Consider the following 56594-nt stretch of genomic DNA (forward strand, 5'->3'; position numbering starts at 1 on the left):
CTGGTGCAGTCTGCACGCGTGTAGTCACGATTGAACCACCTACCCCTTGGCCGGGCTGGCTTGGGGCCTTGCGGGCATCGGTGGCCGTGTGCCTAGACTAGAGCATATTAGTTTTGTTTCGACATTAAGTTGTCGCCATCTGCACCAGCATCCAATGGAGGACGCCATGCCTGCACCCACCCAACGTCTGCGCGTAGCGCTCCAGGCCAACCAGACCAGCCTGGTGCTCGAGTCCAGCGACGGGCAGTTGCCTGCCGTCGTGCACTGGGGTGCACCGATCGGCCCCCTGTCCGCCGACGACATCGACCAGCTCATCACCGCCCAGCAACACGGCCGCATCCACAACGGACTGCCCGATGAGGGCTACCGCCTCAGCGTCCTGCCCGAGCAGTGGACCGGATGGCACGGCCACCCGGGGCTCAGCGGATCACGCCAGGGCCGCGACTGGGCACCCCGCTTCCAGCTGACCAGCGTCGAGGTGGACGGCAACCTGGTGAGCGACCTGCACACCGGCAGCTCGGGCACCTCCACCTGGCGCGCCAGCGCCCCCGAGTGCGGGCTGGAGCTCGAAATGGTCATCGAGCTGACCGACCAGGGCCTGGTGCGCACCCGGGCAACGCTGACCAACATCGGTGAGGACGGCTACCAGCTGGAGCAACTGCTCCTGGCCCTGCCGGTGCCCACCCGCGCCACCGAGGTGCTCGACTTCGCCGGACGCTGGGGCAAGGAACGCGTCCCCCAGCGCACCACCCTGCCGGTGGGCACCCACTGGCGTGAGGGGCGTCACGGCCGCACCGGCGCCGACTCCGCACACGTGCTCCACTTGGGAGAAGCGGGATTCGACTTTGCCACCGGAGAGGTGTGGAGCATCCACACGGCGTGGAGCGGCAACCACGTCCACTACGCCGAGAAGACCCTCACCGGTGACCAGGTGATCGGCGGCGGCGAGCTGCTGCTGCCCGGTGAGATGGTCCTCGACCATGGCGAGGCCTACACCAGCCCGTGGATCGTGCTCGCCCACGGCACCGGCCTGGACCAGATCGCCCACGCCCACCACGACTTCCTGCGCGCCACCCACCCGGTGGATGCCCAGCGACCCGTCACCCTCAATGTCTGGGAGGCCGTCTACTTCGACCACGATGCCGACCGACTGCGCAACCTGGCCCACCTGGCCCACGACGTCGGCATCGAGCGCTTCGTGCTCGACGACGGCTGGTTCGGCTCCCGCCGCGACGACCATTCCGGCCTGGGCGACTGGGTGGTGAGCCCCGACGTATGGCCCGACGGCCTGCACCCGCTGGTCGACGAGGTCACCGGGCTGGGCATGCAGTTCGGCCTGTGGTTCGAGCCCGAGATGGTCAATCCCGATTCCGACCTGGCGCGCGAGCACCCCGAGTGGGTCTTCCAGGTGCCCGGACGGATGCCGCTGACCGCTCGCCACCAATGGGTGCTCAACATCGGCATCCCAGAGGCCTATGCCCACGTCCGAGACCAGATGATGGCGATGCTCGACGAGTACCGGATCAGCTACATCAAGTGGGACCACAACCGAGACCTGCTCGATCCGGGCACCCATCCCGGTGGCCGCCCCGGTGTGCACGCGCAGACCGAGGCCTTCTACCGCCTCGTGGACGAGCTGAAGGCCGCACATCCCGGCCTCGAGATCGAGTCGTGCAGCTCGGGCGGTGCCCGCATCGACCTGGAGGTCATGCAGCACTGCGACCGCGTCTGGGTGAGCGACAACATCGACCCCACCGACCGCCAGCAGATGATGCGCTGGACCACCCAGTTGCTGCCCCCCGAGATGCTCGGCTCCCACATCGCCTCGGGCGCCTCGCACACCACGGGTCGCCACCACGACATCTCCTACCGCGCCGCGACGGCCGTCTTCGGCCACCTGGGAGTCGAATGGGACTTGGCGAAGGCCAGCGACGAGGAGATCGGCCAGCTCAGGGCCTGGATCGCCTGGTACAAGCAGAACCGGGCCCTGCTCAATGGTGGCCAGCTGGTGCGCGTCGACCTGCCCCAGCAGCCGAGCGCCTTCCTGCACGGGGTCACCACCCCGGAGCGTGCCGTCTTCGCCTTCACGCTGCTGGAGATGCCGGGCACCTGGAACATCGGCAACATCCAGCTGCCCGGCCTCGAGCCCGACGCGCGCTACCGCGTCGAGCATCTCGGCCTGACCGTGGGCGACCGGGAGGAGCCCACGCCCCTGGAGCTCACGGGGCGGCAGCTGGCCACCGTGGGCCTGCGCGCGCCGGCAATCCTCCCGGAGCGCACGCGCATCATCACCGCCGAACGTCTCTGAGCCCGCTGCGGGGGTGGACCCAAAACCGCCCCCGCACGAACTCAGGCAAGCTTCTTGACCTGCAGTTATTTTCGCGGCAAAATCAATTACGCCGTCACAGCCGACGGCCCCGTGTTGACGAAGGAGTCGACGGATGGAAACGGCACAGCCCGTCCCCCAGCCCACGAAGAAAGGGTCCCCGCACCGGGACGACACGCCCCTGGCACTGGCCTTCATCACGCCAGCGCTGATCGGTTTCGCGGTCTTCCTGCTGTGGCCCACCCTGCGAGGCATCTACCTCAGCTTCACCAAGTTCAATCTGCTCACCCCGCCCGAGTTCGTCGGACTCGACAACTACGAGCGCATGATCCAGGATCCGATCTTCTGGAATGCCGCCAGCGTCACCTTGCAGTACGTGGTCATCAACATCGGAGTGCAGACCATCGTCGCCCTGCTCATCGCAGTGCTGATGGATCGGCTCACCAAGTCCACCTTCGTGCGTGGCATCGTGCTCACGCCCTACCTGGTCTCCAATGTCGTCGCCGCCATGGTCTTCCTGTGGATCCTCGACGGCCAGCTGGGCATCTTCAACGAATTCCTGAGCTGGGTGGGGGCCGATCGCATCCCCTTCCTCACCGACGAGAAGTGGGTGATCCCCACCATCGCCCTGATCAACGTGTGGCGCCACATGGGCTACACGGCCCTGCTGATCTTCGCCGGACTGCAGACCATCCCGCCGAGCAACTACGAGGCCGCCCGCGTGGACGGGGCCACCGAACCCCAGATGTTCTGGCGCATCACCCTGCCGCTGCTGCGCCCGATCCTGGCCCTGGTGCTGATCATGACCGTGATCGGTTCCTTCCAGGTCTTCGACACCGTCGCGGTCACCACCAATGGCGGCCCGGTGAACTCGTCGCGAGTCCTGCAGCTCTACATCTACGACATGGCCTTCGGCCGCTTCCAGTTCGGCTATGCCTCGGCGCTGTCAGTCGCGCTGTTGGTGATCCTGCTGGTCATCACCGTCATCCAGTACCGGCTCACCCGCGCCGGCGAGACCGACCTGAACTGAGAGGAGTCGCGTCATGTCCACAGTCACTGCACCCGTCGACGACACGATGCCCGCCGACCTCGAGCACCTGGCCGAGGCCAAGCCTCGTCGCCTCAGCGCCGGGCGCGCCCTGGCCTGGCTGGCGATGGGCGTCATCATCCTGGTCTCGCTCTTCCCCTTCTACTGGATCCTGCGCACCGCCCTGAGCACCAACCCGTCGCTGATCGCCAACCCGACGCAGCTCACCCCGCCGGACGCGAGCCTCGACGGCTTCCGTCGCGTCTTCGGCACCCAGACCGGGGAGGCCGCGATCGCGGCCGGTGGCTCCGGGCAGGACATCAGGTTCTGGAGCTACCTCAGGAACTCGGTGATCGTCGCGACGCTCGTCACCGTCTGCCAGGTGATGTTCTCCGCCATGGCCGCCTACGCCTTCAGCCGTCTGCAGTGGAAGGGCCGCAACTTCTTCTACGGCCTCTTCCTGGCGGGGCTCATGGTGCCGACCATCTTCACCTTCCTGCCCAACTTCGTGCTCATCAAGCAGCTGGGGCTGATCGACACCCTGCTGGGCATCGCCCTGCCCGGGCTGTTCATGACGCCCTTCGCGGTCTTCTTCCTGCGTCAGTTCTTCATGAACATCCCCACCGAGCTGGAGGAGGCGGCCCTGCTGGATGGTTCCAGCAAGATCCGCAACTTCTTCACGCTCATCCTGCCCATGAGCGCGGCCCCGATCGCGACGCTGTCCATCCTGACCTACATCGCCGCCTGGAATGACTACTTCTGGCCGTTGATGGTCAGCTACACCGATCGTTCGCGCGTGCTCACCGTCGGTCTGGGCATCTTCCGTTCCCAGACTCCCCAGACCGGCCCCGACTGGGCCGGGTTGATGGCCGCCACCCTGGTGGCCGCCCTCCCGATGCTGCTGCTGTTCACGGTCTTCGCCAAGCGCATCGTCAACTCCATCGGCTTCAGCGGAATCAAGTGAGGTTGCCACGATGACCAAGCCACTCTCCACCCGAATCGCCACGGCCGTGCTCGCGGCCGCCACTGCAATGGGCCTTTCCCTGTCGGCGTGCAGCAAACCGCAGGACGACCAGGGCAGCAGTTCGTCGAATGTGATCGACTACTGGCTCTGGGACTCCGCCCAGCAACCCGGTTACCAGAAATGCGCCGACGCCTTCCAGAAGCAGAATCCCGAGCTGAAGGTGAAGATCACCCAGCTGGGCTGGGACGACTACTGGAGCAAGCTGACCGCCGGCTTCATCGCCGACCAGGCACCCGATGTGTTCACCAACCACCTGGGCAAGTACGCACAGTTCGTCGATCTGGGGGTGCTGCTGCCACTCGACGAGCTCGAACCCACCAAGGGCATCGAGTCGAAGGACTACCAGGCCGGTCTGGGCGATCTGTGGATCGGCCAGGACGGCAAGCGCTACGGCGCCCCCAAGGACTGGGACACCATCGCGTACTTCTACGACCGCAACCTGACCCGCAAGGCGGGAATCACCGACGAACAGCTGGCCAGCATGACCTGGAATCCCGAGGACGGGGGCAGTTTCGAGAAGGTGATCGCCCACCTCACCGTCGACGAGAAGGGACGGCGTGGCGACGAACCCGGTTTCGACAAGAACCGGGTGAAGATCTTCGGCCTGGCCAGCGACGGCTCCGGCGGCGGCAACTTCGGCCAGACCCAGTGGGCCCCCTATGCCGGCACCCATGACTGGGAGCCCACCGACAAGAACCCCTGGGGAACCCACTTCCGCTTCGACGACCCGACCTACCAGAAGACCGTCGCGTGGTATTACGGCCTGGCCGAGAAGGGCTACATGCCCAAGTACTCGACCTTCGGGAAGAACTCCGGTAGCCAGGCCCAGTTCGCCGCCGGGCGCGCAGCCCTGGCGATGAATGGGTCGTGGATGATCTCCAGCTTCAAGAGCCTGGAGAACGTGGACCTGGCCCTGGCACCGACCCCCGTCGGCCCCAATGGCAAGCGATCCACCCCGCTCAATGGACTGGCCGACTCGGTCACCCGCTTCAGCGACAACCCGGAAGGTGCCGCCAAGTGGGTTGCCTACATGGCCGGCGAGGAGTGCCAGAACATGATCGGCGAGGCGGGGGTGGTCTTCCCCGCTCGCGCGAGCGGCACGAAGAAGTCGATCGAGGTGCGTCGCAAGGCAGGGCTGGACGTGACACCGTTCACCCAGCACATCGCCGACGGCACCACGCAGCTGCAGCCCGTGGTGCAGAATGCCGCCGACCTCACCGCACTGACCGTGCCGGAATTCGATGCGCAGTACATCGGGTCTCGCAAGGCCTCCGACCTGACCGACCTGAACGACCAGCTGAACAAGTTGTTCGAGATCACGGCGAAGTAGGGTCTGCCGGGTGAACGACTTCGCAGGGCTCGACTCCACCACGCAGCGCGTGGCCCTGGCGGTGCTGCGCCACGGCCCCGTGTCGAGGGCTGAGCTGCGTCAGTTGCTGGGGCTCTCCGCCCCCAGCCTGACGCGGCTCACCAAGCCCTTGGTCTCGCGTGGACTGCTGGTGGAGTGCGAGCCGGTCGCCCAGCAGGTCAGTGGCCGCCCGTCGGTCCCGCTGGAGGTGAATGCGGCCAGCACGCACGTCATCGGCGCCAAGTTCGTCGCGGACGCCCTCTATGCCGTGGTCACCGACCTGAAGGGATCGGTGGTGGACAGCGCGGTCGTGCAACGCCCCTTCCCCACCCCGCAGGAGGCCGCGGATGCCCTCGCCGAACTGGCCCAGGGCTGGCAGCAGGACTGGCACCCGGCGGGTCTGGGCGTCAGCCTGGGCGCGAATGTCGGCAGCGACGGCACCATCAACCGCGTCTCCTTCCTGGGCTGGCCGTCGACCCCCTTCGGCGAGATCCTCGAGCAGACCACCGGGCTGGACACCGTCGTCGCCAATGACGTGCACGCCTTCACCCTTGCCGAGCACTGGTTCGGCTTCGGGCGCGGCGTCACCGACTTCGCAGTTGCCACTCTGGGAGCCGGCGTCGGCGTGGGCCTGGTCTGCGGGGACGAGCTGGTGACCGGGCTCGGCGGTGCCGCAGGGCGTGTGGGCGACGTCACCCTGGACGACGGGCGACGGCTGCGCGACGTGGCCGTCACCGAGACCATCGAACAGCGGGCCTCGCACGCGCTGGGTCGTGACCTCAGCGTCTGCGACCTGCCTGAGTTGGCCCATGAGCCACGCATCCAGGTGATCCTGGACGACGTGGCGCGGGCCATCGGCCAGTTGGTGGGGCAGGTCTGCCTCTTCACGGCCCCCGAACGGGTCCTCATCTCGGGAGAAGGGGCGGTACTTCTGGAGAACCACGAGCGGGCCCTGCACGAAGGCATCGCACGCTACGCACGCCTGCCCCACGATCGCCTCGGAATCGAGTCCTTGGGCTTTGACGAATGGGCCCGCGGATCAGCCGCCATGGCGATCAGGGCCTACATGACACCGCGGGAATGACCTCTGTCATCGGCCCGCCAGAACCACACAGGAGACGTGCCATGAACCTCAACCCCACACGTTTGGCGGACCCCAAGTACTTCGCGGACAAGCGTCTGCCCGCCCATTCGGACCACCGTTGGTTCGCCAGTCATGCCGAGCTGGCCACGGGAACCAGCAGCTTCGAGCACCGGCTGAACGGCACATGGAAGTTCCACCATGCCGCCAACCATTCCCTACTGCCGGTTGACTTCGAACAGCCGCAACTGGATGACCAGGGCTGGAATGACATCACCGTGCCCGCACACATCCAACTGCAGGGCTACGGTCAACCGCAGTACGTGAACCACCAGTACCCCTGGGATGGGCACGAACAGATCGCGCCCGGGCAGATCCCCACCCGTCACAACCCGGTGGCCACCTACCGGCGTCGCTTCACATTGGAGAAGCCGCTGGCCGAGGGTGAGCGGTTGTCGGTGGTCTTCCACGGGGCCGAATCGGCCGTCGCGCTGTGGTGCAATGGCCAGTGGATCGGTTATGCGGCCGACTCCTTCACCCCCTCGGAATTCGACCTGACCGGTGTCGTGGCCGACGGTGAGAACCTGCTCGTGGCCCAGGTCTTCACGTGGACCAGCGGTTCGTGGCTGGAAGACCAGGACTTCTACCGATTCAGCGGGCTCTTCCGTGACGTCGAGCTGCGACGCCGCCCGCGCGCCCACGTGGAGGACCTACGGGTGGGTGTCGAACTGTCCCCAGACCTGATGCATGCCACGGTCCGACTGACGACCTCGCTGAGCGGTGAGGGGGAGGATCAACGCCCAGCTGGATGGCCGCCCGCTCCGGGAGGTCGACGGAGACCTGACCGTGGAGCTGGACGACCCACGCCTGTGGAGCCCCGAGGACCCGTACCTGTACCCGCTGGTGATCGAGGTACTGGACGGAGCCGGTGAGCTGACCGAGGTGATCCGCCAGGAGGTGGGCATCCGACGCTTCGCCCTCGAGGACGGCGTCTTCAAGCTGAACGGCAAGCGCGTGGTCTTCAATGGTGTCAACCGGCACGAGTTCGGCCCCAATGGCCGCGTGGTGAGCCGCGAGGAGACCGAAGCCGACCTGGTGCTGCTCAAGCAGAACAATGTCAATGCCGTACGCACCAGCCACTACCCCAACAACTCGTGGTTCTACGAGCTGTGCGACCGCTATGGCTTGATGGTGATCGACGAGATGAACCTGGAGACCCACGGCCTGTGGGACGAGATCATCCACGGCGACCGCACCGTGGAACGGGCCGTGCCCGGCGACGACCCGACGTGGCTTCCGGTACTGATCGACCGCGCCGACAACATGCTGCAGCGCGACAAGAACCACCCCAGCATCGTGATGTGGTCCTGTGGCAACGAGTCCTTCGGCGGCTCAAACCTGCTGGCGGTCGCCAACCGCTTCCGCGCCCTCGACAGCCGACCCGTGCACTACGAAGGCGTCCACTGGGACCCGCGCTTGCCCCAGACCACTGACGTCACCAGCCAGATGTACACCCCCGCCGCCACCGTCGAGGAGCACCTCAAGGCACACCGCGACAAGCCCTTCATCCTGTGCGAGTACGCGCATGCGATGGGCAACTCCTTCGGTGCTGTGGAGAAGTACGTCGAGTTGGCCCACCGCGACGAGCTCTTCCAGGGCGGCTTCATCTGGGACTTCGCGGACCAGGCGATCGCCCAGACCGCCGACGACGGCACCCGGTGGTGGGCCTATGGCGGTGACTGCGGGGAACGCCCGCACGACGGGGACTTCTGCGGCAACGGCCTGCTCTTCGCCGACCACACCCCCACCCCGAAACTGGCCGAGGCCAAGTACCTCTACCAACCGCTGGCACTGGCCGTGGACCAGACCGGCTTCGAGGTGCACAACCGGCATCTGACCACGCCTTCGTCGGCCTACGACTGCGTGGTCACCCTGGGCCGCGAGGGCATGGAGATCCACCAGGAAACGGTGTCCACCGACGTCGCGGCCGGTGAACGGGGTCGCGTCGAGCTGCCCTTCGCCCTGCCCACCGAGCCGGGCGAGTACAGCGTCGACGTCAGCTTCCGACTCCGCGAGAAGACCAGCTGGGCGCAGGCCGGGCACGAGGTGGCCAGCGAGCAGGGCGTCTTCACGGTGGGTGAGGTGCCCGCGCCGACGCCAGCTCCGGCACCGGAACTCGTCCGCGGCATTCACAACTACGGCGTCAACGGACCGGGCTTCGAACTGCTCTTCTCCCGAATCCACGGCGGGCTGGTCTCCTACCGTCGCGACGGCCGTGAGCTGCTGCAGCAGGTGCCCAAGCCCAACTTCTGGCATGCCCCCACCTCCAACGAGCGCGGCTGGAACATGGGCGCCCTCGACGGGCAGTGGCTGCTGGCAAGCCTGTACGCACACCTTGCCGAAGGCGATCGGGACCCGCAGGTGGAGCAGCTGGAGAACACGGTGCGCGTCAGCTACCGCTACACCCTGCCCACCGCCCCCGTCAGCCACTGCACGGTGGTCTACGAAGTGGACGGCTCCGGACGTGTCGAGGTGACCTGCACCGCGACGCCCGGCGAGGGGTTGGCGGACATGCCGGAGTTCGGGATGCAGCTGGTGCTGCCGGCCCGGTTCGGACGGCTGGCCTGGTACGGGGAGGGCCCGCACGAGTGCTACGTCGACCGACGGGGATCCGCCCGGCTGGGCCGCTGGGAGGCCCAGGTCGCCAACCAATTGACGCCCTACCTGAAGCCGCAGGAGTCCGGAAACCACACCGGTGTGCGCTGGGCCGAGGTCACCGATGACGCAGGCCACGGCCTGCGCATCGAGTGCGTCGGGGACGGGATGGACTTCAGCGCCTTGCCGTGGACTCCGCAGGAGATCGAGGCCGCTGCCCATCCGCACGAGCTGCCACCCGTCACCAAGACGGTGTTGCGGCCCGCGCTGATGCGGCGCGGCGTGGGCGGCGACGACTCGTGGGGCTCGCGGACGCACCCGGAGTTCTGCCTTCCGTCGGGGCAGGAGCTCGTCTTCCGCTTCGCCTTCACCGGGATCTGACCCAGAGATCCCGCACACCGCTCGGGTTCGTGCGATCCGCGTGGGTTGCAACACGAGCGGATCACGAGAACCCGAGCGGCTCTGGTGGACGGGCCCGTCCTGAGCCCGAGTGCCCCTGGCACGCATGCGACGGCGGCCGCCCCCAGCAAATCTGGGAACGGCCGCCGTCGCGTGTGCGGGAAGGTCAGTGGGCCTTCTGCACCGTGATGACCCAGCCGAAGTCGGGGGCCTTCTTGAACTCGGTCACCGGGTAGCCGGACTCGGCGGCCCATTCGGGGATGGACTCGGTGGCCTGGGTGCAGTCGAAGTTGATCACCAGCTCGTCGCCGACGGGCAGCTCGGCGATGGCCTTCTTGGCCTCGATCAGCGGGAAGGGGCAGACCTCTCCGACGGTTTCCAGAACATGCTTGGCCATGTCATTTCTCCTTGTGTTGGTTGCTCAGGTTGTGTTGGTTGCTCAGGTTGTGTTTCTTGCTCAGGGTTCTTGTTGTGCGGATCACGCTTGTTGCGCGGATCAGGGACGGGTGGCTCAGGCCGGCACCGGCACCGAGCTCGGGCGGCTCGTGGTGGACGGGGTGCGCTTGGCGGGCAGGAAGAGCTTGGCCCCGATGCCGACGCCCAGCAGGGTGAAGCCGAAGGCCAGCCAGCCCTGGAAGGTGAACTGCGAGCTCTCCACCATCGAGTTGCCGATGGTGCAGCCGCCGGCCCACGCAGCGCCGACGCCCATGCCCAGTCCGCCGAAGACGGAACGCAGCACGATGGTGGCGTCAGGCACGCGCACCTTGAACTCACCCGAGGCCTTGGCGGCGATGAAGGAGCCCACCAGGATGCCCAGCACCAGCAGCACGCCCCAGTCGATGCGCTCGGCATTGCCGGTCACCAGGAAGCTGGTGAGATTGGCCGACGGGGTGGTGATGCCCAGGCCGGATTCGCGGCCGGAGGCGAAGCTCAGCGGGTAGGCGGCAATGGCGATCAGGCCGATGATGGCGCCGGTGACGAAGGGGTGCCAGCGCTTCTCGAACAGGACGTGGGCCAGGCCGGTCTTCTCGGGCGGCAGGGTGGCCATAGGGGTGGTGGAACGCTGCAGTTCGCGTCGCACCAGGTAGGCGGTGCCCGCCACCAGCAGGCCCACCAGCACCCAGCTGGAGATGCCCAGGGCGTCGTGGATCGTGGTGACGGGGACGGTGACGCTGCGCACCGCCTCGTTGACGGGCTTGAGGGCGCCGTACTTGATCATGGCGGCACCGGCGGCGTAACCGACCAGCGCGATCCAGGAACCGACCAGTCCCTCACCGGCGCGGTACCAGGTGCCGGTGGCGCAACCACCCGCGGCGACGATGGAGACGCCGAAGATCAGGGATCCGACGATGACGGCCAGCCACGGCAGGTTGTCGAAGCTGAGGGTGATGATGCCGGCGCTCTGCAGCGCGGCGACGCCGACTGCCTGCACGGCGATGGTGACGAGGAAGGCGACCATCCAGCGCGTCTTGTGGGCGATCCACACGTCGCGGAAGGCGCCGGTGACGCAGAAGCGGCCACGCTGCAGCACGAAGCCGAAGATGACGCCAAGGAGTAGTCCGGTGATGATCATGATGATCCTTCTGGAGGGGGTGACGAACGCCCCGCACGGTGCTGGGGACGTGGCTCGACGCCTCGATGATCGGGGCGTGGGAGGTAGGTGGTGCCCGGATGAGGGCGGGGCCGTGCCGATTGACTCAGTGCCGATTGGCTCAGGGCCGGAGGAGTCAGGGCCGGAGGAGTCAGGGCAGACCGCGGCGCATCAACCCTCGCGACGCGTCGACGAGGGTGACGAGGACCAGCGGGTCAGTGACAGGCGCAGCGCTCGGGGCAGCGGCACAGCGGATGGCACATGTCCATCGGCATGCCAACAGCGGCGTGCCGGGTGGTCATGGTGTCACGCTGGGTGCCCACGGCGGTTCCTTCCGTCCTCGGTGCGCTTTGGATCACAGGCGCACACGCGCAGCTGCATTGTGCGCCTCAGACCGTACAACGCACCCTGGATGGCGCAAAATTCCCCTTCCCCGGCAGGAAGTCTTGTGGACAAGGAAGTTCCACGCCACACCCGAGCGCGCCGCTGCTGCCTTGACGCACTCATGCCGGTGACTGGGGCAGGATGTTCCGGGAAGGGGGCATCATGAATCCGCAACGAGAACCACGCCTGGCCGAGGTCGCCGAGCGCGCCGGCGTCTCGGTGACCACCGTCTCGCGTGTCCTCAACAACCGTGGCTACCTGAGCCAGAAGACCCGCGACAACGTCGCCCGCGCCATCGAGGAACTGAACTACCGCCCCAACCAGCTGGCACGCTCACTGCTGGGGCACCGCAGCCACACCGTCGGGCTGGTGCTGCCCAGCACCGCACTGCCCTTCTTCGGCGAGGTGGCGGTGAAGGTCGACGAGGCACTGGCCGAGCACGGCTACCAGGTGCTGTTGTGCAACAGCTTCGGGCGCGCAGATCGGGAACGCGAACTGCTCGACCTGCTGGTCTCCAACCGCGTGGACGGGATCATCTCCGGCGCCCACAACGACCCGGTGGAGGCCTACTCGAACCTGCGGCAACCGGTGGTCACCATCGACCGCGAACTGGCCGCCCACATCCCCAACGTGCGAAGCGGCAATGAGCAGGGCGGACGGATGGCGGCCGAGCTGCTGCTGGAGCGCGGCTCGACCCGCCCGGCCTTGGTGACCTCACGCTCCCATTCCCGAAACCTGCGGGAACGGGGTTTTCGCGAGGTGCTGGGCCGCCGCGGCATCGAACCGCTGCTCGTGACCGTCGACTTCCACCTGCCGGAACCCGAACGCACCCAGACCATGGAGGCGCAGCTCAACCAGCTCGGGGAAGGCTTCGATGCGGTCTTCGCCACCGACGACCTGCTGGCCGGCAGCGTGCTGGACTGGGCCCGACGGACCGGGCGCAGCGTGCCCGATGAGCTCAAGGTGATCGGCTTCGACGGCACCATGGCGGTGCACCGCGCCCTGCCCGGCCTGACCACGCTGCGGCAGCCGATCGAGCAGATCTGCCGCACCGCCGTCGACGAGCTACTGCGCCAGATCGAACAGCGGGAACAGGGGAACCTTCCACCCCAGGAGGCCCGCGAAGCCATCGAGTTCCCGGTGGAACTGGTGGAGGGCAGCACCACCTGAACCGCCATGGACGAGAGTCCCGGTCAGAGTTGTGTGGCAACGGTGCAACACAACTCTGACCGGGACGGGCGACTCAGGCGGTGGGCTGCTTCGGAGGCTTCGCGACGGCGGTGACCAGCTGGTCTCCCACGGCCACCTGGCCCGGCTCGACGGTCTCCACCGAGGCCATCTTCTTGGTGTTGCTGATGACCACCGGGGTGGTCAGGTCGTAGCCCGCGGCGGCCACGGCAGCCCAGTCCACCTCGGCCAGCACGTCACCGCGACGCACCTGCTGTCCCTTCACCACGCGGGGCGTGAAGTGCTGGCCCTGCAACTGGACGGTGTCCATGCCGATGTGGATCAGCACCTCGACCCCGCTGGCGGCCCGCAGGGCGTAGGCGTGGGCCGTGGGGAAGGCCACCATCACGGTGCCGTCGACGGGCGAGACGACCGGCCCCTGGCTGGGCACGATGGCCATTCCCTTGCCGAGCATGCCCGAGGCGAAGGTGGCGTCGTCCACCTGGTCCAGGGCGATGGCCATTCCCTTGCCGAGCATGCCCGAGGCGAAGGTGGCGTCGTCCACCTGGTCCAGGGCGATGGCCTGACCGGCGACGGGAGTGGTGACGGTACGGTCCTCGGCGGCCGAGTCGGGCAGCGCGACGGGCGTCGCGAGGGCCGGGGCGGCGGCCGTAGCTGCCGTGGCCCCACCGGAAGCGGCGGGCGCATCCTGGGTGAGGGCGGCCAGCGCGGCCTCCTCCTGGTCCGTGGTGACGTCGGCCTTGGCCAGCGCCAGCGAGGCCTTGCCGCGCGTGGTGGCGTAGGCCAGGTTGGCGGCCAGCGACAGCGCGAAGGTGATGGCCATGGCCGTCAGGTAGAGCACGATGTCGCTGGTGCGGATGGAGACGAAACCGATCAGGCCGGCCGCACCCAGCGCGACGGCGCGCACCTTGAACAGGGCGATCAGCGCACCGCCGATGCCCGCGCAGCCCAGGCCGATGAAGAAGGGCCAGCGCAGCCGCAGGTTGACGCCGAAGATGGCCGGTTCGGTGATGCCGAACAGCGCCGAGGCGGCCGAGGCGCCGGAGATGCCCTTGAGCTTGGCGTCGCGGGCCTTGAGGAAGACGGCCAGGCAGGCTGCGCCCTGGGCGACATTGGCCATGGAGGCGATCGGGAAGATGAAGGAGCCGACGCCGTCGGCGATCAGCGGCAGCTCGACGGCCGGGAAGGACTGGTGCAGGCCGGTGACCACGATCGGCGAGTAGAGCAGGCCGAAGACCATGCCACCGAAGACGCCGGCGTGGGTGTAGAGCCACTGCAGGCCATCGGTGATGCCGTCGGCGCCGATGCGGGTGATGGGGCCGACGATGACGAAGGCGAGGAAGCCGGTGAGCAGCATGGTGATCAGCGGGCTGAGCAGGAAGTCGGCGGTGCCCTTGAAGATCTTGTGGCAGCGCTTCTCGATCACCGAGAGCAGCCAGGTGACCACCAACACGGGGATCACCTGCGCCTGGTAGCCCACCTGGGCCACCTGCAGACCGAAGACATTCCAGTACTCCAGCTCGCCCGCCTGCTGCGTCGCGACGGCATTCCACGCATTGGTGAGCTCCGGGCTGACCATGGCGGCGCCCATGGCCGCACCCAGGTAGACATTGGCCCCGAAGCGCTTGGCCGCGGAGTAGCCCACCAGCACGGGCAGGAAGGAGAAGGCGGCCGAGGAGATCATGTTGATCATCGCGGCGTAGTCGGCCACCGCCGGGAACATGCCGACCACCGACTTCTCACCGAACAGCCCCTCGGCGGTGAGCACATTGTTGATGGCCATCATCAGGCCGCCGGCGATCAGGGCGGGCAGGATGGGGACGAAGATGTCCGCGATCGTCTTGATGAGCCGCACCAATGGGTTGTCCTGCTGGGCGGCCACCTGCTTGGCGTCATCCTTGGAGACCTCGACGACGCCCCCGTCCTTGACCAGGTGCTCGAAGACGACGTCGACGTCACCGGGGCCGATGATGATCTGGTACATGCCGCCGGCGAGGAAGGTGCCCTTCACGTCGGGGTCATTGTCCAGGGCCGCCTGGTCCACCTGCCCCTGGTCCACCAGCACGAGCCTCAGCCGGGTGGCGCAGTGTGCCGCTGCCTGGATGTTGTCCTTGCCACCGACGGCCGCGAGGACTCTGGATGCTACTTCGGAGTGCTCCATGTCATTCCTTCGAAAGTGGTCTCCTGCACCGGCCCGCTCCTTCGCCACACCGGTGTGTCAATCGTTGATCACACTACGCCCGGAGACCCAATGTGACAAACCTTTGACACCTTTGTGTCAAAGGTTGGACAGATGGGCTAGCCTGAAGCCGTGGCTGAAGACCTGATGGAGGCCGCCGCAGCACGCATCGAGGCTTCGCGCGCGGCCCAAGACCCCGACCGTCCCCTGGTGCACCTGGCACCCCCGGTGGGACGCCTCAACGACCCCAACGGCCTGCTACTGCACGAAGGACGCTTCCACGCCTTCTACCAGTTCAGCCCGCTCCACCCCCGCAAACTCGTCTACTGGGGCCATGCCAGCACGAGCGACCTGCTGCACTGGAGCGACCACGGCCCCGCACTGGCCCCCGACCGCTGGTACGACAGCCATGGCGTCTACTCCGGCAGCGCGGTGCACACCGGCGAGGAGATCGCCCTGTTCTACACCGGCAATGTGCGCGACGAACAGGGTGGCCGCAGCGCCCACCAGTGCATGGCCACCACCAGCAACCTGACCGACTTCCGCAAGCACCCCAAGAACCCGGTCGTCGATCCGCTGCCCGACGGGTACACCGCCCATGTGCGCGACCCGCAGGTCTGGCGCACCAGCGAGGGCATCTACCGGATGTTGCTGGGAGCGCAGCGCAGCGACGAGACCGGCTGCGCCCTGTTGCTCAGCTCGCCCGACCTGCTCACCTGGCGCTTCGACGGTGAGCTGGGCTTCCCCGACGCCGACGGCCGCTTCGACCAGTTCGGCTACATGTGGGAGTGCCCCAACCTGGTGCGGGTGCCCGACGAGACCACCGGCGAGCTGCACGACGTGTTCATCTTCTGCCCGCAGGGCATCGCCGCCCCCGGCGAGGGATTCCAGAACGTCTTCGCCTGTGGCTACCTGGTGGGCCGGCTGGAGGGCAACCAGCTGCGCCAGACCGGCGACTTCCACGAACTCGACCGTGGCTTCGAGTTCTACGCGCCGCAGGTGGTGGCCCGCGACGAGCCGGGCCCGGCCACGCTGCTGGCCTGGGTGGGCAATGCCGGCGAGGACCAGCAGCCGTCGCTGGAGCATGAGTGGGTGCACCTGCTGTCCTGCGCCCGAGACCTGGTGCTGCGCGATGGCCGACTGGTGCAACGGCCACGCCTGCCCTTCGAGGCAGGGGCCGATCTCGAGCCGCAGGTCGTCGGTGGGGATCCGCACCCGCTGGCACCGCTGGAGGGTTCGCGCAGCTTCCTGCTGGACCTCGAACTGGACACCAGCGCCGCCACTGGCTGGAGCCTGGTGATCGGCTCGCCCTCCAGCCAGGTGCGCCTGGACTTCCACGGCTCCCAGCTGACCGTCGACCGCTCCGCCACGCGCTATCCGCACGGTGACCGTCGCGTGGTGAGCCTGCCCAGCACCCCCCGACCACGGCTGCGGCTGGCCCACGACCGCTCGGTCACCGAGCTCTTCCTGGACGACGGAGCGCTCTCCTTCACGATGCGCAGCTACCTCGACCCGGAGGCCGGCGGCGTCACCCTGCAGGCCGACGGGCAGCTGCAGTTGCTGGGCGGCCGCGCGAATCGGCTGGACTGAGGCCCACTCACCCCCAGTCACTCACCCGCGGCCACTCACCACCAGGCACGGGTGGTCGGGGTGGGGCCGTCCAGCTCCGTGAAACCGGCGTCGACCACCTCCACCCGGCCCGCGTCCGCGGCCCAGCGCGCCGGCTCGACCACCTCGACGCGCAGCCTGAAGTCGTCGCGCTGCCAGCGCTCACGCGTGTCCTGGTCCATCGCCTCCCAGGCCAGCTGGGCGGCGTGGGCGCACTGCGCCGCAGCCTTGCCCGTGGTCATGGTGATGTGGGGACTGACCCCGACGGTGACCAAGGCGCCCTCAGTGCGACTCGGCCGCGTGTCCGGCAGCTCGGTACCCTCCACCTGCAGCTTCTTCAGCACCGGGCCCAGTGGTCTGACGGGTGCCGGCACGAAGGCCCGGGCGCCCGCGACTCCCTCGTCGTCGCCACCTCCCTGTTCGATGGTGACGCCGGGAACCGTTTGCACCTCGACCCAGCGCGCCTCGCCGCGGGCACGGCGCACCAGTTTGCGGATCCGCCCGTCGCGCCAGAAGTCCACCGCTTCGCGCCACTCCCCATCCCTTGCCTCGGGCGAGGCGAGCAGGGCGACGCACGCGCGAGCCACGGCCTCACAGGTGTCAACGTGGGTAGCGGGGTTCTGCTTGTCGTAGCGCACAGCGAACTGCATGGCCCACGGGATCTCGTGGTCGCTGTGACCGTCGATCGGAGAGATGGCAGTGGGGTCCGACGCGTCGTCCATGACCCCCAAGCCTAGGCCCGCAGGCCAGATGGAGCCGCGTCGTGTCCGTGTCGCGCTGGGCCCACGCCCACTATCCCGGCACCCACAGTGAAAGCATGACGCTGCGCACCCTGGCCCACAATGAAGGCATGACGCTGCGCATCCTGGCCATGACGGCAACTGCTGGCTACCTGATCGCGCGATCCGCCCGCCCCGCGCACGCACCGGACAGACCGTCGAGCGAGTCGAACTGCCCGATCACGGACCCGCAGCAGTCGGTTCGCGGCACGGAGCCCGCCGAGACTCGTCGCCCCTCCCCAGCCGCCACACATGTGGCAGCCACGACGCCCTGAACCACGAGCCGGATGGCAGCCAGCCGTCCTCGCGCGAGGATCCTGTGGCCACAAGGATCCCCACCGAAATACCCTCCGACTTGGCCTTTTATGTCAATCACCATAAGCATCACGGTCGGATGAACAATTGTGGAACGGGTGGGCACAAGGCTTGCGCCAGACGGCCCGAACTCAGCAGGCTGACCCTTGCAGCGCCCCCACGGACCAGGTCCGCACCCCAGCGCATCCCGTCACCGACCGGTGACACCCCACATTGGTTCCACAAGGAGATCACATGATCAAGACCGGTCTGGCACGAGCTGCCGCCACGGGCGTCGCCGCTCTCGCCCTGATCGCCGGAGGCACCGCCCCGGCCGACGCCGGCAAGCCCGCCCCCAAGCCCAAGCCCGGCAAGATGGTGGCCTGCGGTCAGGACACCACCACCCTGAACCTGCTGGCCTTCAACGACTTCCACGGGCGCCTCGCCACCAAGAGCCCCGACACCGTCGCCTTCTTCGGCACCCTCGAGGCTGCCCGTCAGGCTGCCGGCGAGCAGAACACCGTCGTGGTCTCCAGCGGAGACAATGTGGGCGCCTCGCTCTTCCCGTCGGCCGTGCAGGACGACAACCCGACGATCGACATCATCAACGCGATGGACATCGACGCCGCCGCCGTGGGCAACCACGAGCTGGACCGCGGCTGGGCGGACTTCGAGGGCCGCATCCAGGACCGCGCCGAGTTCCCCTACCTGGCTGCCAACCTGTACAAGCCAGGCACCACTGACTCCGCCGTGCAGCCCTACGAGATCGTCGAGCGCAATGGCCTCAAGGTGGCCATCGTCGGCGCCGTCACCGCCGACCTCAAGAGCCTGGTGGGCACCGAGGTCTTCAAGAATGTGGACCTGGGTGATCCCGTCGAGGCCGTCAACCGCTACGCCACGGAGCTGACCGACGGCGACGAGGCCAACGGCGAGGCCGACGTCATCGTCGCCAGCTACCACGAGGGCGCGGCCGTCAGCGATCCGGCCACCCTGGACGAGGCCCTCGGCAACGAGGCCTTCGCCAACATCGTCAACGGCACCTCGCCGAAGGTCGCCACCATCCTCACCGCCCACACCCACCAGACCTACGCCTGGGATGCCCCGGTGCCCGGCACCGACCGCACCCGCCCGGTGATCGAGTCGGGCAGCTACGGCGCAGCCGTCGGCCAGGTCCAGCTCACCCTGGACAACACGCAGCCCTTCCGCCCCGGCAACAACAAGGGCAAGGGCAAGGGCGCCATCAAGGATCCCGGCGCCGAGTTCCGCGGAACCGTCTGCGAGGCCACCGCCGAGAACCTGCCCATCAAGGCCAGCACCGAGGTGCCCTCGCTCGTCGCTCAGTACCCGCGCGTCGCCGAGGTGCAGAAGCTCACGGCCGAGGCCCTGGAGCAGGCCACGATCATCGGCAGCCGCGTGATCGCCAGCTCCACCGGCGAGATCACCCGTGGCCTCAAGGCCGACGGCAGCCCCGACAACCGCGCCGTCGAGAGCACCATGAGCAACATGGTGGCCCAGATGTTCTACGACACCCTGAGCAATGGCGACGAGAACTTCATCGGCGTCCAGAACCCCGGCGGCACCCGCGCTGACCTCCCGGCCGGTGACCTCAGCTACGCCGCCGCCGCGGCCATCCTGCCCTTCGCCAACACGCTGATGACCACGCAGATCACCGGCGCCCAGGTGAAGACCATGCTCGAGCAGCAGTGGCAGACCAATGCCGACGGCACCATCCCCAGCCGCGCCTACCTGCAGCTGGGCCTGAGCAAGAATGTCACCTACACCTTCGACGAGTCCCGCCCGATGGGCGACCGGATCACGTCGATCTCGGTCAACGGCCAGGCCATCGACCCGAATGCCCTCTACACCGTGGGCTCGGGCAACTTCCTGATCACCGGTGGCGACAACTTCCGGGTGCTCGCCGAGGGGCAGAACACCCGCGACACCGGCGCCAGCGACCTGGCGGCCTGGGTTGACTGGCTGACCGCCCAGCAGACCGTCAGCCCGAGCTTCGCGCGCGGTGCGGTCAGCGTGAAGGAGACCCCGTCCACCCTGACCGCCGGCCAGGCCACCACCTTCACCGTCGGCGCCCCGCAGGGTGCACTGCAGACCGACACCCTGGACATGAAGTCGACCGGTGCCGTGGCCAACACCACGCTGGTGGCCAGCATCGGTGACGTGCAGGTGGGCAGCGCGACGGTGAGCGACGGCAAGGCCACCCTCACGGTGACCGTGCCCGACAGCGTCGCCAAGGGTGCTGCCGTCCTGACCCTGAAGGCAGCCCCGTCCGGCACCGTGGTGAGCATCCCGGTCACCATCGCCTGATCAGCAACACCGCCTGGGCATCGGTTCGGCCCCGGAAACCGGGTGTTTTCCGGGGCCGAACCGCGTTTGGGTCCCTCGCCTCGCAGACCGCGGAGCAGCAGCGGACCGGGTGGGGGCCTCGAAAGTGCTGGGGATGGCCGCTCGCAACCTACCGCCTGCGAAGTACGGCGTAGTACACCTCGCGCATGGGTGAAGAGCTCAACTGGGACAACGGGACGGCGCGCCTGCGCGCCGAGTCCGAGCAGACACAAGACCTTGACTACCCGAGTGACGCAAAGGTGGCTCGCCCCAACCGGGCCAAGGTCTACTCGGTGCGCCTCAGCGCCGAAGAGCAGGCCCGGATCGAAGCAGTCGCCCAAGCGCGCCACCTGCCCACATCCACGCTGGTGCCTTCCTGGATCCTCGACCGGCTGGACGAAGAGAAGATCAGCTGACTCGCCTCACCCGGAGGTCAAGGATTGAAGCGGACGAATGCGCGACCGGGCGTGGCCGCTCCCAGCTGGGTGAATCCGATGGCCTCATAGAAGGCCTTCTGGCCGGGTTCCTCATCAGTGATCAGCACATGCTGACGAACACCCTCGTAGGGGGCGAAGGCCATGTGGACCAGTGCTTGACCGAGTCCTTGCCTGCGCGCATCTGGGTGGACCAGGACGTCTTGCAGGTAGCAGATCGTGGCGCCGTCACCAATGATGCGGGCCAAACCCACGAGCTGACCATCCCGGTGTGCGAGGACAACCCTGAGAGATTTCCGAAGACCCTCGAACAGTGAGTCGAGATGATCCGTGTAGGCGGTCCAGCCGACACTGTTGTAGAGGTCGATGATGCCTGTCTCGTCAAGAGGGGTGCTGTTCGACCAGGTGGAGATCTTCACGTCAGGCATGTCCACAAGCTACCAGCGGTACTACGAGATCAGACCCCGCGAATGTCCGTGTGACAGAAGTCCTGACCCTTGTACAACAGGGGCTCACCACAGGCCTTGGCGGCCGCATAGGTGATGCAGTCCCCGAAGTTGAGCCGGGCCGGGTGCCCCGAACCCCGCCCGAAGTCCCGGAAGGCATCGCGCGCCAGCTTCGCCTGGGCCGCATCGAAGGGCAGGACCTCCACGTCGAGCTGCTGCATCAGGCTGTCCAGGGCTCTGGACAGGACGGGATTGGCGGCACCGTCAATGACCATCCCCAGCTCCAGCAGGGTGGGGGCGGCAATGCACACCCTGGCCGCCGAGGCCATCAACTCGACGAACTGGGCCCGCTCCGGCTCCCCACTCAGCACGGCCACGACGGCCGACGTGTCGAGAATCATGCGGGGAGACCTGACTCGTCGTACATCTCATCCATGGTGCGCTGCATCCTCAGGCGCTGGGCATCATCCACTGACCCGTCGACCAGATCCAGCGTCCGCCACACCAGATCCAGCCGGGTGCTGCGCGGGACCGCATTGCGGTGCGCGATCAGCTCCCGCAGGGCTGTCTCGATGGCGCCGGTCTGGGAGTCGCCCGTCAGCCGTGAGGCTTCGCGAACAAGCTCGAGCACCTGCTCATTCTTGATGTTGATGGCCATGCGGGTACCCTAGCAGACATCACGGGTACCTCGGGTGCCTCGAATCATCCCAGCCCGCAGCACGCCCAGGATGCCGGCAGCCACCAGCGCAACCCCGCAGACCGAGCCGGCCAGGCGATTGGGCCACGGCAGGATGTGCGGACGACTGAACATGCCCAGCACGAAGGGCTCTGCGAGGGCCCCCGCCGGCACCACGAGCCGGGCCACCAGGCCAACCCGACCGGCTCGATGCGCCAAGGCACCAATCGGACCCAGTAGCGCGCAGAACAGCCCGGCGACGAACCAGTAGCCGTTGTCGCGCCAGATGCCGGGCTCGAAGACACCGACCAGCCGACCCGTCGAGTAGTGCACCACCAACGCCAGCTCCGCCGAGAGCACCCCGGCCAGCGCCGCGGGCAAGGGGCGTCGCACCAGCCACCCGGCGAGGATCGGCAGCCCCGCCCAGACGGTCCCCGAGTTCAACACCATGCTCACACTCATCCGCGCAGCCTTGAGGACATTGGCCTGCCCCGACATCTGCGCGTCGGTGGTGATGTTGCTCGCCAGCGACGCCCACGCCACCACGACACTGACGATGACCACACGGGTCCACCCGGATCTCTGCATGCCCTCGACGCTAGGCCGAGCGGCCAGCCCGGCGCATCGCCCCAGGGTTCCGGCCTCCTCCCACCCCAGGCCATGGGCCTCGACGGGCTCGGCCACCGTGGGCGGGCTCGGCCACCGTGGGTGGGCTCGGCCACCGTGGCCCCGGTCACCAAGGATCGGTCAGTAGACCTCCACCTGGCTCAACCGGCAGGGCGCGGTGGCCACCAGGCGCAGCCCGTCGATGGGCTCGGAACCCACCAGGTAGGCGGCGCTCTGGCCCGGGTGCTGGGTGGAGCGGGTGACCACCCCGGCATCCGCCCATCCACCGTCGCGACGGACCTCGACGCGCAGACCGGGAGCGGCGGCATCGGGGCTGGTCAGGGTCAGGTACAGCGGCGCGAACGGCTGCTCCCAGATGAAGCTGACCACGTCACCGGGCGCCAGGTCCGCATGCTTGTCACCCCTGTCGTCCACCAGGCACTCGGGGCCGTCGTGGCTGGCCGAAGGAGTACGGTCCGGCTGCCAGCGTCGGGCCTGTCCGGTGGCCGTCGACGCACTCCACGGGCGTGTGCCGGCACCCCAACTGGACGGCTCGGGGCCCAACTCGAATTCCAGCAACGCATTGCCGCGCAACAGCTCGGCGGGAATGGTGACGGCCTTCCACAGTTCCCCATTGACCCGCAGCGCTTGGATGTAGCGATGCTCGATGCCCGTCGCACGGATCTCCAGCCGGGTGCCGTCGGATCGATTCCAGGCCATCTTCGCGAACAGCGGCGCGGTGATCGCCAGCTCGCCACCACCGACGAACAGTGGATAGAGACCCATGGCCAGCAGCAGCCAGTAGCCGCTCATCTCGCCATTGTCCTCGTCGCCCGGGTAGCCCTGGCCGATCTCCGAGCCGACGAACTTCTTGTCCAACAGCTCCCGGGTCAGCCACTGCGTCTTGTGCGGCTGACCGGCGAAGAGGTACATGAACGGGATGTGGTGCGCCGGCTGGTTGCTGATCGCCAGCTGTCCGATCCCGTCGGCCTGCGCCTCGTTCATCTCCTGCGTGTTGTAGGTGTAGCTGCCCCACATCGACGGCCGGGTCACAGCAGGCGTGGCGAGCATCTCGTCGAGCTTCTCGGCCAGCGCGTGCTCACCACCGAGCAGGCGCGCCAGTCCGGCGCCGTCGTGCGGGGCGTGGAAGGCCTGTCCCCAGGCATTGGTCTCGGTGTAGTCATGGCCCCAGACGCGAGGGTCGAAGTCGGCGGGCTCCACGCGGAAACTCCCGTCGGGACGCCGCCCCTGGTAGAAGCCGATCCTCGGGTCGAACATCTGGGTGTGCACCAGACCACGGTTGGCGAACCACGCCTCATTGGCCTCGAACTCGTCGCCCCGTTCGGCCAGACCCGGCTCCCCTGCTCGGGCACGGGCCGCCAAACGACCCGACCACAGGGAGATCGCCGCATCGCAGGAGGCATTGTCCATGGTCCAGGCCAAGCCCTCCTCCGTGTCCGTGTCCACCCAGCCGACGAAGCGAGCCCGGCCGATCCCCTTGCGGCCGGTCAACACGTCGCCCGACGGGCCGGTCGCATTGCGCAGGGCCGAGTCATACGCGTCGAGCTCGTCGACGGCGCGCAGGGTGTGCTGCACCGAGGCGTCCGCGAAGATCGCGTCGGAACTGGTGCCGGGCATGCAGTCGACATAGCCGGGCGCGGACCAGCGGGCCATCCAGCCTCCGTCGCGGTACTGCTGCAGGATTCCGGAGAGCAATCCGGGAGCAAGGTCCGGAGTCAACAGCGAGTACAGGGGCCAGCAGGTGCGGAAGGTGTCCCAGTAGCCGTTGTTGACGCACAGCTGCCCGTCGACCACCTCACAGCCGGTGCGGTGCGGGGTGTGCACCGTCGCCGGGCGGAAGGGCGACGCGTAGGCCCAGTGCCAGCCCTCGACGCTGCCATCCGCCACCGGTTCGTGGTGGTCATTGGGCCAGGAGTAGAGCGCGGCCAGATTGGACCATGCCGTGGTGCGCTGGTCCAGGGTGCCACCGTCGATCTCGAGTCTGCCGAGCAGCCCACGCCAGGTCTGGCGGGCAGCCTCCGCAATCTCGTCGAAGCTGGCCTGACCCACCTCTCGCTGCAGATTGCGCCGAGCCTGGTCGACCCCGATGAAGCTCATCGCCGCCCGCACCTCGAAGACGTCGGCCTCGGTCTCGAGCACTGCAGCCTGCGGCCTGGGCAGCGGCAGCTTCAACCTGCCGAACCAGCTCTTGTGCAGCCGCTTCCCGTTGACCACGAGACCTTCCAGGGGGCTGCGACGCTCCCGGGCTCCGTGCACGCTCGCGGGTGCGCTGGTCTCGCCATAGACATAGGCCGGCGGGCTGGGGCGGTGCAGGCCGGCGCTCCAGCCCTCGGCCGGGGCGATCGCCGCGTGGAAGGCGACGCGACCGTCATCCAGGGTCTCGGTGCGCATCGTGCCGATGAAGGGTTGGTCCAGCACGACGCCATGCCGGCCGGGTTCGGCAAAGGTGAACCGGAAGATCCCGGCGCGCGAGGTGGGCGTCATCTCCGCCCGAATCCCCCCGGCCAGGTCGACGCGGTAGTAGTGCGGGCGGTCGATCTCGTCGTCATGGCTGAACTCGCGAGCCCGGCCACTTGGCGACGCGGTCATCCGCCCCTGCCAGGGCATCACCTGGAAGGCGCTGCGGTCAGCGATCCATGGGCTGGGCTGGTGACAGAAGGCCAGCGCCTGCAGGCGGGGTCGGGGGCCCCCGTCGCGGTGCCAGCCGTAGAGCCAGTTGCGATCCCGACTCTCTGTGAGTGGCACCAGGAAGTTGAAGCCCTGCGGAAGACAGGTCAGTGGCAGCGCATTGCCGCGGGAGTAGAGGAAGGCGGAGTGGGTGCCGCGCGTGGTCAGGACCCGGTCGACGACGTCGTCGGCCTCCACCGGGGCGGGCCGCACGCCGAAGACCTGCACCCAGCCGGCCCCCACCAGACCATTCGCGCTGGCCAGCCGCACCTCGTGGACATGCTGGCCAGCCAGCGGTGCCAGGTCCAGCTGGAGCAGGTTCCAGTTGTCGGCCACCAGGCACTGCCGGGTGCCATCGACGGGGTGGCGGTGCTGGTCCAGCAGTGTCTGGGTGCCGGCGTCGGTGACGAACTCCACGCCCAGACTGCACCCGTCGAAGTTCGGATCGGGCGAGTCATTGCTGGTGGAATCGTGCTCCAGATCCGGGAAGACGGCCAGCTCCCAGACCGTCCCGGGTTGGACGTCGAACCCGTCGGCCAGGCGGGTGCTGCCGCCCGCCACCTGTTGACGGAAGTGGTGCACGGCGCCGGGCCGCAGGCCGGTGCGCGGCATGGAAGCCATCGGACTCGCGGGCCCGGGCGAAGGACTCAGGACGGGTCCGGTTCCCTTGCTGGCAACAACCTCGGTGCTCTGGGGCATCTGCTCTCCTGGAAGGGCGGATCAGGGTGCGTCTGGCCGGCATCCATCACTCGGGCCAGCGTATCCCGGACGTTGCCAGACCACGATCGGGCCTTCCTGGGCCACGGGCGTGTATCCGCGAGACTTCACCCTTTCCTCAATCTCCTGCGGACTGGGCAGCGGATAGCCCACCTCGTTCTGGCTCATGTCCAGGACGACGAAGTCGCTGGTTCGCTTCGTGAGGGTGGGAAGCGTGACCCGATTGGTTCGGGTCAGGTGTGGCGCGAGCCGATCGTCCACCTCGAGGCAGGTGTGCGGCGGGATGTGCTGGAGCACCGCCTGCTGGTGGATCATGATCGGCTTCTTCCGCCACGCGGACCAGGTGAGGCGCACCAGCGGATAGTTGCGGCCCTGGACGGCCAGATCGAAGGCTGGCGTGATGAAGACCATCGCGGCCAAGTACTTGGCCACACGACGCCGCCAGTCAGGGGTCATTCGGGCCAGGGCGTCGGCGCAGGCGAAGACCAGGATCACGAAGATCGGTCCCGAGTAGTGGAAGGACGTGCCCCACAGGTGGGTGCGAGAGCTGAGATTGCGCTGGGCCAGCAGCGGCAGGGTGGCCAGCACATACGGCGATCGCAGCGGAAGGAAGGCCAGAGGCACCAACAGGTACAGCAGCGACTGGGTCTTCACCCACGGTGTGAAGAAGATGACCGCCGTCTTGATGGGGTGCAGCAGGATGAACTTGATGGAGCTGACCGCGTCGGCACCCAAGGAGTCGTAGGTCCAGTAGGCGAACTGGCCGTCGGCGGCGAAGTGCGGCAGCACCACCTTGATGACCAGGAAGAAGACGACGGTGCCCAGCACCACGAGGCTGGCGGAGAGGGCGAGGGCTCGGCCCAGCATGGTTCGGGAACCGGCGCCCAGATCCCCCGTCGCGTGGCTCCCAGCGCCCAGATCCCCCGTCGCGTGGCTTTGGTCAGCGCGCGTGTGGTGCAGCGCACGCGGATCACTGGAACCCACGCGAGACTGGGAGGAGGAGACGGAACCCACGCGACGCCCGGTGACAGGGCTGCCATGGGGTGAGCGGCGTGGCTGACCCATCCGGCGAACCTCGCGATGGTCCCGGATCGCGAGCCAGGCCCGCACGATGCCCAGCATGGCAAGCACCATCCCCATGTCCTCGCGCACCAACAGCAGCGGCAGGGCGCCGACCAGGAATCGCCTGTCGTCTCGTCGGTCCAGCCCATCGAGGGCCAGGGCCAACAGGGGAACGGCAAAGCTGATCTCATGGAAGTCGAAGTCCACCAACCGCTGGATGGGCCAGCTGAAGGCATAGCCGACGGTGAGGATCCACAGCAGCACTCCCGACGCGCCGTGGCGTCGCATCATCCCGTGGACGATTGGCACCGAGAGGCTGACCAGCCCGGCCTGGGCGATCACGAGCATCCGGGGGTCATCCCAGATCCAGTAGAGCGGGGCGAGCACGGCCAGGATCGGGTGGAAGTGATCCCCCAGGAGGTGGTAGTTGTCCCCCTTGAGGGCAACCAGGGGCGCCTCGAAGCGGGAGTAGCGCCGCACGGCCTGGTCAAAGATGCCAAGGTCATAGCCAGCCGTGAGGAACTGCGGATAGCGACCCACGCAATAGATGGAGTAGACCAGCCAAGTGGCCAAGGTGAACCACAGGAGTGGCCGGCTGGTCAGCCAAATGGGCAGCGGGCGGAGGGGTCGGACGGCGATGCCCGAACCCTCGCTGCGGTCCGGGCCTGCCTGGGTCATGAGGGCAAGTCTAGGCGGGTGGATGACCTTCGACGCCTACCGTGACCTTGCTCGTTCAAATCTCCGCCAGGCGTTCACTTGTTCATCATTTGTTCACCATTTCCCCCGGGGGACGATTTGGCCTGACCGCCTCGACGTGTAGTCTGGAGCGCAGTTGTTGAAGTTCTGTACCTCGCATGACAAGCGGTTTTCGGTCTTGATCCCCAGCGATGGGGAATCCGTGCCAAGGCTGTTTTCTGGATGGTTCACAAGGCATCACAGCTACGGGCTCGTCGAAAGTCGGTGGGCTCAGCACCCAGAAAGCAGGGAAAATAATGACGACTGGCATCGTGAAGTGGTTCAACGCCGAAAAGGGCTTCGGCTTCATCGCTCCCGAGGACGGCTCCGCCGACGTGTTCGCGCACTTCAGCGCCATCCAGGGCTCGGGCTTCAAGACCCTCAACGAGAACGACCGCGTCGAGTTCGAGGTTGTCCAGGGCCCCAAGGGCGCCCAGGCCGCCGACATCCGCGTGATCGGCTGACACAAGCCTTCCACGAACCGCCCGTCCTGCTCCGGCAGGGCGGGCGGTTCTGTGTTGCCCGTCGCATGGGGGACGACGCCACTGCATCAAATGGTGATGCCCCGCAGCAGCATGCTGCGGGGCATCACCATGTCCTGGGTTGATCGATCAGAAGATTCCCTGCTCGATGAGCCTGGTGCGCTCACCCTGCATGGCCACATCCTTGGGGTAGATCCGGTAGTAGACGAACCAGTAGATGGCGTTCAGCAGGTACGGGATAGTGACGAAGAAGAGGATCGCCTGCTGCAGCCCCATGCCGACCGAGATCTTGCCGACGAAGATCGACATCCCGGCGGTGATGAGCCCCTGGCACAGACTGAACAGCACGGCGAAGCCGGTGGCGGAAAGCTGCTTGGGCGTCACCGAGGAGATCATCGGCAGCACGCAGCCGGAGAACCCGACGGAGAAGACCAGACCCAGCACGAAGACGATGGCCATGTACGGGCCGAAACCGAACTTGATCTGGAAGGCGACATAGGTCATGACGGCGAAGGCCACCGCATAGAGCTGGAAGAGGATGATGCGTCCCTTGTGCCCGAACTTGCGCTGGAACCAGTCGCCCAGGAAGCCTCCGAGGAAGGCCGAGATCATCGCACCGGCTTGGAAGGCCGTGTAGAGGTAGGCGGCATTCTTCACGCCGAAACCGAGGTCGTTGGCCCAGAACTTGCCCATGAAACCGAACAGCACCATGGAGGTGATCAGGAAGAGCATCGGAACGGTGGCGGCCACCGTGGGGATCTTGAACAGCTTCGGGACATCCGCCCACTTGAAAATGCCGGCGTCGGGATCATCCGCGATCTTGTCGCCGTGACGCTCCGGCTCCTTGACGAAGATCAGGATCAGGATGCCGGAGACCAGGGACAGGACGCCCATGATCACCATGGCGTAGCGCCAACCGTTGGGGTTGTCACCCAACTGACCAAGCAGCGGGGTGATGGCCATGCCCAGCATGGAGGAGGTGCCGCGCACCGTACCGAAGGCCTTGCCACGCTCAGACTTCTTGTACAGGGAGCCCAACAGGCCATTGGTGATGGGCTCGGAGGCAACCGTGCCGATCAAGGAGATGCCGTAGAGGATGAGCAGCTGGTTCCAGCTCTGTGCGAACGCGGTGGCGGCCGTCCAGATGCCCCACAGGCCGGTGACGATGAACAGGATCTTCTTGCGGCCGAACTTGTCGGCGGCAATGGCCCAGCCCGGGCCGAAGATCATCCGGGCGAACATGCTGAGCGAGTTGATGAGGCCCAGTTCGGCATTGCCGACGTGGAAGGCGGTCATCATTTGCGGGAAGAAGGTCTTGGAGACGCCACCCTCGGAGTTGTCGATGGCCATCGACGTGCCGAGCGCGAAGGATGCTGCGCCCCGACCCTTGGGGGGCACGAAGTCCGCGTCCTCATCAACCGGCACATAACCGGCTCCCAGGTTGGGGCTGACCGCGACCAGGTCGTCCTGGCCTCGGACCTGGGTCACGGCCAGGTCATCTGGATGCTGCGTAGTCATGGTGATGCCTTTCATGCGCTGCGTTGAGCAAGAGGAAGGGGCGAGCTGGCTCAATCGTGGGGTCCAACACGACAATCCGTAGTGTTGTTGCCGCTTGTTGCCCTGCCTCCACTCCCGGCTGATGGTCACGGCACGCCCCATGCGACGACCTCAGGCAGGATCGACCCATGACCGATTTCGACGCCCTGACCCCCGAAGCCCTGCGCGCCCGTGGATCCATGAAGTGGAACCGTCGCGGACCGGAGGTGCTGCCGATGTGGGTGGCGGAGATGGACTATCCGCTGGCCGAACCCGTCGCCGAGGCCATCGACGCCGTGGTGGCACGGCAGGGATTCGGCTACGCGGAGGTCGACGACCGGGTGCCCCGCGCGTTTGCGGACTTCGCCGAGCGTCGGCTGGGGATGTCCGTGAACCCGGAGTGGACCACCGTCGTGCCGCACGTGCTGGCGGGCATCGAGGTGGCCATCGACGTGTTCACGCCCAAGGATGCGGGCGTCGTGGTGACCACACCGGCCTACATGCACTTCCTGGAGATCCCGGGGCTGACCGGCCGGCAGGCCGTGGACGTCCCGCTGCTGGAGACCCCCGGGGCGCAGACCGTCGACGAGCAGTGGCACCTGGACCTGGACGGCATCGAGCGGGCCTTCGCCGAAGGCGCCCGCTCCCTGATCCTGTGCCAGCCCTACAACCCGGTTGGCAAGGTCTTCTCCCGCGAGGAGCTCGCGGCGCTGGCCCGGATCGTCGCCAAGTACGACGGCTGGGTGATCAGCGACGAGATCCACGCCCCGCTGACCATGCCCGGCATCCGGCACATCGCCTACGCGTCAGTGGACGAGACGGCCGCCAGCCACTGCGTCACGGTGACCAGCGCCTCCAAGAGCTTTTCCATCCCGGGCCTGCCCTGTGCCACCGTCACCCTGCACACGCAGCAGGCGCACCAGCGTTTCATCGAGGGGGCCCACCCCGACCACCTCTACGGAGCCACCACACTCGGCATGGAGGCCAACATCGCGGCCTTCACCCACGGCGACGAGTGGCTCGACGAGGTCCGCGCAGCGATCTGGGCCAATACCCTGCGGCTCAAGGAATTCGTCGACGCGGAGCTGCCCGGCGTCGAGTACCTGCCCGGGCAGGCCACCTATCTGGCCTGGCTCGACCTGCGTCAGACCGGGCTCGGCGACGACCCGGGCTCGTGGCTGGCGGAGCACGGCAAGGTCTGGCTCAATTCGGGCGCGGACTTCGGCGCCAACGGGGCTGGCTTCGCCCGCCTCAACCTGGCCACCACGACGGCCATCCTCGAGGACGGCCTTGGCCGCATCAAGGGCGCTCTCGACGCGCGCTGACCAGACCGCATGGGACTGGCCCCGGCGGTGACACCGCCAGGGCCAGCACTCAGCAGGCGTCCATGAAGGGCGCGGAGTTGGCATAGGGCCGCACCACCATGGCATCGACCGTGCTCTGGGGTGTCGCCTTCGCGTAGTCACCCTTGCCGTCGTCCACCAGGAAGAGGATCTCCCGGCCCCCCTGCTTGGCACGCCCCATCACGAAGGGCGGGCCGTAGTCGTTGACCTTCTCCTCATAGGCGAACTGGCTGCCGTAGAGCTTCTCCACCTCGGCCAGTGTCATGCCGTAGCCAGCTCCACGATCCGTGCGCACCATGGGATTTCGAATCACGATCGCGTCCAGCGGCCCGTTGCGACCGGCAAACTGGGTCACGGCGAGTCCGACCGTCTTGTGGGCCGTGATCGCCTCCAGCGACCCCTCGCAGACGTCGTCCACCTCCACGATCAGATTGCGCTGCTTGAGCTCGTCCGCCGTCGTACCCAGTTCGTAGGCGCCCCAGCCGCCGAAGGTGATCGGGGTCTCGATGGTGAGCTGGTCCTTCTTGGCCGGCACGGGATCGTTCGGGTTGTAGTCGCCCAGCTCGGACTCCTCCGCAGCGGGCGGAGCACTCGACGGCTGCGAGCTGCCCGTGGCCCTGGCCGGACCCGACGGGCGCGCACCCGCAGCGGGCGTCTCCACCGGCGTGGCCTCACGCGTCGGGGTCACGGTCATGGATGGGACCGGCGTGAGCATTCCCCCCGACGCCGTCGGGCGGGGTGCCGAGCTGGAGGCGTTCGGGCTGGAAGAGGGCGACGGGACCGTCGTGGCCGAGACACTCGGCGTCGGGGTGGGCGTGGTGCGGCTGGGCGTGGCGCTCACCGCGGCCGGCCCGGGGACTGCCTGCTGGGTGCGGTTCAGCCAGGCCGTCGTGCCGCCAGCCGCCGTGATCACGCTGGCCGCGACGGCGAGCCAGGTCACCGCCCGGCGCCCGGACTCTCGTCGGGAGCCTTCGAACTCCACCAGTTCGTCGTCCAGATCGCCCGCGTGGCGCGCGAAGGCCTCACGGAAGAGCGCCTCCTCACGGCTGAAGTCCTCAGCGTCGAAGTCATCAGCGCCGAACTCGTCTGTCAGGTCGTCATGACCCCGCCGGCCGTTCTCGTGATCGGTCATCGTCCCTCCTCCCGGGCCTTCTCGAGCTCCTTGCGCAACCGAGCCAGTGCCCGGTGCGCATGTGACCGTGCCGTCGCCTGCGGGATCTCCAGGATCCGCGCGATGTCGGCGAAGGAACAGTCCTCCCTGAACCGCAGGACCACCACCGCACGCTGCTGCGGAGTCAGCGTCTCGCACAACTGCCAGGCCAGGTCGGCCTCGTCATTCGTCTCCGTGAAGTCGGGAACGGCCGGCTGCATCTGCCCCGGGTCGGCCACCGGCACCAGACGGCGGCCATTCTTGCGCCAATTGCTGACCGAACCGTTGACGATGCTGCGCTTGAGATAGGCCTCCGCCTCGTCGACGTCCCCAAACCTCTCCCAGCGCGGGCAGAGCCCCACCAGCGCATCCTGCAGCACGTCCTTGGCATCCTCGCGGTTGCGCGTCACCATCCAGGCGAAGGAGAGCAGCGCGGATCCGCGCGCGGCAAGCCAGTCGTCGAAGGTCGGGGTGGTTTCCCGAACCGCGGCAAGCGTGCTGGCAGTCATGCCCTCATCACGCTCGCGGCGCCTCTTTCGTTGCACCCTGGGTCCTCCTTTTCCCAGCTCGCTGCCGTGTCCACCATGGCGCGCGGATTTCACCACGCAGGGAACCAGCTTTGCGTCCCGCCGGGTCAGGCGCCCTGGGGCAGGATGCCCGCGGCCCGCGCCGCCACCGCATAGGCAGCCGCGAGACTGTCCACCGTCTCATGGGCATTCAGCCCCGACGGATTGGGCAACACGAACAGGCGTGCGCCCGCCAACTTCCCCGGCTGCTCACCGAGCCCTGCCCGCGGCTGACGGAAGGCCTGCCGGTAGGCCGTCACCCCCAGCACCGCCACGACGAGGGGATGGCGATCATGCACCAGGCCGGTCAACCGCTCTGCCCCCGCGCGCAATTCGTCACGGGTCAGCTCGTCGGCACGCGCCGTGGCCCGGGCCACCAGATTGGTGTTGCCGATGCCCAACCGGTGCAGCTCGGCCAGATCTTCGGGGCGGTAGCCGTTCGAGGCGTCGAAGGGGTGGCTGATGATTCCTGCCCGGGCCAGGGCCGGGTAGTAGCGGTTGCCGGGACGGGCGAAGTGGGCCCCCGTGGCCGCCGTCCACAGCGACGGATTGATGCCCACCACCAGCAGGCGCAGGGGGTCGGGCAGCAGGTCGTCGACGATCTCACCCGCGTGGCGCTGCAGTTCCTTCGGTGTGAAGCCCATGCCGCCAGCCTGTCACGGGGATGGGCGGGTCTGCGAAGCAGGCGCCGAGGGGCTATCCTTCGGAAGTCATTGAACACCGTTCAACAGGAGCCTCCCGTGAAGCGCAGCAATCCCATGACCGATCTTGCCCTGGTGGCCGTCTTCGCCGCCCTCATCGCCGCGGTCACCGTCTGGATGCCCGGCATCAACGTCGCGGGCAGCTCCGTCCCCATCACCCTCCAGACCCTCGCCATCGGACTTGCCGCCATGGTGCTGGGCCCCTGGCGCGGCATGCTCGCCACCCTGCTCTACCTGGCCGTCGGCCTGGCGGGAATCCCCGTCTTCGCCGGAGGATCCGCAGGACTGGGCGTGCTGGGTCGCCCGTCGGCCGGTTTCCTCATTGCCTTCCCCATCTACGCCCTCTGCTGCGGCTGGCTCAGCTACCGCATCCTGCGTCGTGGCATGGACGGCGGAAAGGGCATGGGCGGCGTGACGCTGGGCCTCATTCTCGCCGGCCTGCTGTGCAGCGCGTTGATCACCCACCCGCTGGGCATCCTCGGCATGTCCTGGAATGGCGGAATCCCGTTGGGCAAGGCCTTCAAGTTCGACATGGCCTACTGGCCCGGAGACGTGCTCAAGACCCTGGTGGCCGCTGTCATCGCCGTCGCCGTCCACAAGGCCTTCCCGATGCTCGCCCTGGGTTCCGCCCGCACCGTCGAGCCGAGCGACGCAGTCACCACCCCCGCATGAGTCGGATCCAGTTCCGCGAGGTAGGCGTCAGCGTCCCGGTCTGGGGCGAGCGCGGCCAGCAGCACCACAAGCAGCTGCTGAGTGGCATCACCGCCGACCTGACCGAGCGTCGCATTGCCATCATCGGGGCGAATGGCTCGGGCAAGTCCACGCTGCTACGGCTGCTCAACGGCTTGGCCAGCGCCACCTCCGGCCAACTCCTGGTGGACGGGATCGACCCGGCGAAGGATCCCAAGGCCATCCGGCAGAAGGTGGGCTTCATCTTCACCGACCCGCTCAGCCAGCTGGTGATGTCCACCCCAGCCGATGATCTGGAGCTGAGCCTGCGCAAGCGACTGAAGGACCGCAAACAGCGGCGGCAACGTGCCCTGGAAATCCTCGACGAGCGGGGTCTCGGTCGGGTGGCAGACCAGAGCATCTATGACCTGTCCGGTGGCGAGCGACAGTTGGTCAGCATGGCCACCGTCCTGGCCGTCGAGCCCGACGTCGTCGTCGCCGACGAACCCACCACGCTGTTGGATCTGCGCAATCGCCTCCGAGTAGGAGAGGCACTGATGGATCTGGACCAGCAGCTTGTGGTGGCGACCCATGATCTGGACCTGGCCGCACGAGCCGACCGGGCGCTGGTGATCGAGGCAGGTCGGTGCGTCTTCGACGGCTCCCCCGACGCCGCGATCGACCACTATCGCCAGTTGATGCACACCCCCGCCCCGAGGTGACACGGTGAGACCCCAGGACCAGCTCTTCGGCGCCTACCTGCCCGGCGATTCGATCATCCACCGGCTCCCGGTTGGAGCCAAGTACGCGATGCTCTTCGCCGGAACCCTCCCGGCTCTCATCGCCCGGCAGTGGTGGCTGGCGGTGGCGCTGGTGGTCTTCTCCGTGGTGGTCCTGCTGGCCACCCGCCTGCCCGTGAGGTTCACGCTGAAGCTCGGCGTCGGGATGCTGGTGCTGCTTGGTTTCCTGGTGGGCTACCACGTGCTCTTCGGCGACGGACTGCTCACCGGCATCATGCTCAGCGGCAACCTGCTGGGCTGTGTCTATCTCAGCCGCGCCCTCACCCTGACCACGCCCGCACCGGTACTGGTTGATGCCCTGGTCAACGCCACACGGCCTCTGGAACGGTTGGGCTTCCCGTCGGAACGTTTCGGCCTGGCCGTCGCACTGATGCTGCGATCACTGCCCTACCTGGTGGGCCTGTTCGACGACGTCCGCACCTCGGCCCGGGCGCGCGGGCTGGATCGCAACTGGTTCGCCCTGATCACCCCCGCTGTGGTCGGGGCCGTGGCCTACGCCCAGCGCACCGGCGACGCGCTCACTGCGCGCGGACTGGGCGACGACTGACTCCCGCCCCGGGCCGGGGTCCGGGGCGGGCCGGTGTCAGGCCTTCGTCTGGTACGGCACCTGCTCCCAGCTCAGCACCTTCTCCGCACGCGGGCGATTCACGGTGAAGCGCAGGAAGTTGGTGTTGTTCTGGGAACCGTCGACCGTGATCCGGGTCAGCTCGCTGCTGCCCTCGACACCATAGAAGTCGAGCCAGTGGGACCCCTCGGCCAGCGGCTGGTCGACGGTGTAGACGTGACTGTCACCGTCGATCACGTAGCTCTCACCCCGGAACTTGTTGGACTCGTCCACCAAGGTCTGGACCAGCGGCTGGAAGGCGGAGTTGTTCTCCCACGGCACCGCGTAGGTGGGGTCGAACATGTCAGCCTGAAGCAGGACCACCACGGCGCGGTCATTCCTGCGGGTCGCCTCTCGGTAGGTCTGCTTCACCTGCACGATGGCCGACTCCATCCGGCTGCGCTGGTCGGCGATCTGCTCGGCGGTCGGCTCAGTCATGCCGATGCCGGACCACGGCTTGAGGTCGTCATTGGAGCCGACCACGTGGATCACGCTGAAGCTCACGCCCTGCTGGCGCAGTTGGACATTCTCCGGCACGCCCCGATGGGCCTGACTGCGCACGGTCATCGGCTTCTGGCCCAGGGTGCGGCCAGGCTTGGGGAAGAAGGTCTCCCGGGTGTGGTCCAGGCGCTCCAGCGGGTTGTACGCACCATTGTTGGCGCGGTGGCAGTCGGTCCACTCATTGTCGCCCGGAGTGTAGATGAGCGGCTTCTCGAAACGGTCGAACTGCGCGCGAACCATGGCGTAGTAGTCGTCGTCGCAGCGCGTGGAACCATTCTTGATGTCGCCCACGTGGAAGGTCATCGCCGGCTTGCTGGCATTGATCTGGTCCACCCACTGCGGAAAGGCATCAACCTGGGCCTGGCCGTAGGGGACGTCGCCGATGACGGCGAAGGAGTAGTGACCGGGCTTGTCATGGCCCTTGCCATGACCAGCGGCATCAGCGTCGACGACGGGCGTCAGACAGAGGCTGGCCCCGAGGACGGCGGCGGCGAGGGTACGGAACATCGGCTTCATGGGGGATTCCTTCCGGGCGCGCACTCGGCGCCTCGCGGCGCGAGTCTTTCCCACCGAGACCACCATTGGGCAGCCGTCCAGTGGTGGCGGGGTGAACACCGCCACGCCATCCACCCCTGATCCGACGCCAAAGGGGACAATCGTGACCCGGATTCGCCAGCTGTCGAACCGATCGGACCCTAGTCTCATGGGGATGGAAGCGCAGCCGAGCGCCCCACCGATCCCTCCGAGGTGAACCATGCCCCTGTACGGACCCCTGTTCAACGAATACGCCGAGAAGGACTCCGAACACCAGTTCAGCCTGCAGAACAAGAAGCTGCTCAAGGTGAACATGGGCTTCGGCCCCGTCTGGGCGCGCACCGGATCGATGGTGGCCTACCAGGGCCAGATCAACTTCACCAACCGCGGTTCGGGCGGTCTGGGCAAGCTCCTCAAGCAGGCCGCGACCGGCGAGGGCGTGTCCCTCATGGAGTGCGTTGGGCAGGGTGAGCTCTTCCTGGCCGACGAAGCCGCCGAGATCCAGGTCATCTACCTGGAGAATGACACGATCAGCGTCAACGGTGGCAATGTCCTGGCCTTCAGCCAGACGATCGAGTGGGACGTGCGGCGTATCCAGGCCCGCGGCGCAGCCATGACCGGCGGCCTCTACAACGTCGAACTTCGCGGCACCGGCTTCGTCGCCATCACCACCAAGGGTGAGCCGGTGGCCCTCGACGTCTCGCAGGCCGCCACTTTCGCCGACGCCCAGGCCGTCGTGCTGTGGACCGGTGGCGTGCAGATGGACATCAAGGTGGACACCGGCGGCCTGAAGTCAATGGTTCGCGGCGGCACCGGCGAGATGCTCCAGATGGCCTTCCGTGGTCAGGGTCACGTGGTCGTGCAGCCCTGTGAGAACGTCATCGCGACGCCGAATGCTGGCGGCGGTGGCGGCATGGGCGGAGCCCTGGGGGGCCTGTTCGACTGACCTCGGGAGGTTCTCCCACGGCCCCGGCGCCCGCATGGGTTCCGGGGCCGTCGCACGCCCTGCCTCTTGGACGGCGTCGCGTGGGATTCAGTGCGCCCCACCCAGCCCGCGTGGGATTCAGCGCGCCCCACCCAGCCCGCGTGGGATTCAGCGCGCCGCGACTGTTACAGCGCACGCGAGACACCCAAACCCACGCGAGGGCGATCCTGCCCGACCAAATCCACGCGCGGTGCCCGAACCCACGCGGCGCAATGAGACCTGCCCGCTCAGTCGCCCAGCGTCGCCACCATCACGGCCTTGATGGTGTGCATCCGGTTCTCGGCCTGGTCGAAGACCACCGACTGGGGGCCCTCGAAGACCTCGTCGGTCACTTCCAGCGCATCCATGCCGGTGGCCTGGAAGATCTCCTCGCCGACGGTGGTGTTGCGGTCGTGGAAGGCCGGCAGGCAGTGCAGGAACTTCGCGTCGGGATTGCCGGTGGCGGCCATCACCTCGGCATTGACCTGGTAGGGCTTGAGCGCGGCGATCCGCTCCTGCCAGACCTCCTTGGGCTCACCCATGGAGACCCACACGTCGGTGGAGACGAAGTCGCAGCCCGCAACTCCGGCGGCGACGTCGTCGGTGATGGTGATGGTGGCACCGGTCTTCTGGGCGATGGTCTGCGCAATGTCCACCACCCAGGCCTCCGGCTGGTACTCGACGGGGGCGACGATGCGGATGTCCATGCCGACGATCGCGCCCGTCACGAGGCACGAGTTGCCCATGTTGTACCGCGCATCCCCCAGATAGGCGTGTGTCATCTGGCCCAGCGGCTTGCTGCAGTGCTCGCGCATGGTGAGCTGGTCGGCCAGCATCTGGGTGGGATGCCACTCGTTGGTGAGGCCATTCCACACCGGCACACCCGCCATGGCGGCCAGAACCTCGACGCCGTCCTGGCCGAAGCCGCGGTACTCGATGCCGTCGAACATGCGGCCCAACACCCGGGCCGTGTCCGCCATCGACTCCTTGTGGCCGATCTGCGAACCCGACGGCTCCAGGTAGGTGGTGTGGGCGCCCTGGTCAGCAGCGGCCACCTCGAAGGAGCAGCGGGTTCGGGTTGAGGTCTTCTCGAAGATCAGGGCGATGTTCCTGCCCACCAGCCGCTTGACCTCCCGGCCTGCCTTCTTGTCCGCCTTGAGCTGGGCCGAGAGGTCGAGAAGCTCCAGCCACTCTGCCGGGGTGAAGTCTGCTTCCTTGAGGAAGTGGCGGCCCTTCAGCGTCATCATTGCTCCTGTGCTCGATGCGGTGTGAGAGACACATTCTTCCAGCGTCCACCCCGCGGCGGGAGACATCCTCGCCCATCGGACGCATCTCCGGAGCACGTCGGGAACCAGCCATGAAGCCCGTCAGAAGCGTGGCCCGGTGCATGGCAGGCTGGGGTCATGTTCATTCGTCTGGTTGCCAATGCCGTCGCGCTGGCCCTGGCGACGTGGTTGGTGCCGGGCATCCGTCTGGGCGAGGGGACCACCCTTGACCGCATCGTCACCATCCTCGTCGTGGCAGTGCTCTTCGGAGTGCTGAACTCTCTGGTCAAGCCGGTGCTGAAGTTCTTCTCCTTCCCGCTGGTGATCATCACCCTGGGACTCTCCCTGTGGGTGGTGAATGCCTGCATGTTGATGCTCACCAGTTGGACCGCGGGCGTCTTCGACCAGCCCTGGCAGGTCTCCGGCTGGGGTGCCGCCTTCCTGGGCAGCCTGCTGATCAGCCTGGTCAGCGGCTGGGTCTCCGGCGTGCTCGAGTCACGACAGGAGGCGTGATGCGACTCATCATGGTCTGCCACGGAAACATCTGCCGCTCCCCGATGCTGGAACGGGTGGCCCGCGCCCATGCCCAGGACGCGGGACTCGACGTGGAGATCACCTCCGCGGGAGTCAGCACGGAGGAGCTCGGCAATCCGATCGACCCCCGGGCCGTCGAGGTGCTGCGCGAGGCGGGATACGAGACGTCGGGCCACCGTGCCCACCAGATCAGTGCCGACGAAATCCGCGGTGCCGACCTGGTGGTGGCGGCCGAACAGCGTCACCTGGACCGGATGCGTCGGCTGGTTCCCGAGGCCCAGAACATTCGCCTGTTCAGCGACTTCGACCCGCAGGCTGCTCCTGGCGATCCGCTGCCCGACCCCTGGTACGGCGGCCTGGACGGCTTCCACGACACGCTGGCCGCCATCGAAAGGGCGGTCCCGGGCATCCTCGACGAGGTGCGCCACCTGGAATGACCAGGCCAGAGCAGCGAGGCATGGGCGCGCTGCGCCGTGCCCAGTCCGTCACCGGGCTGATCTCCACGGCCCCCGCACTGCGCGTGCTGGGCCTGGCCTCGCTTGCCCTCACCCTGCCCACCGAGACCTTCTTCTTCGTCACCCGGTTCGCGGCAGTCAGCCCCCAAGCGCTGCCCGGCCTGGTCTTGCTGGTCGCCTCCCAGCTGCTGACGGGAGTGGCGCTCCTGACCCGCCGCCACCATCGGGCGCTTCCATGGCTGCTGCTCGCGATGCTGCTCGGCGCCATCGTGCTGATGATGCGCCACACCGGCGCCTTCGAGGCTGCTGACGTGCTGGTGCCGGGCTACTGGGCCTTTCCCATGTTCGCCCTGGCCATGCGCTCGGGCGACCGTCGGGACTATGTCCCCTTTGCCGCGCTGGGCACGGCCGCCCTGCTGCTGACCCAGCACCTCGCCGTCGGAACGCGCAGCTGGGAAGACCTGGCGGATCACCTGTTCATCATCCAGCCGGCGATCCTGGCGCTTCTCTTCGGCGATGCGGTGATCTCCGTGGAACGGGCGCGCAGAACCGCCGTCGAGCGGCAACTGGCCGCCCGGCAGGACAAGGACGAGTTGGAGCGCGAGAACCTTGGCCAACGGGCCGCCGACGACCTGCTGGATCGGCACGTGCTGCCGGCACTGCAACGCACCGGCGCTGGACAGTCCCAACAGTCTTCCGTCCGGCGCCGTGGGCAACATCCGGCGGCAGTGCTGTGTGCAGCGGCCTGGCAGCGCGTCAGGCAGGCCATGGAACGCCGGCGGACCGCCCCGATCGAGGTGATGCTCCAACAGGACGTCGCCCTGGAGTCCATCCCCCTCGCCGTCGAGGGCCGCACGGCGCCGGTGCCGACGGCGCTGGCCGAGGCCGTCACGGACGCCACGCGGGCCTTCCTGCTCGACGTGGGCGAACCAGCTCGCGCCGCCCGGGTTCTGGTCCGCGGCGCCGACGATGCCCGCAAGGTGGTTGTCACCCGCGAGGACACCGGCCCGGGCCTGGAGATCGGCCGACTGACACACGGTGACCAGATCTTCCGCAGGATGGACGACGTGGGCGGGGCGGCGAGCACCTCAGGGGATGGTCGCGCGGTCCTGACCCTGCGCTGGCCCCGCGACGACCATGCCGCGACCGCCGCATGGCGAGAGGCGCCCAACCAACTGGTCCGCCGCAAGCTGACTCGCACGGCATGGCCGACGCTGGTCACCACGGCCCTGATGACGCTCCTGGTCAGCCCGCGGCTGTCCGACCCCCGCGCGGGCCTGCTGACCGGTCTGGGGATCGCCGCGCTGGGCATCCTGACTGCCCTGGTCCTGCAGCGACGAGCCCTGTCCACGGTCAGCCAGTTCGCCCTGCTGGCCCTGGCCATCGGGGCCTGGGCCGTGAACCTCTGGCTGCTTCCCGAGAGCCCTGCGCTGGACTATCCCCTGTGGATTGCGTGGGGATCGACGGCAGTGGTCCACCTGGTGGTGCTCTCCGGTGGGCTACGGATCGGGGCAGTGCTCACCGCCCTGTGGACCACGGCCCAGGTGGGCGGTCTGGTGCTGCGCTATGGCTGGGAACTGGCGTCAGAGCACTCCTTCCTGGTGGTCACTGGCGCCGGCGACGTGCTGGTGACCTTGCTGGTCTTGTGGGTGGCGCGCTGGACCGCCGCGCAGGAGGCGGAGGCCACCGACATCGCGAGCCGTCTGCGCGCCGCTGCCACCCTGGTGCAGATGCGGTCCGGCGTGCAGCACCACTGGGGGCCGGCGGTCACCGAGGGGGCCCTGCCACTGCTGCGGCGCATCGCTGCCGGGGAATTGGACCCCGCCGATCCGCGGGTGCAGGCCGATGCCAGGTGGGCGGTCCAGCGGGTCCGCCGGGAACGTTCTCCCCTGGCCCCACTGCACGCCGCGGGGGCGGAGCGAGACTGAACCGCCGCGGGCCGCGCAGGCTGGCTAGGCTGGTTGCATGACCATGTTCCTGGTGGGAAGCGGCCCGTCCGACACCCTTGACAGCGTCCATGCCCAGTTCGTCGAGAGCGCGAAGAAGCGCGGCACTCGCGTGGCCATCGCGCTGCTCGGCACCGAGGACGAGGCACGAGAGCAGCTCGCGAGTTATGCCGAGCCGATCACGTCGCGCTGGCCGGAGGCCCAGATCGAGCCCGTCTGGCTGGACGACGAACCAGACCAGGCCCTGAACACGACCGTCTGGCCGGCCGAGCCCGAGGGCCTCGCTGCCCTCGTCGTAGCTGGCGGGTGGACGCCCGGCTATCTCGACGCGCTGCGTCCCCGCCGTGAGCTGATCGCCACCCTGGTGCGTCGAGGCGTGCCCTATCTGGGCTATTCGGCGGGTGCCGCGGTGGTAGGCAAGCGTTCCCTGGTGGGCGGTTGGAAGTTCCGCGGGCGCCAGGTGGCTCCCGAGATCTGGGGCGAGGGGCTGGAGGAGCTCGAGCTGCGCGACGGTCTGGCGCTGATCGGCCCCTCGGTGGACGTGCACGGTGACGTCGCCGGGCTGGGCGCTGGTCTGGCCGCGCTGGAGAAGGGCGACGTGACCACGGTGGTCTCCATCGACGAGGGCACCTGTCTGGTGGTTGATCCGGTCAGCGGACGCACCCGGGTGGAGGGGACGCAGCGCGTGCACTGGCTCACCAGGGAGGGCTCCGTGAGTGTGGTCCGGCATGAGTCCAGCGCCGCCGAACTCGAGCGCCACCAGGGTTACCTGCAGGCGGAGAAGGAGGCAGCTGAGCGCGAGGAGGAGGCCCGACGCGCGGCGGCGGAGAAGGCGGCAGCCGAGAAGGCCGAGGCCGAGCGTCTGGCCGCAGAGGAACGCGCCCGCCGACAGGCCGAGCAGGCGGCGCTGCGTGCCGAGCAGCAGCGCCAGGAGCGCGAGCGACTGGAGGCCGAGGAGAAGGAGCGCGAGGCCCGCGAGGCGGAGCGTGCCCGGATCGCGGCCGAGAAGGCGGAGGAGGAGGCCCGCGCCCGAGCCGCCGAAGAGGCCGAGGCAGAAGCCCGCCGCCAGGCAGAAGAGGCGGAATCGCAGCCGGAAGACGAAACGCAGCCTGCGCCGGAAAGCCAGCCAGGGGAACCCGAGCTTCCGGCCGAGGGCCCCGGGGAGCCCCCGGTGATCATGCACACCATGCCCGTCCTGGACGATGCCGGCACCGCACCCATCCAGGAGGCCGAGCCGGTGATCGTTCCCGAGCAGGAGAGCGAGGCGGCTCCGCAGGACGAGGACCTGCCCACGATCGAGGCCGACGAGGACCCCGTCGGGGAGCCGGAACCGGGCGAAGCGGGGCCGGACGAAGCGGGGCCGGACGAGCCCACCGAGGGCGAGACCCCGGCCGACGATCCCGACGCTGAGGACGAGCAGCCCTAGGTGTGACCGCTCCCGCCAGCACCAGCCGCGGACATCGTCCCGGGGAGAGCGCCTATCGCAACACGACGGTGGCGCTCTTCCTGGCCGGGCTGGCCACCTTCGCGACGCTCTACTGCACGCAGCCGCTGCTGCCGGTGCTGGGTGAGGTCTTCTCGATCACGCCTGCCCAGACGGCACTCTCGGTCTCCGTCACCACGCTTGCACTGGGCGGTGCTCTGCTCTTCCTCGGGCCCGTCTCCGACGCGGTCGGACGCACCAATGTGATGCTGACCAGCCTGTTCGCGTCGGCCGTGCTCACCCTGGTGAGCGCCGTCAGTCCCACATGGCATCTGCTGCTGGCCAGTCGAGCGCTCCTGGGGCTGTGCGTCGCGGGGCTGCCGGCCGTGGCGGTGGCCTACCTGCGGGAGGAGATCGATGCGTCGGCCGCCAGCCGGGCCACGGGTCTCTACATCGGCGGCACCGCGCTGGGGGGCATGTCGGGACGGCTGGTCACGGGAGCGCTGGCGGATCTCTTCGGCTGGCGGTCGGCGATCGCGGGCATCGGACTGCTGGCGCTGGCCTGTGCCGTGGCCGTCTGGCTCCTGCTGCCGCGCTCGCGGCACTTCGTGGCCCAGCCTCTGTCCCCCGCCACGTTGACCCGCAAGACCCTCGACCTGCTGGGCAACCGCGTGCAGCTGGCCCTGATGGGCGTTGGCTTCCTGGGGATGGGGGCCTTCGTCGCGTGCTTCAATGCCATGGGCTTCCGATTGGCGGCCCCACCCTACGAGCTGTCCGTTGGCGTCGCCGGCCTGGTCTTCCTGGTCTATGCGCTGGGCTCGTGGAGTTCGGCGCGCGCTGGCCGGGCGACGGAGCGACACCCGGCGAGCACCGTCGTGCTGGGCGGACTGGGTCTGCACCTGGGCGGGATCGCGCTGACGGCAGCCCGGCAGCTTCCGCTGGTGGTGCTGGGCCTCGCCCTGGTGTCCGTGGGTTTCTTCGCCGCCCACGGTGTGGCCAGCGCCTGGGTCTCCGCCAATGCCGTGGAGAACCGGCTCGGGACTGGGCAGGCCGCGTCGCTCTACCTCTTTGCCTACTATCTGGGCAGTTCGACGGCTGGTACCGCCGCGGGATGGGCCTGGAGCAGGTGGGCCTGGCCCGGAGTCACCGTGCTCACCGGCGGACTCATCGCCGCTGCCCTGCTGCTGGTGCTGTTGGCCGACCGGGCCGGGCGTCGCTCCCGCTGATCCTCGTCGCGTCAACAGCCGGGGTCCGAGGTCCCCCCGTGGATTCCAGCCCGGCGCGTGGGTTCCATCACCCCGCGTGCGCCACAACCATCGCGAGCCCACCAAACCCACGCGACGCCGCATCTGGCGCAGCCGGCCCGCCACAGGCTCCACCCCGCGTGGATTCCAGCCCGGCGCGTGGGTTCCATCACCCCGCGTGCGGCACAACCATCGCGAGCCCACCAAACCCACGCGAGCCGAGAAGCAAGGTCCCCGGGGCCCAACCAAACCCACGCGAGCCGGGAGAAGGGGCCCCGAGCCCCGAGCCCCGAGCCCCCACCAACGCCACGGGGGCGTGTGGACCACAGTCCACACGCCCCCATGCCACGGATCCCCGCCGGGAGAACCCGTCAGTTGGCCAGGAAGCTGAGCACCTGGCGGTTGAACTCCTCGGTGTGCTCGATCTGCAGCCAGTGGCCGCAGCGGTTGATCAGGATGAGACGGGAATCCGGGATCAGCGAGGTCAGGCGCAGCGAGTGCTCGAAGGGCACGACGCGGTCGTCGCGGCCGTGGAAGAGCAGCGCCGGGGCCTTGATGGTGCGCACCTTGGCGAAGTCCAGCTCCACGACGGCGCGCTTGCCGGTGCCGTCGATGAAGTTCTGGTTGTGCTCGGGGTGGGCCTTCACCATGTCTGCACGGCCCTGGATCAGCTCGTCGGTGGCGAAGGAGCTGTCGAAGGTCATGATGTCGACCAGCTCGCGCATGGTCTCGAAGGAGGGCTCACGGTAGCCCTTCTGCAGGATCTTCAGGCCCTCGGTGAAGCCGGCCGCACCGAAGAGCGACGAGCTGCCGGAGCTGGAGCCCATGGTGATGAGCTTCTCGACGCGCTCGGGGTGCTCGTAGCCGAAGCGCACGGTGGTGCCGCCGCCCATCGAGTTGCCGATCACGGCGGCGGCCTTGTCGACGCCCAGCTCGTCCATCAGGTCGGCCAGGGCGGTCGAGTGGTCGCGCTCCTGGTAGGTCACCGGATCGGACTCGCCCCAGCCGGGCATGTCGACGGCGATGACGCGGTACTGCTCGGCCAGCACCGGGATGTTCTTGCTGAAGTTGCTCCAGCCGGTGGCGCCGGGGCCGGAGCCGTGCAGCATGAAGATGACCTGGTCACCCGAGCCGGCCTCGTTGATGTGGATGTTCCACCGACGGGTCTTGACCATCTTGGAGGTGGAGTCATAGGTGATGTCCATCGATTCGTTCCCTTCTTGAGAAAACTGTGCGTGGGTGGTGCTGGGGTCAGGCCTTCTGGTTGGCCGTCATGACGCCGAAGCCGGCGATGTAGTGCTTGATCTCGCGGTAGTACTCGTAGTCCACCTGGTAGTCGCCGATGGCGCCGAAGGCGCTGAAGGCGCTCACCCAGGTGCGCACCTCGTGCGACGAGTTGCCCGCATCGCGCACCATCTCGTCCACCAGCATGGCGTCGAAACCGGCGACGTCGTGCGTGGCGCACTTCTTCATGAAGTCCTGGTCCCACTCGGGGTTGAGGTCACGGATGGTGGCCTTGCCCTCGACGAAGTCCTTGGCGGCATTGATGACGCGCTCCTGGCGGGCCTGGCGTGCCTCCGGGGTGGGATTGCGGCCGTCGAGCAGGAACTTGCGGACGTCCTCGCTGGCGGTTGCCCACTGCGGCACCGGCGGATCGTGCGAGAGGCCACCCGACGCGATCAGCAGCACGCGCTCGTCGACGGTGGTGGCCCAGCGTCCGATCGCCTCGCCCATCGCGCGGATGCGACGCATCGGCACGAAGGGACCGGCCACACCGTTCACGAAGACCGGGATGGTGGGAACGGTGTCGATGCCGCCGAAGAGGATCTCCATCGGCTGCACGGCTCCGTGGTCCAGACCCATGTAGCGCGACATGCACATGTCGACGTCCTGCTCCTGCACGAAACGGACGAGTTCCTCGGCCTTCTCGGTGGGAACGTCCAGGTCGCCGACCGCGGTGTCATAGTCACCGAGGCCGAAGCCTCGCAGCCCCACGCAGAAGGGCGGCATGGTGTCGTAGAAGAAACCGTTGTAGTGGTCGGGTGCAAAGTTGATCACCAGCGTCGGATCGAAGTCCTTCACGAACTTCTTCGCGGTGTCGAAGACCCCGTCGAGCTCGGTCTTGAGCTCTTCGGGCACGTCGACGAATCCGATCAGCGGTGAGTGCGACATTGCCACGAGTGCTGCGGGCATTGCTTACCTCCTGTTGCCGGCACCGGGTGCCGAAATGGTGTCGGTGTCCCGACCCCGTCCTTGGGGCCGGGACACCGGCGGGTGATCAGGCCTGCTGGCCCTGCTTCTTCTTGACCAGGTCGAGTGCGACGTCGACGATCATGTCCTCCTGGCCGCCGACGAGACGACGCTCACCGCACTCCAGCAGGATCTCGCGCACGTCGACGCCATAGCGCTTCGAGGCGATCTCCGCGTGGCGCAGGAAGGACGAGTAGACGCCGGCGTAGCCCAAGCTCAGCGTCTCACGGTCCACCCGAACGGGGCGGTCCTGCAGCGGACGCACAAGGTCTTCTGCAGCATCCTGCAGCTTGAACAGGTCGCAGCCGTGCTCGAAGCCGTACAGGTTGGCCACGGCGATGAAGGGCTCGATCGGGCAGTTGCCCGCACCGGCGCCCTGGCCGGCCAGCGACGCGTCGACGCGGTACACGCCGTTCTCCACGGCGACCACGGAGTTGGCCACCGAGAGCGAGAGGTTCTCATGGGCGTGGATGCCGATCTCGGTCTTGTCGTCCAGCGCGTCGCGGTAGGCCTTGATGCGATCCGCGATGTCGGTCATGGTCATCCGGCCACCGGAGTCGGTGACGTAGACGCAGTGGGCGCCATAGCTCTCCATTAGCTTGGCCTGCTCGGCCAGCTTGGCGGGCTCGGCCATGTGGCTGAGCATCAGGAAGCCGGAGACGTCCATCCCGATCTCACGGGCGGCGGCAATGTGCTGGGCGGAGATGTCGGCCTCGGTGCAGTGCGTCGCGACGCGCACCGAGCGAACCCCCAGGTCGTAGGCCTTGTGCAGCTCCTCCAGCGTGCCGACGCCCGGCAGCAGCAGGGTGGTCAGGCGGGCATTCTGCAGCACCTCGGCCGCCGCCTCGATCCACTCCCAGTCGGTATTGGAGCCCGGGCCGTAGTTCAGCGAGCCACCGGCCAGGCCGTCGCCGTGGGCCACCTCGATGGCGTCGACTCCGGCCTCGTCCAGGGCCTTGACGATGGCCTTGACGTTGTCGGTGGAGATGCGGTGGCGCACGGCGTGCATGCCGTCGCGCAGCGTGACGTCCTGGACGAAGATCTTCTTGCTCATGCCTGGATCACCTTTCGGGCTGCCATCCGGTCGCCGACGCGCAGGGCGGCCGACGTCATGATGTCGAGGTTGCCGGCGTAGGCCGGGAGGTAGTGGGCGGCACCCTCGACCTCGAGGAAGACCGAGACCTGGTGGGTCGGGCGCTCGCAGTCGGGGCCGGTCAGAGTGTGCACGGGCGCCTCGTCCTCGACGGGAAGGATCTGCACCTCCTGCTTGAGGCGGTAGCCCGGGACGTACTGGGCGACGTCGGCCACCATCTGGGTGATCGACTCCCGGATCCGGTCCTGGGTCTCCTCGTCGGGAGCGTTGACCAGGGCCAGGACCGTGTCGCGCATCATCATCGGAGGCTCGGCCGGGTTGAGGATGATGATGGCCTTGCCCTTCTTGGCTCCACCGACGGCCTCGATGGCTGCCGAGGTGGTCTCGGTGAACTCGTCGATGTTGGCGCGGGTGCCGGGGCCGGCGGACTTGCTGGAGATCGAGGCGACGATCTCGCCGTAGAGCACCGGGGTGACCCGGGAGATGGCGTTGACCACCGGGATGGTGGCCTGGCCACCGCAGGTGACCATGTTGACGTCCATGGCGTCCAGGTTGTCGTCCAGGTTCACGGCCGGCACGACGTAGGGGCCGAGCGCGGCGGGCGTCAGGTCGATCTGGTGGATGCCGAGCGGGGCCAGCTTGCTGGAGTTGTACTCGTGGGCCTTGGCGGAGGTGGCGTCGAAGACGATCTTGATGTCCTCGAAGCCCTCCATCTCGATCAGGCCGTCGACGCCGGTGGCGATGGTCGGCACGCCCATCCGCTGGGCGCGGGCCAGGCCGTCCGAGGCGGGGTCGATGCCCACCATGGCGCCCATCTCGAGGAATTCCGAGTTGCGCAGCACCTTGATCATCAGGTCGGTGCCGATGTTGCCGGAGCCGATGATGGCGACCTTCACGCGGGGGCCGTCACCGCGGCCGTGCGGATCGGGATTGTTCACGTCACTCATTGCTGCCTGCCTTCTCGCCGAAGCTCACCGACACGTCGCCGAGCTTGCTGATGGTTGCGTTGACCTGGCCACCGGGGGCCACGGGGCGCATGGGGCCGAGCGCCCCGGAGAGGATCACCTGTCCCGCCTTCAGCGGGTTGCCGAGCTCACGGCTCTTGACGGCCAGCCACTGCAGGGCGATCAGCGGATCGCCCAGGCACGCCTCGCCGGTGCCGACGGAGTCCTCCTGACCGGTGACGGTCATGGTCATGGACACCTCGCGCGGCTCCACCTCGTCGAGGGTGAGGACGGTGTCACCCAGGACATAGGCGCCAGCGGAGGCATTGTCGGCGACGGTGTCACCGAAGCTGATGTCCCAGTTCTCGATGCGGGAGTCACAGATCTCCAGGGCGGCGCGCACCTCGGCCACGGCCTCGCGGATCTGGGCCATGTCCAGTTCCCCCTCGGCCAGGTCCTTGCCCAGCACGAAGGCAACCTCGCCCTCGATCTTGGGCTGCATGAAGGCGTCGGCGGGGATGACGGCACCCTGCTCGTAGACCATGTCGTCCAGCAGGACACCGAAGTCTGGCTGGTCGACGCCCAGCTGCTTCTGGACGGCCACGGAGGTCAGGCCGATCTTGCGGCCGATGATCTTCGCGCCGGCCTCGAGGCGGTGGGCGGTGATCTGCTCCTGCACTGCGTAGGCTGCCTCGACGTCGTCGCGGCCGATCAGGTCACGGACGGGGGCGCAGGGGACGCGGGTCTGGGAGGCGGTCAACAACCGCTCGACGGCATTGTCTGTGTTGTTCGTCACACTTCGAGAATCCCCCCGTTTGAGCACCCGTTCAACGGCCCGTTCCATCGATTGGCACATGTCGTTCCACCCACCGGAACAGCGCCCGACAAGGCACTCCCGCCCTCATTCAGCTCTGCGACGCCCCTTCTTCAGAAACCTGTTGCACAGAAGTCTGGTGTGCGGACGTCTGCTGGCCGGCGCCCAGCTGCACCAGGGTGTCCACCCCGAGCAGGGCCACACCGTGGTGGAAGTGGGTCTTCGCCGCGCGGCCCAGGGTGTCGAAGAAGTTGGGGGCCCACTGGAACAGGTGCTCGGCCAGGAAGCGGTCGAAACCCGCCACCAAGCGCTCGAACTCCTCGCCCTCGGCGTCCAAGGCGCGCTCGGCCAGCGTCGCGACGAACTCCAGCTCCAGGCTGATGTGGTCGTCGGGGGCGCGGTTCTTGTCTGGCGCGGCCAGCCCGAACTCGGCATAGGCGGCGCGCACCTCCAGGGTCTCCTGCTCGAAGAGCAGCCCTTCGACCGAACGGTGCACCGACTCGTAGGGGTGCACCGCCACCCGCCCTGGCCCTCCCACCAGACGGGCGTGGTCCTGGGCAACCAGGGTGGCGTCCTCGCCTTCCTGCGCGCTGCGTTCCAGCAGGTGCAGGCCGGCGCGGCAGACGTCGGTGCGGGCCATGGGCCACTGCTCCAACCACTGCGGGTCGCGCAGGGTGGCAAGTCTCTGCTCGTCGGGCGGCCCGGCCATCAGGCCGGACAGCACGCGCAGCACCGCACCGGCGCAGGCCAGCTCGTCGAGGGACCTCACGTGCCCACCCGCACCATCGAGCCGTAGAACATCAGGCGGCCGATGAACTCACCGACGAAGGCCAGGGCGAAGGCCACCACGCCCAGGGCGGGCAGGAACTGGTAACTGTCCACCCGCGCCACCAGCTTGAACAGCAGGTAGGCCAGGCACAGTAGTGCGGCGGCCAGCAGCAGGGCCTGCGCCGTGCGCCAGCCACCCAGCTCGCCGCCCAGGATCTCCAGCGAGCGACGTGCCGCCGGCGAGGAGTGCCCACCCAGGAAGGCGTAATAACTGACGCGCTCAAAGAAGCGCACCGCGATCAGCACCACGCCACCCAGTGAGATGGCGCGCACCGTCTGGGTGAGCAGGGCATCGGCCGCGGGATCGGGCTCGGAACGGCCGCGACGGATGCGGTAGACCACCAGCAGGGCGGCGGCCACCGCCAACCCGCCCAGCAGCAGCGTGGTGATGTAGAAGGCGATCGGGGTGTGCAGCGTGGCCCAGGCGGGCACGGTGCGCAGCGAGTAGACCTTGCTGATGGCAAAGACCAGGAAGACCCCCACCAGGGCCGTCAGCCCGGCCAGCACCTGGCGCAGCCGGTGGTTGAGCAGCTTGAACCACTGGCACACGGCGAAGGCAGCACCCAGCGCGGCGAAGGCCATGCCAGCGACGATCTCGCGCGAGAGCCAGCTGGAGCCCAGGTGCAGCAGGGCGTTGGGGGCGCGCAGCGGCTTGCCCAGGTGCATCGTCGAGGCGGCCAGCCCCAGCACCAGCAGCGGACCGATGGCATAGAGCGCCGGATCGGTGACCTTGTCCATCGTCTTCTGCGGCACCTTGAGGCCGGCCAGGTGGATGATGCCGAGCACGATGAAGGAGCCCACCGACATCTGGGCGCAGATGGTGAAGATCACCAGCGGAAGTTCGTGCCACATGTCAGATCTCCTCCGGATTCGCGATCTCGCCGGTGCCCTGGCCCGGGGGCTGGGCGTCGCGATGCGGGGTGATCACCAGGTTGGGCCGGGTGATCTCAGGGTCGGGCAGCGGTTCCACGGCCCGCACGTCGCTGTTGTGCTTCTTGGCCAGCTCGTCCACGTCACCCCACTCCAGGGCGCGCGAGGGGCAGGCGGCCACGCAGGCGGGCTCCTGCCCGGCGTCGCGGTAGTCCTTGCATCCGTCGCACTTGGTCATGACCCCCTTCTCAGGGTTGAACTGCGGGGCGCTGTAGGGGCATGCCATGGCGCAGTACTTGCAGCCGATGCACTTCTTGGGATCGACGTAGACCGTGCCGTCGTCGCGGATGGTCATGGCTGTGGTGGGGCACACCTCCGCGCAGATCGGGTCCTCGCAGTGGTTGCACGAGATCGAGGTGTAGTAGCTGAACACCTTGGGTTCGTAGGTGTCGCCCTGCTGCACCCAGCTGCCGCCGGTGTACTCGATCACCCGGCGCCACTGCACGCCGATGGGCAGGTCGTGCTTGTCCTTGCACGCGATGGCGCAGGCCTTGCAGCCGTTGCAGGCCGACTGGTCGAAGTAGAAGCCTTCCATGATCCGTCCTCTCAGGCCCTCTCGATCTGCACCAGGGTGGTGTGCTGGCAGTTGCCCTTGGAGACCGGGGTCCAGTGCAGCGAGGTGAGCACATTGACCGCGCCACCGTGGTCGACGCCGTCGGCATCGAAGTCGGTCCAGGCGCCCTGCGGCAGTGAGGCGACGCCGGGCATGATGCGTGCCGTCACCTTGGCCGGGATCTGCACCCGGCCACGGTCGTTGAAGATCTCCACCACGTCCCCGTTCTTGATGCCGCGCTTCTCGGCATCGGGAATGCTGATCCACACCGCCTGCGGATGGGCCTCCTGCAGGTTGGACAGGTTGCCGTAGGTGGAGTGGACGCGCTGCTTGTAGTGGTGGCCGATCAGCTGCAGCGGGTACTTGTCATTGGACAGCGCCTCCATGGCGCCCTCCCAGGTGTCGACGTGCACCGGCAGCGCGGTGATCACGTCGCCCTTCTTGGCGTCGGGGAACTCCCAGGTCTTGGCCATGTTCCACAACTCCTCGGAGAAGATCTCGATCTTGCCGGTGGGCGTCTCGAGCGGGTTCTTCTCGGGATCGGTGCGGAAGTCCTTCAGCGCGACGGTGGTGCCCTCGGGATTGCGGTAGCGGTGCACGCCCTTCTTGAGCATCTCCTCGAACTTGGGCATGCCGGGCACGGCCTTCACGTTCACCTCGTCCTGCAGGTACTGCGCCCAGCCCCGCAGGTCACGGCCCTCGGTGACCTTCTGCTCCACGCCCAGCCGCTTGGCAATCTCGGTGACCATCTCGTAGGCCGGCTTCGAGTCGTGCAGCGGTTCGATGGCCTTCTCGCAGGCGATCAGGTAGGCGGTGTCACCGCAGTACTCGCTGGGCACCAGGTCCCAGCGCTCGGCGGTGGTGGTGTCGGGCAGCACCAGGTCGGAGAGATCCGCCGAGGTGGACATCTGGTTGTCGACGGTGACGATGAACTCGCACTTGGACTCGTCCTGCAGGATCTCGCGCAGCTTGTTGAGGTCGGCGTGCTGGCTGCCCAGCATGTTGCCGCCGTACTCCAGCAGGAACTTGATGCCGGTGCTGAGCTTCTTGACGCCCCGCACGCCGTCCTTGACGTCGGTCATCTCCTCGCCGCGCACGATCGCCTCGCTCCAGGCGAAGTTGCTGATGGAGGCCTTGCAGGGGTTGTCACCGTCGGGCAGCCAGGCCGTCAGCGGCCAGTAGTTGCCCTCGCGTCCACCGGTGCCGCCGCCGGGAATGCCCACCTGGCCGAGCACATTGGCCAGGGTGTAGATGGCGCGGGCCTGGTTCTCGCCATTGGCGTGGCGCTGCGGGCCCCAGCCCTGGGTGATGTTGACCGGCTTGGTGCGGCCCAGTTCCAGCGCGAACTCGACGATGGTCTTCTCCGGCACGCCGGTGATCTTCGACGCCCAGGCCGGGGTCTTCTCGATGCCGTCCTCGCCCTTGCCCATGATGTAGCTCAGGTAGGAGTTGTTGGCCGGGATGCCCTTGGGCATGTGGTCCTCGTCGAAGCCGACGCAGTACTTGTCGAGGAAGGCCTGGTCGTGCAGGTTGTTCTTCACCAGGTGGTGGACGATGCCGTTGACCAGCGCGGCGTCGGTGCCGGGCCGGGGGCTGATCCACTGGTCGGCCAGCACCGCGACGGAGTCGGAGTGGCGCGGATCCACCACGACGATCTTCAGTCCGGCCTTGCGGGCCGCCTCCAGCGAGACATAGGTGAGGCCACCGCCCGACATGCGGGTCTCCTGCGGGTTGTTGCCCCACAGCACCAGCATCCGCCCGTGCTTGATGGAGTCCTCGAAGGAGTTGGAGACCTGTTCGTCGGGATTGCCGTAGTGGAAGCGGGTGATGCCGCCGATCTGGCTGTAGGAGTAGTTGTTGTAGTAGCCCAGGTGACCGCCCAAGGCATTGAACAGCCGCTGCCAGCCAGCGCCGTAGGCCAGGTGGGCATTCCACACGCCGGAGCCGTAGACCTTGAAGACGGCTTCGGGGCCGTACGTGTCGTAGGTGTGCTTGAGCTTCTCGGCGAACAGGTCGAAGGCCTCGTCCCAGCTGATCTCCTCCCACTGCCCCTCGCCGCGTTTGGTGCCTTCCTTGCGCTTAAGGGGCTTCTTGATGCGGTCGGGGTTGTAGATGCGCTGGCGCATGTTGCGGCCACGCACGCAGGCACGGATCTGGCGGTTCTCCAGGGTGTCGTCGCCGGTGTTGTCGGGCAGCACCCGCACCACGACGCCGTCCTTGACCTGCAGCCGCAGCGGGCAGCGTGAGCCGCAGTTGACGATACAGGCGCTCCACACGGTGCGGTCGGCATCGGGCACGCCATCGGCCTGCTTCAGGTGCACCGAATCGCTGGCGGCCTGCTCGGGCAGGGCGGAGACCAACGCACCCGCTCCGGCGGCTGCTCCCGTCCACTGCATCAGGCGACGACGGGAGAGCCGCGTGGATCCCGGGCCAACGTGCTGGTCAGTGATGGTCATGCGGTTCCTCCCGAACATGATGGGGCGGCAAGATACGCTTCCAGCGTAGTGAAGCAGTATTTGCGGGACGACAGGGGGTCCCTGTCGCCACCGTCGCGACGAGCCCTGGAGGAAGGTTGATGACAGACCCGGCGGAGCTCCTGCGGCAGGCCGATGTACGCCACGGCATCGTGCTGGCCTGGCTGCGTCGCGAACCCGGCCCCGTCGTCGTGCTGTGCGACCACACACCACGCCAACACCAGGCCCGCACAGTGCGGCTGGACGAGTGTCTGGCCCACGTCGAGGTCTACCGCCTCGTCGACTTGGCTCAGTCCGCGGGCACCCTGCACCTAGACCTGAGCGACTGCCGCGCGGGCCGAGCACGCCCCGAGCTGGCCGCCCTGGCGCGCCTGGTGGGTGAGGGGCGCCTCGGCCTGGAGGTGCCCGAGAACCTGCCCGCCGGAGCGCTGGCCGACGTGGCCCGCCCGCCGGTGAGCCGTCGCTCCGCGCTCGGGTTGCGCCGCGCCGAAGCTGCCCTGCACCCGGCCAGCAGCGACGCGCACCAGCGGCTGCTGGAGTCCCTGGCCGTGGCCGGGGTGGACGACGCGTCCGTCAGCTCGCCGGCCCTGGCCCTGGAGGCCGCCGGCTGCATCGCCTGCGGGGTCTGTGTGCAGGCCTGCCCGCACGATGCCCTCAGCCTCACCCATGCCGGTGGCCTGTCGAGCCTGACGCACGACCCGTCGCAGTGCCACGGGGAACGCGCCTGCATCACCCACTGCCCCGCCCAGGCCCTCAGCAGCCCCGCCCCGCTGCCGTGGCAGGCGGCCCTGGAAGAAGGCACCACCACCTTGACGACGGTGAACACCACCACCTGCCGGCGTTGCCGCAGCCGTTTTCCCGATGACGGCGACCACACTTGCCCGCACTGCCGCGCGCGCAGCGCCGATCCCTTCGGGGTGCACCTGCCGCCCGAGGTGCTCGACCGGTTGGGCCGTGGCCCCGACGGCCGTCGGTTGTGATTCGATCGAGGTAGCACCGCCCTGTGTCGCCAGCACCAGCCCCGGATGACAGGAGTCTTCCCGTGACCAGCAAGTTCAGCGTCGAACCCCACCTGCACCGGGTCTACGACAGTGTCGGCCTCACGGCCCACGACGTGGACGTCGACGCCATCCACGACGTGGCGGGAGCCATCGCCCGGGCTGGCCTGCGACCCATGGCGCCGGTGGGTGGCTACCTGTGGGGCGCGGCCATCGGCCAGCACCCGCAGGCGGACCGGGCCGAGCTGCAGCAGGCCATCCTCGACGTGGTGCCCAGCACACCGCTCGATTCGGAACAGGCCGAGGACCCCGCCCAGTGGCATGCCTTCACCCGACGCGCCTGTGACGCACTCGGTCTCGACGTGGAGGACGTCCCGGTCGAGGAACTGCCCGGCATCGGCCGCCACATCGCCCATGCCAGCGTGCGCCCAATGGCCCCCGTGGCCACCTATCTGCTGGGCCTGGCCCACACCCGCAGCGGCGAACCGTTGACCGACCTGCTGGAGCGGATCATGCGGGCGCTGGAGCAGGTTACCGACGCCTGAACAGGCAATCAGTCCCCGCAAGTGGCAAGCTAGGCTCATGCAGATCCTCGTGGTTGACGACGACCAGGCCGTCCGCGACTCCTTGGCCCGCTCCATGCAGTACAGCGGGTACGAGGTGAGCACCGCCTCCGACGGGCTGGAGGCCCTGGCGAAGCTCTCCGCCGTGAAGGCCGACGCCGTCATCATGGACGTGATGATGCCGCGTCTCGACGGGCTCGAGACCACCCGGATGCTGCGCCAGACCGGCAATGACGTGCCGATCCTGATCCTCACCGCCCGCGACGCGGTGGGCGATCGGGTGGACGGCCTGGACGCCGGCGCCGACGACTACATGGTCAAGCCCTTCGCGCTGGACGAGCTGCTGGCCCGGGTCCGGGCCCTGACCCGTCGCTCCCGCCCGGAGACGGACAAGGGCAGCGAGACCCTGGTCTTCGACGACCTGATCCTGGACACCCAGACCCGCGAGGTCTCCCGCGGCGGTCGGAAGATCAGCCTGACCCGCACCGAGTTCGCCCTGCTGCAGGTCTTCATGGAACACCCCCGTCGCGTCCTGGAGCGCGGCTGGCTGCTCAATGAGGTCTGGGGCTTCGACTTCCCCACCACCGCCAACTCGCTCGAGGTCTACATCGGCTACCTGCGTCGCAAAACGGAGGCGGAGGGCGAGTCCCGCCTGATCCACACCGTGCGCGGCATCGGCTACGTCCTGCGCGAGACTCCCCCGTGACAGACCGGGGCGCCACCCCACGAACCACCCTCTGACCCCTGACAGGCACCACACGTGAATTCCTTGATCCGCTCAGCTCGCTCCATCCTGCGGGGCAGTTGGCGGCCTCATCGCGCCTCCCTGAGCCGGCGCCTCGT

At 67.9% G+C, this 56594-nt stretch carries 51 protein-coding genes; 26 read left to right on the plus strand and 25 right to left on the minus strand.

Translation table 11 applies throughout. From position 1 onward, the window contains the following. The first annotated feature begins 166 nt into the window (after positions 1–166). The 7 genes from ACTQ49_RS06425 to ACTQ49_RS06455 all read left to right on the plus strand — a co-directional run bounded on the left by ACTQ49_RS06425 (position 167) and on the right by ACTQ49_RS06455 (position 9842). Positions 167–2308 (plus strand): alpha-galactosidase, encoded by a 2142-nt coding sequence (locus ACTQ49_RS06425; RefSeq protein ID WP_441827018.1) that lies wholly within the window; start codon positions 167–169, stop codon positions 2306–2308. 133 nt (positions 2309–2441) lie between these two features. Continuing rightward, positions 2442–3356, plus strand: a complete 915-nt coding sequence (locus tag ACTQ49_RS06430; protein ID WP_441827019.1) for a carbohydrate ABC transporter permease — start codon at positions 2442–2444, stop codon at positions 3354–3356. A gap of 13 nt (positions 3357–3369) precedes the next feature. Then, complete coding sequence (locus ACTQ49_RS06435) at positions 3370–4317, plus strand: carbohydrate ABC transporter permease (RefSeq protein WP_441827020.1); 948 nt, start codon at positions 3370–3372, stop codon at positions 4315–4317. Between the two features lie 10 nt (positions 4318–4327). After that, on the plus strand, positions 4328–5707 hold the full coding sequence (locus ACTQ49_RS06440) for an ABC transporter substrate-binding protein (protein WP_441827021.1): 1380 nt from the start codon (positions 4328–4330) through the stop codon (positions 5705–5707). A 10-nt stretch (positions 5708–5717) separates the two neighbouring features. Continuing rightward, positions 5718–6809 carry an ROK family transcriptional regulator gene (locus ACTQ49_RS06445; protein ID WP_441827022.1) on the plus strand — a complete coding sequence of 364 codons (1092 nt, stop codon included), beginning with the start codon at positions 5718–5720 and terminating at the stop codon, positions 6807–6809. Positions 6810–6850: 41 nt separating this feature from the next. Further along, a complete protein-coding gene (locus ACTQ49_RS06450) occupies positions 6851–7738 on the plus strand; it encodes a sugar-binding domain-containing protein (protein ID WP_441827023.1) in 888 nt (295 codons plus the stop codon). After that, on the plus strand, positions 7653–9842 hold the full coding sequence (locus tag ACTQ49_RS06455; RefSeq protein WP_441827024.1) for a glycoside hydrolase family 2 TIM barrel-domain containing protein: 2190 nt from the start codon (positions 7653–7655) through the stop codon (positions 9840–9842). The genes ACTQ49_RS06450 and ACTQ49_RS06455 overlap by 86 nt, the downstream gene beginning before the upstream one ends. Before the next feature lie 184 nt (positions 9843–10026). Here ACTQ49_RS06455 and ACTQ49_RS06460 read toward each other — a convergent pair whose 3' ends face one another. Continuing rightward, the gene (locus tag ACTQ49_RS06460) at positions 10027–10257 is read right to left on the minus strand and encodes a sulfurtransferase TusA family protein (RefSeq protein ID WP_420176668.1); all 231 of its coding nucleotides are present in this window, start codon (positions 10255–10257) and stop codon (positions 10027–10029) included. Positions 10258–10371: 114 nt separating this feature from the next. Then, complete coding sequence (locus ACTQ49_RS06465) at positions 10372–11433, minus strand: YeeE/YedE family protein (RefSeq protein WP_441827025.1); 1062 nt, start codon at positions 11431–11433, stop codon at positions 10372–10374. Positions 11434–11997: 564 nt separating this feature from the next. Here ACTQ49_RS06465 and ACTQ49_RS06470 point away from each other — a divergent pair. Next, on the plus strand, positions 11998–13005 hold the full coding sequence (locus ACTQ49_RS06470) for a LacI family DNA-binding transcriptional regulator (protein ID WP_420176666.1): 1008 nt from the start codon (positions 11998–12000) through the stop codon (positions 13003–13005). Positions 13006–13078: 73 nt separating this feature from the next. On the opposite strand, the gene ACTQ49_RS06475 is transcribed toward ACTQ49_RS06470, so the two are convergent. After that, positions 13079–15184: a sucrose-specific PTS transporter subunit IIBC gene (locus ACTQ49_RS06475; RefSeq protein WP_441827026.1), complete on the minus strand. Its 2106-nt coding sequence runs from the start codon at positions 15182–15184 to the stop codon at positions 13079–13081. 150 nt (positions 15185–15334) lie between these two features. Here ACTQ49_RS06475 and ACTQ49_RS06480 point away from each other — a divergent pair, with 150 nt between their 5' ends. Further along, complete coding sequence (locus ACTQ49_RS06480) at positions 15335–16792, plus strand: glycoside hydrolase family 32 protein (protein ID WP_441827027.1); 1458 nt, start codon at positions 15335–15337, stop codon at positions 16790–16792. 35 nt (positions 16793–16827) lie between these two features. Here ACTQ49_RS06480 and ACTQ49_RS06485 read toward each other — a convergent pair whose 3' ends face one another. Beyond that, the gene (locus ACTQ49_RS06485) at positions 16828–17460 is read right to left on the minus strand and encodes a peptidyl-tRNA hydrolase (protein ID WP_441827095.1); all 633 of its coding nucleotides are present in this window, start codon (positions 17458–17460) and stop codon (positions 16828–16830) included. A 167-nt stretch (positions 17461–17627) separates the two neighbouring features. On the opposite strand from ACTQ49_RS06485, the gene ACTQ49_RS06490 reads away from it, so the two are divergent. The 3 genes from ACTQ49_RS06490 (at position 17628) to ACTQ49_RS06500 (ending at position 20639) form a co-directional block, all read left to right on the plus strand. Continuing rightward, complete coding sequence (locus ACTQ49_RS06490; RefSeq protein ID WP_441827028.1) at positions 17628–17864, plus strand: hypothetical protein; 237 nt, start codon at positions 17628–17630, stop codon at positions 17862–17864. 274 nt (positions 17865–18138) lie between these two features. Then, on the plus strand, positions 18139–20205 hold the full coding sequence (locus tag ACTQ49_RS06495) for a bifunctional metallophosphatase/5'-nucleotidase (RefSeq protein ID WP_441827029.1): 2067 nt from the start codon (positions 18139–18141) through the stop codon (positions 20203–20205). A 185-nt stretch (positions 20206–20390) separates the two neighbouring features. Further along, a complete protein-coding gene (locus ACTQ49_RS06500; protein WP_441827030.1) occupies positions 20391–20639 on the plus strand; it encodes a hypothetical protein in 249 nt (82 codons plus the stop codon). 17 nt (positions 20640–20656) lie between these two features. Here ACTQ49_RS06500 and ACTQ49_RS06505 read toward each other — a convergent pair whose 3' ends face one another. From ACTQ49_RS06505 to ACTQ49_RS06530, 6 genes are all read right to left on the minus strand, one after another. Beyond that, positions 20657–21085, minus strand: coding sequence for a GNAT family N-acetyltransferase (locus ACTQ49_RS06505; protein ID WP_420176661.1), 429 nt, complete (start codon positions 21083–21085; stop codon positions 20657–20659). Between the two features lie 29 nt (positions 21086–21114). Beyond that, positions 21115–21504 (minus strand): type II toxin-antitoxin system VapC family toxin, encoded by a 390-nt coding sequence (locus ACTQ49_RS06510; RefSeq protein WP_420176660.1) that lies wholly within the window; start codon positions 21502–21504, stop codon positions 21115–21117. Then, the gene (locus ACTQ49_RS06515) at positions 21501–21761 is read right to left on the minus strand and encodes a type II toxin-antitoxin system VapB family antitoxin (RefSeq protein ID WP_441827031.1); all 261 of its coding nucleotides are present in this window, start codon (positions 21759–21761) and stop codon (positions 21501–21503) included. Before ACTQ49_RS06515 ends, ACTQ49_RS06510 begins: the two co-directional genes overlap by 4 nt. A gap of 9 nt (positions 21762–21770) precedes the next feature. After that, entirely contained in the window at positions 21771–22463 is a 693-nt protein-coding gene (locus ACTQ49_RS06520; protein ID WP_441827032.1) for a hypothetical protein, read from the minus strand. A 63-nt stretch (positions 22464–22526) separates the two neighbouring features. Next, on the minus strand, positions 22527–25772 hold the full coding sequence (locus ACTQ49_RS06525) for a GH92 family glycosyl hydrolase (RefSeq protein WP_441827033.1): 3246 nt from the start codon (positions 25770–25772) through the stop codon (positions 22527–22529). Positions 25773–25793: 21 nt separating this feature from the next. Next, complete coding sequence (locus tag ACTQ49_RS06530; protein WP_441827034.1) at positions 25794–27530, minus strand: DUF2079 domain-containing protein; 1737 nt, start codon at positions 27528–27530, stop codon at positions 25794–25796. 314 nt (positions 27531–27844) lie between these two features. Between ACTQ49_RS06530 and ACTQ49_RS06535 the strand changes: the two genes are divergently transcribed. Then, positions 27845–28051: a cold-shock protein gene (locus ACTQ49_RS06535; RefSeq protein WP_342090287.1), complete on the plus strand. Its 207-nt coding sequence runs from the start codon at positions 27845–27847 to the stop codon at positions 28049–28051. Between the two features lie 147 nt (positions 28052–28198). Here ACTQ49_RS06535 and ACTQ49_RS06540 read toward each other — a convergent pair whose 3' ends face one another. After that, positions 28199–29587: an MFS transporter gene (locus tag ACTQ49_RS06540; RefSeq protein WP_441827035.1), complete on the minus strand. Its 1389-nt coding sequence runs from the start codon at positions 29585–29587 to the stop codon at positions 28199–28201. A gap of 167 nt (positions 29588–29754) precedes the next feature. Here ACTQ49_RS06540 and ACTQ49_RS06545 point away from each other — a divergent pair, with 167 nt between their 5' ends. Continuing rightward, positions 29755–30930, plus strand: a complete 1176-nt coding sequence (locus ACTQ49_RS06545) for a MalY/PatB family protein (protein ID WP_441827036.1) — start codon at positions 29755–29757, stop codon at positions 30928–30930. A 49-nt stretch (positions 30931–30979) separates the two neighbouring features. On the opposite strand, the gene ACTQ49_RS06550 is transcribed toward ACTQ49_RS06545, so the two are convergent. From ACTQ49_RS06550 to ACTQ49_RS06560, 3 genes are all read right to left on the minus strand, one after another. Continuing rightward, positions 30980–32080: a hypothetical protein gene (locus ACTQ49_RS06550; protein WP_441827037.1), complete on the minus strand. Its 1101-nt coding sequence runs from the start codon at positions 32078–32080 to the stop codon at positions 30980–30982. Beyond that, positions 32077–32643: a sigma-70 family RNA polymerase sigma factor gene (locus ACTQ49_RS06555; RefSeq protein WP_441827038.1), complete on the minus strand. Its 567-nt coding sequence runs from the start codon at positions 32641–32643 to the stop codon at positions 32077–32079. The genes ACTQ49_RS06550 and ACTQ49_RS06555 overlap by 4 nt, the downstream gene beginning before the upstream one ends. 89 nt (positions 32644–32732) lie before the next feature. Continuing rightward, complete coding sequence (locus tag ACTQ49_RS06560) at positions 32733–33308, minus strand: mismatch-specific DNA-glycosylase (RefSeq protein ID WP_441827039.1); 576 nt, start codon at positions 33306–33308, stop codon at positions 32733–32735. 96 nt (positions 33309–33404) lie between these two features. On the opposite strand from ACTQ49_RS06560, the gene ACTQ49_RS06565 reads away from it, so the two are divergent. The 3 genes from ACTQ49_RS06565 to ACTQ49_RS06575 are packed head-to-tail and all read left to right on the plus strand — an operon-like array spanning position 33405 to position 35381. Next, complete coding sequence (locus ACTQ49_RS06565; protein ID WP_441827040.1) at positions 33405–34037, plus strand: biotin transporter BioY; 633 nt, start codon at positions 33405–33407, stop codon at positions 34035–34037. Further along, positions 34034–34756: an energy-coupling factor ABC transporter ATP-binding protein gene (locus ACTQ49_RS06570; protein ID WP_441827041.1), complete on the plus strand. Its 723-nt coding sequence runs from the start codon at positions 34034–34036 to the stop codon at positions 34754–34756. Before ACTQ49_RS06565 ends, ACTQ49_RS06570 begins: the two co-directional genes overlap by 4 nt. A 4-nt stretch (positions 34757–34760) precedes the next feature. Beyond that, a complete protein-coding gene (locus ACTQ49_RS06575) occupies positions 34761–35381 on the plus strand; it encodes an energy-coupling factor transporter transmembrane component T family protein (protein WP_441827042.1) in 621 nt (206 codons plus the stop codon). Positions 35382–35417: 36 nt separating this feature from the next. Here ACTQ49_RS06575 and ACTQ49_RS06580 read toward each other — a convergent pair whose 3' ends face one another. After that, a complete protein-coding gene (locus tag ACTQ49_RS06580; RefSeq protein ID WP_441827043.1) occupies positions 35418–36455 on the minus strand; it encodes a hypothetical protein in 1038 nt (345 codons plus the stop codon). 238 nt (positions 36456–36693) lie between these two features. Between ACTQ49_RS06580 and ACTQ49_RS06585 the strand changes: the two genes are divergently transcribed. Beyond that, positions 36694–37419: an AIM24 family protein gene (locus ACTQ49_RS06585; protein ID WP_441827044.1), complete on the plus strand. Its 726-nt coding sequence runs from the start codon at positions 36694–36696 to the stop codon at positions 37417–37419. Positions 37420–37685: 266 nt separating this feature from the next. On the opposite strand, the gene argF is transcribed toward ACTQ49_RS06585, so the two are convergent. Next, a complete protein-coding gene (gene argF / locus ACTQ49_RS06590; RefSeq protein ID WP_441827045.1) occupies positions 37686–38684 on the minus strand; it encodes an ornithine carbamoyltransferase in 999 nt (332 codons plus the stop codon). Between the two features lie 156 nt (positions 38685–38840). On the opposite strand from argF, the gene ACTQ49_RS06595 reads away from it, so the two are divergent. The 5 genes from ACTQ49_RS06595 to ACTQ49_RS06615 are packed head-to-tail and all read left to right on the plus strand — an operon-like array spanning position 38841 to position 44286. After that, positions 38841–39215, plus strand: coding sequence for a phage holin family protein (locus tag ACTQ49_RS06595; protein WP_441827046.1), 375 nt, complete (start codon positions 38841–38843; stop codon positions 39213–39215). Beyond that, positions 39215–39673, plus strand: a complete 459-nt coding sequence (locus ACTQ49_RS06600; protein WP_441827047.1) for a low molecular weight protein-tyrosine-phosphatase — start codon at positions 39215–39217, stop codon at positions 39671–39673. The genes ACTQ49_RS06595 and ACTQ49_RS06600 overlap by 1 nt, the downstream gene beginning before the upstream one ends. After that, entirely contained in the window at positions 39670–41619 is a 1950-nt protein-coding gene (locus tag ACTQ49_RS06605; RefSeq protein WP_441827048.1) for a hypothetical protein, read from the plus strand. The genes ACTQ49_RS06600 and ACTQ49_RS06605 overlap by 4 nt, the downstream gene beginning before the upstream one ends. A gap of 37 nt (positions 41620–41656) precedes the next feature. Continuing rightward, complete coding sequence (locus tag ACTQ49_RS06610) at positions 41657–43063, plus strand: hypothetical protein (RefSeq protein WP_441827049.1); 1407 nt, start codon at positions 41657–41659, stop codon at positions 43061–43063. A gap of 2 nt (positions 43064–43065) precedes the next feature. Further along, positions 43066–44286, plus strand: coding sequence for an MFS transporter (locus ACTQ49_RS06615; protein ID WP_441827050.1), 1221 nt, complete (start codon positions 43066–43068; stop codon positions 44284–44286). 389 nt (positions 44287–44675) lie between these two features. Here ACTQ49_RS06615 and ACTQ49_RS06620 read toward each other — a convergent pair whose 3' ends face one another. From ACTQ49_RS06620 to ACTQ49_RS06660, 9 genes are all read right to left on the minus strand, one after another. After that, the gene (locus tag ACTQ49_RS06620; protein ID WP_441827051.1) at positions 44676–45509 is read right to left on the minus strand and encodes an alpha/beta fold hydrolase; all 834 of its coding nucleotides are present in this window, start codon (positions 45507–45509) and stop codon (positions 44676–44678) included. Positions 45510–45555: 46 nt separating this feature from the next. Then, positions 45556–46497: a 3-carboxyethylcatechol 2,3-dioxygenase gene (locus ACTQ49_RS06625; protein WP_441827052.1), complete on the minus strand. Its 942-nt coding sequence runs from the start codon at positions 46495–46497 to the stop codon at positions 45556–45558. An 85-nt stretch (positions 46498–46582) separates the two neighbouring features. Further along, a complete protein-coding gene (gene dmpG / locus ACTQ49_RS06630; protein WP_441827053.1) occupies positions 46583–47608 on the minus strand; it encodes a 4-hydroxy-2-oxovalerate aldolase in 1026 nt (341 codons plus the stop codon). After that, a complete protein-coding gene (locus ACTQ49_RS06635; RefSeq protein ID WP_441827054.1) occupies positions 47605–48594 on the minus strand; it encodes an acetaldehyde dehydrogenase (acetylating) in 990 nt (329 codons plus the stop codon). Before ACTQ49_RS06635 ends, dmpG begins: the two co-directional genes overlap by 4 nt. Further along, positions 48587–49387: a 2-keto-4-pentenoate hydratase gene (locus tag ACTQ49_RS06640; protein WP_441827055.1), complete on the minus strand. Its 801-nt coding sequence runs from the start codon at positions 49385–49387 to the stop codon at positions 48587–48589. Before ACTQ49_RS06640 ends, ACTQ49_RS06635 begins: the two co-directional genes overlap by 8 nt. Positions 49388–49496: 109 nt before the next feature. Next, positions 49497–50174 (minus strand): TorD/DmsD family molecular chaperone, encoded by a 678-nt coding sequence (locus tag ACTQ49_RS06645; protein WP_441827056.1) that lies wholly within the window; start codon positions 50172–50174, stop codon positions 49497–49499. Next, entirely contained in the window at positions 50171–51085 is a 915-nt protein-coding gene (locus ACTQ49_RS06650; RefSeq protein WP_441827057.1) for a dimethyl sulfoxide reductase anchor subunit family protein, read from the minus strand. Before ACTQ49_RS06650 ends, ACTQ49_RS06645 begins: the two co-directional genes overlap by 4 nt. A 1-nt stretch (position 51086) precedes the next feature. After that, complete coding sequence (locus tag ACTQ49_RS06655) at positions 51087–51698, minus strand: DMSO/selenate family reductase complex B subunit (protein ID WP_441827058.1); 612 nt, start codon at positions 51696–51698, stop codon at positions 51087–51089. An 11-nt stretch (positions 51699–51709) separates the two neighbouring features. Then, positions 51710–54172: a DMSO/selenate family reductase complex A subunit gene (locus ACTQ49_RS06660; RefSeq protein ID WP_441827059.1), complete on the minus strand. Its 2463-nt coding sequence runs from the start codon at positions 54170–54172 to the stop codon at positions 51710–51712. 119 nt (positions 54173–54291) lie between these two features. On the opposite strand from ACTQ49_RS06660, the gene ACTQ49_RS06665 reads away from it, so the two are divergent. From ACTQ49_RS06665 to ACTQ49_RS06675, 3 genes are all read left to right on the plus strand, one after another. Continuing rightward, a complete protein-coding gene (locus ACTQ49_RS06665; RefSeq protein WP_441827060.1) occupies positions 54292–55170 on the plus strand; it encodes an ATP-binding protein in 879 nt (292 codons plus the stop codon). A gap of 62 nt (positions 55171–55232) precedes the next feature. Continuing rightward, the gene (locus tag ACTQ49_RS06670; protein WP_441827061.1) at positions 55233–55733 is read left to right on the plus strand and encodes a DUF6457 domain-containing protein; all 501 of its coding nucleotides are present in this window, start codon (positions 55233–55235) and stop codon (positions 55731–55733) included. A gap of 37 nt (positions 55734–55770) precedes the next feature. Further along, positions 55771–56457 carry a response regulator transcription factor gene (locus ACTQ49_RS06675; protein WP_441827062.1) on the plus strand — a complete coding sequence of 229 codons (687 nt, stop codon included), beginning with the start codon at positions 55771–55773 and terminating at the stop codon, positions 56455–56457. Positions 56458–56594: the final 137 nt, after the last annotated feature.

It is taken from the genome of Luteococcus sp. Sow4_B9, from assembly GCF_052116585.1.
In the GTDB taxonomy this organism is placed as follows: Bacteria; Actinomycetota; Actinomycetes; order Propionibacteriales; family Propionibacteriaceae; genus Luteococcus.

Excerpts from the sequence above, each read along its gene's own strand:
- ACTQ49_RS06490 (WP_441827028.1), top strand. The coding sequence starts at position 17,628 with ATGACGCTGCGCACCCTGGCCCACAATGAAGGCATGACGCTGCGCATC.
- ACTQ49_RS06550 (WP_441827037.1), bottom strand. The coding sequence starts at position 32,080 with ATGACCGATCACGAGAACGGCCGGCGGGGTCATGACGACCTGACAGAC.
- ACTQ49_RS06510 (WP_420176660.1), bottom strand. The coding sequence starts at position 21,504 with ATGATTCTCGACACGTCGGCCGTCGTGGCCGTGCTGAGTGGGGAGCCG.
- ACTQ49_RS06465 (WP_441827025.1), bottom strand. The coding sequence starts at position 11,433 with ATGATCATCACCGGACTACTCCTTGGCGTCATCTTCGGCTTCGTGCTG.
- ACTQ49_RS06620 (WP_441827051.1), bottom strand. The coding sequence starts at position 45,509 with ATGGACATCACCTATGACTCCACCTCCAAGATGGTCAAGACCCGTCGG.
- ACTQ49_RS06450 (WP_441827023.1), top strand. The coding sequence starts at position 6,851 with ATGAACCTCAACCCCACACGTTTGGCGGACCCCAAGTACTTCGCGGAC.
- ACTQ49_RS06675 (WP_441827062.1), top strand. The coding sequence starts at position 55,771 with ATGCAGATCCTCGTGGTTGACGACGACCAGGCCGTCCGCGACTCCTTG.
- ACTQ49_RS06580 (WP_441827043.1), bottom strand. The coding sequence starts at position 36,455 with ATGAAGCCGATGTTCCGTACCCTCGCCGCCGCCGTCCTCGGGGCCAGC.
- ACTQ49_RS06585 (WP_441827044.1), top strand. The coding sequence starts at position 36,694 with ATGCCCCTGTACGGACCCCTGTTCAACGAATACGCCGAGAAGGACTCC.
- ACTQ49_RS06530 (WP_441827034.1), bottom strand. The coding sequence starts at position 27,530 with ATGACCCAGGCAGGCCCGGACCGCAGCGAGGGTTCGGGCATCGCCGTC.
- ACTQ49_RS06545 (WP_441827036.1), top strand. The coding sequence starts at position 29,755 with ATGACCGATTTCGACGCCCTGACCCCCGAAGCCCTGCGCGCCCGTGGA.
- ACTQ49_RS06500 (WP_441827030.1), top strand. The coding sequence starts at position 20,391 with ATGGGTGAAGAGCTCAACTGGGACAACGGGACGGCGCGCCTGCGCGCC.
- ACTQ49_RS06535 (WP_342090287.1), top strand. The coding sequence starts at position 27,845 with ATGACGACTGGCATCGTGAAGTGGTTCAACGCCGAAAAGGGCTTCGGC.
- ACTQ49_RS06505 (WP_420176661.1), bottom strand. The coding sequence starts at position 21,085 with ATGCCTGACGTGAAGATCTCCACCTGGTCGAACAGCACCCCTCTTGAC.
- ACTQ49_RS06475 (WP_441827026.1), bottom strand. The coding sequence starts at position 15,184 with ATGGAGCACTCCGAAGTAGCATCCAGAGTCCTCGCGGCCGTCGGTGGC.
- dmpG (WP_441827053.1), bottom strand. The coding sequence starts at position 47,608 with ATGAGCAAGAAGATCTTCGTCCAGGACGTCACGCTGCGCGACGGCATG.
- ACTQ49_RS06605 (WP_441827048.1), top strand. The coding sequence starts at position 39,670 with ATGACCAGGCCAGAGCAGCGAGGCATGGGCGCGCTGCGCCGTGCCCAG.
- ACTQ49_RS06595 (WP_441827046.1), top strand. The coding sequence starts at position 38,841 with ATGTTCATTCGTCTGGTTGCCAATGCCGTCGCGCTGGCCCTGGCGACG.
- ACTQ49_RS06495 (WP_441827029.1), top strand. The coding sequence starts at position 18,139 with ATGATCAAGACCGGTCTGGCACGAGCTGCCGCCACGGGCGTCGCCGCT.
- ACTQ49_RS06425 (WP_441827018.1), top strand. The coding sequence starts at position 167 with ATGCCTGCACCCACCCAACGTCTGCGCGTAGCGCTCCAGGCCAACCAG.
- ACTQ49_RS06435 (WP_441827020.1), top strand. The coding sequence starts at position 3,370 with ATGTCCACAGTCACTGCACCCGTCGACGACACGATGCCCGCCGACCTC.
- ACTQ49_RS06430 (WP_441827019.1), top strand. The coding sequence starts at position 2,442 with ATGGAAACGGCACAGCCCGTCCCCCAGCCCACGAAGAAAGGGTCCCCG.
- ACTQ49_RS06540 (WP_441827035.1), bottom strand. The coding sequence starts at position 29,587 with ATGACTACGCAGCATCCAGATGACCTGGCCGTGACCCAGGTCCGAGGC.
- ACTQ49_RS06525 (WP_441827033.1), bottom strand. The coding sequence starts at position 25,772 with ATGCCCCAGAGCACCGAGGTTGTTGCCAGCAAGGGAACCGGACCCGTC.
- ACTQ49_RS06625 (WP_441827052.1), bottom strand. The coding sequence starts at position 46,497 with ATGCCCGCAGCACTCGTGGCAATGTCGCACTCACCGCTGATCGGATTC.
- ACTQ49_RS06560 (WP_441827039.1), bottom strand. The coding sequence starts at position 33,308 with ATGGGCTTCACACCGAAGGAACTGCAGCGCCACGCGGGTGAGATCGTC.
- argF (WP_441827045.1), bottom strand. The coding sequence starts at position 38,684 with ATGATGACGCTGAAGGGCCGCCACTTCCTCAAGGAAGCAGACTTCACC.
- ACTQ49_RS06515 (WP_441827031.1), bottom strand. The coding sequence starts at position 21,761 with ATGGCCATCAACATCAAGAATGAGCAGGTGCTCGAGCTTGTTCGCGAA.
- ACTQ49_RS06460 (WP_420176668.1), bottom strand. The coding sequence starts at position 10,257 with ATGGCCAAGCATGTTCTGGAAACCGTCGGAGAGGTCTGCCCCTTCCCG.
- ACTQ49_RS06650 (WP_441827057.1), bottom strand. The coding sequence starts at position 51,085 with ATGTGGCACGAACTTCCGCTGGTGATCTTCACCATCTGCGCCCAGATG.
- ACTQ49_RS06610 (WP_441827049.1), top strand. The coding sequence starts at position 41,657 with ATGACCATGTTCCTGGTGGGAAGCGGCCCGTCCGACACCCTTGACAGC.
- ACTQ49_RS06600 (WP_441827047.1), top strand. The coding sequence starts at position 39,215 with ATGCGACTCATCATGGTCTGCCACGGAAACATCTGCCGCTCCCCGATG.
- ACTQ49_RS06440 (WP_441827021.1), top strand. The coding sequence starts at position 4,328 with ATGACCAAGCCACTCTCCACCCGAATCGCCACGGCCGTGCTCGCGGCC.
- ACTQ49_RS06660 (WP_441827059.1), bottom strand. The coding sequence starts at position 54,172 with ATGACCATCACTGACCAGCACGTTGGCCCGGGATCCACGCGGCTCTCC.
- ACTQ49_RS06485 (WP_441827095.1), bottom strand. The coding sequence starts at position 17,460 with ATGCAGTTCGCTGTGCGCTACGACAAGCAGAACCCCGCTACCCACGTT.
- ACTQ49_RS06470 (WP_420176666.1), top strand. The coding sequence starts at position 11,998 with ATGAATCCGCAACGAGAACCACGCCTGGCCGAGGTCGCCGAGCGCGCC.
- ACTQ49_RS06635 (WP_441827054.1), bottom strand. The coding sequence starts at position 48,594 with ATGAGTGACGTGAACAATCCCGATCCGCACGGCCGCGGTGACGGCCCC.
- ACTQ49_RS06655 (WP_441827058.1), bottom strand. The coding sequence starts at position 51,698 with ATGGAAGGCTTCTACTTCGACCAGTCGGCCTGCAACGGCTGCAAGGCC.
- ACTQ49_RS06665 (WP_441827060.1), top strand. The coding sequence starts at position 54,292 with ATGACAGACCCGGCGGAGCTCCTGCGGCAGGCCGATGTACGCCACGGC.
- ACTQ49_RS06570 (WP_441827041.1), top strand. The coding sequence starts at position 34,034 with ATGAGTCGGATCCAGTTCCGCGAGGTAGGCGTCAGCGTCCCGGTCTGG.